The sequence below is a fragment of the Algoriphagus aestuariicola genome (genome assembly GCF_017254835.1).
Lineage (GTDB): Bacteria > Bacteroidota > Bacteroidia > Cytophagales > Cyclobacteriaceae > Algoriphagus > Algoriphagus aestuariicola.
The window spans coordinates 115,343-173,013 of sequence record NZ_JAFKCW010000005.1; the positions used below are offsets into that span (position 1 = coordinate 115,343).

General features: G+C 48.7%; 50 protein-coding genes (2 of these 50 running past the window's edge). 24 read left to right on the forward strand and 26 right to left on the reverse strand.

What is annotated here, in order from left to right; all coding sequences use genetic code 11:
* Together proB and J0A67_RS19795 are read right to left on the reverse strand one after the other, a co-directional pair.
* A protein-coding gene (gene proB, locus J0A67_RS19790) for a glutamate 5-kinase (RefSeq protein WP_206571123.1) crosses the window boundary here: on the reverse strand, positions 1–13 show its 5' portion. It extends 1,070 nt beyond the left edge of the window; the window shows 13 of its 1,083 coding nt (coding positions 1–13); it begins with the start codon at positions 11–13; its stop codon lies beyond the left edge, outside the window.
* 175 nt (positions 14–188) lie between these two features.
* Positions 189–1,046, reverse strand: a complete 858-nt coding sequence (locus tag J0A67_RS19795) for a geranylgeranylglycerol-phosphate geranylgeranyltransferase (protein ID WP_206571124.1) — start codon at positions 1,044–1,046, stop codon at positions 189–191.
* Positions 1,047–1,197: 151 nt separating this feature from the next.
* Between J0A67_RS19795 and J0A67_RS19800 the strand changes: the two genes are divergently transcribed.
* On the forward strand, positions 1,198–2,568 hold the full coding sequence (locus tag J0A67_RS19800; RefSeq protein ID WP_206571125.1) for a Gfo/Idh/MocA family protein: 1,371 nt from the start codon (positions 1,198–1,200) through the stop codon (positions 2,566–2,568).
* A 60-nt stretch (positions 2,569–2,628) separates the two neighbouring features.
* Here J0A67_RS19800 and J0A67_RS19805 read toward each other — a convergent pair whose 3' ends face one another.
* The 6 genes from J0A67_RS19805 to sucD all read right to left on the reverse strand — a co-directional run bounded on the left by J0A67_RS19805 (position 2,629) and on the right by sucD (position 10,755).
* Positions 2,629–3,696 (reverse strand): alpha/beta hydrolase, encoded by a 1,068-nt coding sequence (locus J0A67_RS19805; RefSeq protein WP_241265272.1) that lies wholly within the window; start codon positions 3,694–3,696, stop codon positions 2,629–2,631.
* A complete protein-coding gene (locus J0A67_RS19810; protein WP_206571126.1) occupies positions 3,689–4,642 on the reverse strand; it encodes a carbon-nitrogen hydrolase family protein in 954 nt (317 codons plus the stop codon). The genes J0A67_RS19805 and J0A67_RS19810 overlap by 8 nt, the downstream gene beginning before the upstream one ends.
* Positions 4,643–4,766: 124 nt before the next feature.
* Positions 4,767–5,627 carry an ROK family protein gene (locus tag J0A67_RS19815; protein WP_206571127.1) on the reverse strand — a complete coding sequence of 287 codons (861 nt, stop codon included), beginning with the start codon at positions 5,625–5,627 and terminating at the stop codon, positions 4,767–4,769.
* Between the two features lie 97 nt (positions 5,628–5,724).
* Entirely contained in the window at positions 5,725–8,052 is a 2,328-nt protein-coding gene (locus J0A67_RS19820) for a PIG-L family deacetylase (protein ID WP_206571128.1), read from the reverse strand.
* A 242-nt stretch (positions 8,053–8,294) separates the two neighbouring features.
* On the reverse strand, positions 8,295–9,749 hold the full coding sequence (locus J0A67_RS19825; protein ID WP_206571129.1) for a DUF294 nucleotidyltransferase-like domain-containing protein: 1,455 nt from the start codon (positions 9,747–9,749) through the stop codon (positions 8,295–8,297).
* A 124-nt stretch (positions 9,750–9,873) separates the two neighbouring features.
* A complete protein-coding gene (gene sucD, locus J0A67_RS19830; RefSeq protein ID WP_206571130.1) occupies positions 9,874–10,755 on the reverse strand; it encodes a succinate--CoA ligase subunit alpha in 882 nt (293 codons plus the stop codon).
* A 113-nt stretch (positions 10,756–10,868) separates the two neighbouring features.
* On the opposite strand from sucD, the gene J0A67_RS19835 reads away from it, so the two are divergent.
* The 5 genes from J0A67_RS19835 to J0A67_RS19855 are packed head-to-tail and all read left to right on the forward strand — an operon-like array spanning position 10,869 to position 17,971.
* Complete coding sequence (locus J0A67_RS19835; RefSeq protein ID WP_206571131.1) at positions 10,869–14,336, forward strand: sensor histidine kinase; 3,468 nt, start codon at positions 10,869–10,871, stop codon at positions 14,334–14,336.
* A 51-nt stretch (positions 14,337–14,387) separates the two neighbouring features.
* On the forward strand, positions 14,388–15,563 hold the full coding sequence (locus J0A67_RS19840; RefSeq protein ID WP_206571132.1) for a hybrid sensor histidine kinase/response regulator: 1,176 nt from the start codon (positions 14,388–14,390) through the stop codon (positions 15,561–15,563).
* A gap of 3 nt (positions 15,564–15,566) precedes the next feature.
* The gene (locus J0A67_RS19845; protein ID WP_206571133.1) at positions 15,567–16,196 is read left to right on the forward strand and encodes an ATP-binding cassette domain-containing protein; all 630 of its coding nucleotides are present in this window, start codon (positions 15,567–15,569) and stop codon (positions 16,194–16,196) included.
* A complete protein-coding gene (locus J0A67_RS19850; protein WP_206571134.1) occupies positions 16,193–17,509 on the forward strand; it encodes an ABC transporter permease in 1,317 nt (438 codons plus the stop codon). Before J0A67_RS19845 ends, J0A67_RS19850 begins: the two co-directional genes overlap by 4 nt.
* Positions 17,510–17,569: 60 nt before the next feature.
* The gene (locus J0A67_RS19855) at positions 17,570–17,971 is read left to right on the forward strand and encodes a hypothetical protein (protein WP_438839597.1); all 402 of its coding nucleotides are present in this window, start codon (positions 17,570–17,572) and stop codon (positions 17,969–17,971) included.
* A gap of 31 nt (positions 17,972–18,002) precedes the next feature.
* Here the strand turns inward: J0A67_RS19855 and J0A67_RS19860 are convergent, their stop codons facing one another.
* Complete coding sequence (locus tag J0A67_RS19860; RefSeq protein ID WP_206571136.1) at positions 18,003–18,824, reverse strand: aminotransferase class IV; 822 nt, start codon at positions 18,822–18,824, stop codon at positions 18,003–18,005.
* A gap of 123 nt (positions 18,825–18,947) precedes the next feature.
* Here J0A67_RS19860 and J0A67_RS19865 point away from each other — a divergent pair, with 123 nt between their 5' ends.
* Positions 18,948–19,370 carry a hypothetical protein gene (locus tag J0A67_RS19865; protein ID WP_206571137.1) on the forward strand — a complete coding sequence of 141 codons (423 nt, stop codon included), beginning with the start codon at positions 18,948–18,950 and terminating at the stop codon, positions 19,368–19,370.
* Here the strand turns inward: J0A67_RS19865 and J0A67_RS19870 are convergent.
* From J0A67_RS19870 to J0A67_RS19880, 3 genes are read right to left on the reverse strand one after another with little or no spacing between them, the layout of a single operon-like run.
* A complete protein-coding gene (locus tag J0A67_RS19870; protein ID WP_206571138.1) occupies positions 19,367–19,816 on the reverse strand; it encodes a c-type cytochrome in 450 nt (149 codons plus the stop codon). The two genes, J0A67_RS19865 and J0A67_RS19870, sit on opposite strands and share 4 nt — an antisense overlap.
* Positions 19,813–20,445: an SCO family protein gene (locus J0A67_RS19875; protein ID WP_206571139.1), complete on the reverse strand. Its 633-nt coding sequence runs from the start codon at positions 20,443–20,445 to the stop codon at positions 19,813–19,815. Before J0A67_RS19875 ends, J0A67_RS19870 begins: the two co-directional genes overlap by 4 nt.
* A complete protein-coding gene (locus J0A67_RS19880; protein ID WP_206571140.1) occupies positions 20,442–20,984 on the reverse strand; it encodes a CopD family protein in 543 nt (180 codons plus the stop codon). Before J0A67_RS19880 ends, J0A67_RS19875 begins: the two co-directional genes overlap by 4 nt.
* A 54-nt stretch (positions 20,985–21,038) precedes the next feature.
* Here J0A67_RS19880 and J0A67_RS19885 point away from each other — a divergent pair, with 54 nt between their 5' ends.
* Genes J0A67_RS19885 through J0A67_RS19895 form a run of 3 tightly spaced genes read left to right on the forward strand, consistent with a single transcriptional unit; the run spans position 21,039 to position 23,190 of the window.
* On the forward strand, positions 21,039–21,446 hold the full coding sequence (locus J0A67_RS19885) for a hypothetical protein (RefSeq protein WP_206571141.1): 408 nt from the start codon (positions 21,039–21,041) through the stop codon (positions 21,444–21,446).
* Positions 21,443–22,441, forward strand: coding sequence for a methylmalonyl Co-A mutase-associated GTPase MeaB (gene meaB, locus J0A67_RS19890; RefSeq protein ID WP_206571142.1), 999 nt, complete (start codon positions 21,443–21,445; stop codon positions 22,439–22,441). Before J0A67_RS19885 ends, meaB begins: the two co-directional genes overlap by 4 nt.
* Positions 22,438–23,190 carry a DUF3298 and DUF4163 domain-containing protein gene (locus tag J0A67_RS19895; protein WP_206571143.1) on the forward strand — a complete coding sequence of 251 codons (753 nt, stop codon included), beginning with the start codon at positions 22,438–22,440 and terminating at the stop codon, positions 23,188–23,190. Before meaB ends, J0A67_RS19895 begins: the two co-directional genes overlap by 4 nt.
* A gap of 12 nt (positions 23,191–23,202) precedes the next feature.
* Here the strand turns inward: J0A67_RS19895 and dnaA are convergent, their stop codons facing one another.
* A complete protein-coding gene (dnaA, locus tag J0A67_RS19900; protein ID WP_206571144.1) occupies positions 23,203–24,618 on the reverse strand; it encodes a chromosomal replication initiator protein DnaA in 1,416 nt (471 codons plus the stop codon).
* A gap of 364 nt (positions 24,619–24,982) precedes the next feature.
* On the opposite strand from dnaA, the gene J0A67_RS19905 reads away from it, so the two are divergent.
* The 4 genes from J0A67_RS19905 to J0A67_RS19920 are packed head-to-tail and all read left to right on the forward strand — an operon-like array spanning position 24,983 to position 31,809.
* Positions 24,983–26,374 carry a methylmalonyl-CoA mutase family protein gene (locus J0A67_RS19905; protein WP_206571145.1) on the forward strand — a complete coding sequence of 464 codons (1,392 nt, stop codon included), beginning with the start codon at positions 24,983–24,985 and terminating at the stop codon, positions 26,372–26,374.
* Positions 26,371–28,491, forward strand: coding sequence for a methylmalonyl-CoA mutase (gene scpA / locus J0A67_RS19910; protein WP_206571146.1), 2,121 nt, complete (start codon positions 26,371–26,373; stop codon positions 28,489–28,491). Before J0A67_RS19905 ends, scpA begins: the two co-directional genes overlap by 4 nt.
* 32 nt (positions 28,492–28,523) lie before the next feature.
* Complete coding sequence (locus J0A67_RS19915) at positions 28,524–30,410, forward strand: TIGR00341 family protein (RefSeq protein WP_206571147.1); 1,887 nt, start codon at positions 28,524–28,526, stop codon at positions 30,408–30,410.
* A 58-nt stretch (positions 30,411–30,468) separates the two neighbouring features.
* A complete protein-coding gene (locus J0A67_RS19920; RefSeq protein WP_206571148.1) occupies positions 30,469–31,809 on the forward strand; it encodes an AGE family epimerase/isomerase in 1,341 nt (446 codons plus the stop codon).
* A gap of 27 nt (positions 31,810–31,836) precedes the next feature.
* On the opposite strand, the gene J0A67_RS19925 is transcribed toward J0A67_RS19920, so the two are convergent.
* Genes J0A67_RS19925 through J0A67_RS19945 form a run of 5 tightly spaced genes read right to left on the reverse strand, consistent with a single transcriptional unit; the run spans position 31,837 to position 37,050 of the window.
* Positions 31,837–32,166, reverse strand: a complete 330-nt coding sequence (locus J0A67_RS19925; RefSeq protein WP_206571149.1) for an AtuA-related protein — start codon at positions 32,164–32,166, stop codon at positions 31,837–31,839.
* Positions 32,163–33,485, reverse strand: coding sequence for an acyclic terpene utilization AtuA family protein (locus tag J0A67_RS19930; RefSeq protein ID WP_206571150.1), 1,323 nt, complete (start codon positions 33,483–33,485; stop codon positions 32,163–32,165). The genes J0A67_RS19925 and J0A67_RS19930 overlap by 4 nt, the downstream gene beginning before the upstream one ends.
* Before the next feature lies 1 nt (position 33,486).
* Positions 33,487–34,773, reverse strand: a complete 1,287-nt coding sequence (locus tag J0A67_RS19935) for a CitMHS family transporter (RefSeq protein WP_206571151.1) — start codon at positions 34,771–34,773, stop codon at positions 33,487–33,489.
* Positions 34,774–34,776: 3 nt separating this feature from the next.
* Complete coding sequence (locus J0A67_RS19940) at positions 34,777–36,321, reverse strand: carboxylesterase/lipase family protein (RefSeq protein WP_206571152.1); 1,545 nt, start codon at positions 36,319–36,321, stop codon at positions 34,777–34,779.
* 27 nt (positions 36,322–36,348) lie between these two features.
* Positions 36,349–37,050, reverse strand: coding sequence for an NUDIX hydrolase (locus J0A67_RS19945; protein WP_206571153.1), 702 nt, complete (start codon positions 37,048–37,050; stop codon positions 36,349–36,351).
* Between the two features lie 97 nt (positions 37,051–37,147).
* On the opposite strand from J0A67_RS19945, the gene J0A67_RS19950 reads away from it, so the two are divergent.
* On the forward strand, positions 37,148–38,782 hold the full coding sequence (locus J0A67_RS19950) for a carboxylesterase/lipase family protein (protein ID WP_206571154.1): 1,635 nt from the start codon (positions 37,148–37,150) through the stop codon (positions 38,780–38,782).
* A gap of 86 nt (positions 38,783–38,868) precedes the next feature.
* On the opposite strand, the gene J0A67_RS19955 is transcribed toward J0A67_RS19950, so the two are convergent.
* The 7 genes from J0A67_RS19955 to J0A67_RS19985 form a co-directional block, all read right to left on the reverse strand.
* Entirely contained in the window at positions 38,869–40,560 is a 1,692-nt protein-coding gene (locus J0A67_RS19955; protein ID WP_206571155.1) for an amidohydrolase, read from the reverse strand.
* Positions 40,561–40,635: 75 nt separating this feature from the next.
* Positions 40,636–40,908 (reverse strand): DUF4242 domain-containing protein, encoded by a 273-nt coding sequence (locus tag J0A67_RS19960; protein WP_206571156.1) that lies wholly within the window; start codon positions 40,906–40,908, stop codon positions 40,636–40,638.
* 121 nt (positions 40,909–41,029) lie between these two features.
* Positions 41,030–41,458: a YybH family protein gene (locus tag J0A67_RS19965; protein WP_241265273.1), complete on the reverse strand. Its 429-nt coding sequence runs from the start codon at positions 41,456–41,458 to the stop codon at positions 41,030–41,032.
* An 82-nt stretch (positions 41,459–41,540) separates the two neighbouring features.
* Positions 41,541–41,864 (reverse strand): 2Fe-2S iron-sulfur cluster-binding protein, encoded by a 324-nt coding sequence (locus J0A67_RS19970; protein WP_206571158.1) that lies wholly within the window; start codon positions 41,862–41,864, stop codon positions 41,541–41,543.
* Between the two features lie 16 nt (positions 41,865–41,880).
* Positions 41,881–42,897: an NAD(P)/FAD-dependent oxidoreductase gene (locus tag J0A67_RS19975; RefSeq protein ID WP_206571159.1), complete on the reverse strand. Its 1,017-nt coding sequence runs from the start codon at positions 42,895–42,897 to the stop codon at positions 41,881–41,883.
* Between the two features lie 73 nt (positions 42,898–42,970).
* On the reverse strand, positions 42,971–43,417 hold the full coding sequence (locus tag J0A67_RS19980; protein WP_206571160.1) for a MarR family winged helix-turn-helix transcriptional regulator: 447 nt from the start codon (positions 43,415–43,417) through the stop codon (positions 42,971–42,973).
* A 157-nt stretch (positions 43,418–43,574) separates the two neighbouring features.
* Positions 43,575–44,981 carry an ATP-binding protein gene (locus J0A67_RS19985; protein ID WP_206571161.1) on the reverse strand — a complete coding sequence of 469 codons (1,407 nt, stop codon included), beginning with the start codon at positions 44,979–44,981 and terminating at the stop codon, positions 43,575–43,577.
* Positions 44,982–45,410: 429 nt separating this feature from the next.
* On the opposite strand from J0A67_RS19985, the gene J0A67_RS19990 reads away from it, so the two are divergent.
* Genes J0A67_RS19990 through J0A67_RS20000 form a run of 3 tightly spaced genes read left to right on the forward strand, consistent with a single transcriptional unit; the run spans position 45,411 to position 48,169 of the window.
* Entirely contained in the window at positions 45,411–46,517 is a 1,107-nt protein-coding gene (locus J0A67_RS19990; protein WP_206571162.1) for a Gfo/Idh/MocA family protein, read from the forward strand.
* Between the two features lie 47 nt (positions 46,518–46,564).
* The gene (locus J0A67_RS19995; RefSeq protein ID WP_206571163.1) at positions 46,565–47,701 is read left to right on the forward strand and encodes a serine hydrolase domain-containing protein; all 1,137 of its coding nucleotides are present in this window, start codon (positions 46,565–46,567) and stop codon (positions 47,699–47,701) included.
* A 15-nt stretch (positions 47,702–47,716) separates the two neighbouring features.
* Positions 47,717–48,169: a nuclear transport factor 2 family protein gene (locus tag J0A67_RS20000; RefSeq protein WP_206571164.1), complete on the forward strand. Its 453-nt coding sequence runs from the start codon at positions 47,717–47,719 to the stop codon at positions 48,167–48,169.
* A 26-nt stretch (positions 48,170–48,195) separates the two neighbouring features.
* Here J0A67_RS20000 and J0A67_RS20005 read toward each other — a convergent pair whose 3' ends face one another.
* Complete coding sequence (locus J0A67_RS20005; protein WP_206571165.1) at positions 48,196–48,420, reverse strand: DUF3820 family protein; 225 nt, start codon at positions 48,418–48,420, stop codon at positions 48,196–48,198.
* Positions 48,421–48,571: 151 nt separating this feature from the next.
* Here J0A67_RS20005 and J0A67_RS20010 point away from each other — a divergent pair, with 151 nt between their 5' ends.
* From J0A67_RS20010 to J0A67_RS20035, 6 genes are all read left to right on the forward strand, one after another.
* Entirely contained in the window at positions 48,572–49,720 is a 1,149-nt protein-coding gene (locus J0A67_RS20010; RefSeq protein WP_206571166.1) for an outer membrane beta-barrel protein, read from the forward strand.
* Between the two features lie 6 nt (positions 49,721–49,726).
* Complete coding sequence (locus J0A67_RS20015; protein ID WP_206571167.1) at positions 49,727–51,520, forward strand: Kelch repeat-containing protein; 1,794 nt, start codon at positions 49,727–49,729, stop codon at positions 51,518–51,520.
* A 62-nt stretch (positions 51,521–51,582) separates the two neighbouring features.
* Positions 51,583–52,611 (forward strand): LLM class flavin-dependent oxidoreductase, encoded by a 1,029-nt coding sequence (locus J0A67_RS20020; protein ID WP_206571168.1) that lies wholly within the window; start codon positions 51,583–51,585, stop codon positions 52,609–52,611.
* 334 nt (positions 52,612–52,945) lie between these two features.
* On the forward strand, positions 52,946–53,548 hold the full coding sequence (locus J0A67_RS20025; protein WP_206571169.1) for an RNA polymerase sigma factor: 603 nt from the start codon (positions 52,946–52,948) through the stop codon (positions 53,546–53,548).
* Between the two features lie 93 nt (positions 53,549–53,641).
* Positions 53,642–54,733 (forward strand): FecR family protein, encoded by a 1,092-nt coding sequence (locus tag J0A67_RS20030; protein WP_206571170.1) that lies wholly within the window; start codon positions 53,642–53,644, stop codon positions 54,731–54,733.
* 180 nt (positions 54,734–54,913) lie between these two features.
* Positions 54,914–57,671, forward strand: partial view of a SusC/RagA family TonB-linked outer membrane protein gene (locus J0A67_RS20035; protein WP_206571171.1) — the 5' portion only. Its footprint extends 581 nt past the window's final position; only the first 2,758 of its 3,339 coding nucleotides appear in the window; the start codon lies at positions 54,914–54,916; its stop codon lies beyond the right edge, outside the window.

Here is a 57,671-nt window from a genome sequence, read left to right on the forward strand (position 1 = left end):
TAGAATCCAGCATTTTTGAAAAATTTGCATGAAAGTAAGTGATTTGGTAGGGAATTGCTGATGTTGGATTGGAAAATTGAAAGATTTCAAAATAGAAAAATTGGCATCCAAGGTTGGAAAGTGGCAAAGTTGGTAAAAATGGGGCGGTGCCGCCAAGGCGTCGTCAATCGTACTTCCTAAATCGTAAGTCACAAAAACGCCATACTCAGCGTTCCTACCAGCATCAGGATTTTGGCGATTGCACTCAATTGGGTGAAGTGACGCTTGCGGTCGGCTTGGTAGATTTTCCACATGAACCACATGAAGGCGAGTCCCAAAATGCCGAAGTAGACGAAGAGTACCGGGCTGTTGATCTTGAAAGTCACCACGAGAATGGAGCAGACAAAGCCAAAGGCAATGAGGAAGATCACTTGCTTCGTTCTTCGAAAGCCAATGACAATGGGTAGTGTTCGGCAACCATGCTTGCGGTCTCCGGGCCTGTCTTCGATGTCTTTGATGATCTCTCGAATTAGATTTAGGAAGAACGCGAAGATCGCATAGGTGAGCACCAGCAATTCGGATTTTTGGTAGTAAAATGCGACCAGATAGACCGAAAGGCCGGTCAGAAAGGCAACCGTCAGATTGCCGACGAAAGGTTCTCTTTTTAGGCGGTTGCTATAAATCCAAAGAAGGAAGCAAGCCAGGAAATCGACGGCTGCCACTCGCGGCGCAACGAGCCACCCCAAGCCGATCGCACTGAAGTTGAAGATGGAGTGGAGGAATAGTACCATCCTCCGTTTGATGCCCTTGCCGACCACGACTTCCTCGGGGCGGTTGACGTAGTCGATCTTGACGTCGTAGTAGTCGTTGATCATGTAGCCAGCGGCGGTGATGATCACGGTAGAGAGGACCAGTAGATAGAGTCTGTAGTCTTGGAGGACTGGGAGTCCCGCGGCGCTGGTTCGGATCAGAAAATGGGCAGCCATCAACTGAGTGAATGCCACCAAAAGGAGGTTGATCGGTCTGCTGATCCGGAAAAGTCCCCGAAAAGACAAGGTTCGCTCCATAGGTTTGGCTTCAACTGTTAAAAATAGCGGAAAAGTCCAATTGATAGGGAGAAAGGCTTATTCTCTAAGGAAAAATCATTTCTCCTCCATTTTTGCCAGCGATTTTTCTTCAAATGTTTATCTTGATTCATAAACCCATTAACCGAAAATGATGAAAAGTAAGAAGTTGCAATCCAGAAGGGATTTTATAGCAAAGACAGGAGGGGCTTTGGCAGGCTCGATGTTTATCCATCCGGTAGCGGAGGCCTTAAGTTTGTTTGACAGACCTGGGGAAAAGATGAAGCTGGCGCTGGTCGGTACAGGAGTTCGGGGCTTGTCTATGTGGGGGAGAGATGTGGTCAGAGCCTATGCAGACCAGATTGAATTCGTGGGATTGGCCGATAAGAACGAAGGTAGGCTACAGTATGGAAAATCCTTCATGGGGGTAAGTTGCCCTACTTTTTTGGATACTGACCAGATGCTGAGGGAAGCTAAGCCCGATGTGTTGATCGTGACTACCATGGATTCGACACATCATGAGTTTATCGTCAAAGGACTCATGGCTGGGATGAATGTCATTTCGGAAAAGCCCATGACCACGGACGAAAAGAAGATGCAGGCCATCTTGGATGCGGAGAAGAAATCCGGAAAAAAGCTCATCGTCACTTTTAACTATCGGTATTCACCTCACCGCCAAAAGTTGTTTGAGCTCCTTCGCGCTGGGGAAATCGGCACAATTACCTCCGTGGATTTTCATTGGTACCTCGATACTTCGCATGGGGCCGATTATTTCAGGAGATGGCATGGACAGCGGGAGTACAGTGGAACCTTGCTGGTCCATAAGTCTACCCATCATTTTGACTTGCTCAACTGGTGGCTGGACTCAGATCCAGAGGAAGTGTATGCCTACGGCCAGTTGGAGTTTTATGGGAAAAATGGGCCATTCCGGCATACCACCTGCCGTGGTTGCCCACATGCGTCGAACTGTGATTTTTATTGGGATATCACCAAAAGCGCGCACCTAACCAAGCTCTACGTCGACAACGAGAAGTACGATGGCTATCATCGTGACGGCTGTGTGTTTCGAGAGGAAATAGACATCTATGATAAGATGGCTGTGCAGATCCGCTATAAAAACAAGGTGCAGGTCAGCTACAGCCTCACAACCTATTCACCCTACGAGGGCTACCGAATCGCCTTCAACGGGACCAAAGGACGCTTGGAAGCTTGGATAAAGGAAAGCCAGCCATGGGAGGAAAAAGATGCCGATGAGATTCACCTGACCAAGAACTTTGGAGAGCGTGAGATCATCACCATTCCTCACGGCGGCGGCGGTCACGGCGGTGGGGATACTCGGCTAAAGGACAAGCTGTTCAAAGACCCGAACGCCGCCGACCCCTGGAGACAATCCGCGGGAAGTCGGGATGGGGCGATGTCTTGCCTGATTGGGATTGCGGCAAGGCATTCGATCGAACAGGCCAAGCCGATCAGAATTCAAGACTTGACGGACATTCCCTTGAAAGAATCGGGAAGGGGAGTCTAAAGGCGAAAGATGGAGCCCCATTTCTTTTCTGAAATGGGGCTATTTTTTTTCCTTCGTAAATCAGTTCTCAAAGTTTAGGTAGAAATCAAAAAAGGGAAGCATTTGTTGGGGGATCCTTCCATCCTGCGTATAGATGTCACTGGTGTGGGTGCCTATGTATTCCTCCGCAAAATGCTTGACGCCCACATTTTCAAGTCTTTGACTAAACATCTGACACATTTGGGTGAACCTCTCTCCAGAGTTTCTTCCCCAATCCAGCTTGATGGCTTTGAGCTTTTTTAGGTTTTCCAGATTTTCATCGATCATGTGAACCGGCATATTTGCATGCCATTTTTCAAGTATTTCTGGATGTACGATCAGCTCTTCACCCCAGTATTCAAAAGGCAAATCGCAATAAAAAGGAGGCTTGTTAGGGTTGGGTGACCAAGACCGGCCAAAGGCAATAATGACTTTTCCAAAATAGCTTTTGTTTACTTCTTCCATCGATTTTAGTCGGGATAGCTCCTTGAAAGTGTCTGAATTGGGACCGTATTCTCTGACAATGGTCAGCGCGCCTGGACTTAAAGCATAAACAGAACTAAATGTGTCTGGGTGATGCATGGCGATTTTCAGGGCTCCATAGCCACCCATGCTATGTCCGGTGATTCCTCTACTTTCCTTAGTAGCTATCGTTCGGTAGTTTTCGTCGATGAACTTTACCAGTTCTATCGCAGTGAAGTCCTCCCATTTGCCGAAAATCTCCGAGTTGCTGTAGAAGCTGCCTTCGTAGCTGGTTTTTTCATCAGGAATGACAACGATAACAGGCCGGATTTTTTTGGTGGAAATGGCAAAATCAAGGAGAGGCGCCATGAAATTGAGCATGGTGTCGTCCCCCATGAATCCATGCAGAAAGTAAATGACTGGGTAGCTATGGGTAGAGGATTCGTATCCGGGAGGGAGATAGATGGACGCATTTCGATTCGGATTTTCTCCCATAGGATTGATTAGTGCCTGGGATTGAATTTGAGTTTGGACGACTTTTCCTTTCGAGATCTGTCCCAGTGTGGGAACCAGAAAAGAGATGAAGAACAACATCAATAGCAGGACTTTGACCCTGCTGGCAATAGATTTATGGCTTGGCTTATTCATAATCGACCGATTTGAGTCTGGTTCTGTTTACGCCTAATTTCAATACATCCGGCCGGGAGTAATGTCCTACAGCGTCAAAGTTTTGCCTTTCCTCCAAAACTCGATTAAAATCCAGTGTTTCGAATAGGAGGCCTTCCTTGCCAGCTTGAGGTTCTAAAATCCATTTTCCATTTGGTCCTGCGATGCAGCTGCCTCCGTCCGCCAATACATCTGGACAGTTTTCCAGGATATAATCGAGGTGGGGAGTGTTGGTAGGAAAGTCCGCTTTTCGCATCAGACTAGATACGGAGATGACAAAAGAGCGGCTCTCCTGCGCGATCATTCGCGTGATGTTTTCGGTATTCCGAACGGCACCTGGCCAGACGGCGACATGCAGGTTTTCTCCCAAACCATATAGGGCAGTTCGAGCGAGAGGCATCCAATTTTCCCAGCAATTGAGTCCGCCAACAGTAAATTCCTTGAGGGGATGGACCTGCAAGCCGTGTCCGTCTCCGGGAGACCAGGTCAGGCGCTCTTCGTAGGTGGGTTGCAATTTGCGATGAACAGAGCAGATTTTTCCCTCAGAATTGATGAATACAAGCGAGCAGTACAGGCTGTGACCTCCTCGATCCAAGGGGCGCTCAATGATCCCGAGATAAACTGCAAGTTTATTTTTCTTTGCCAAAGTTTGGATTTCAGAAAGGTCGTCCCTTTCAATCTGGAGCGCATTTCGAGCGTAGTGGGCGTGGATTTCTTTTTGAATGCGATCGTCCCAAGCCGATGCTTGGGTGATCGAAAGCCACCAGGGGTAGCCAGGTACCAGACCTTCCCCAAATACGATGAGTTCGGCATCAGCTTTGGCTGCCTCGAGGATGGAAGTTTTCACTTTGGCCAGAGTAGCGGCTTTGTCCAGCCAGACGGGAGAAATTTGGGCCAGAGCGATTTTCAACTTGGGATCTACGGGCATGGGAATAAATATAGTCGGAATTAGAAACTCAAGTGAATATCCTGCTCGGGATTTGTTGAGGGCAAAAAAAAGCGGTCTCTACGAAACCGCCCTTTTTGACTAACTAAACCAACTTTAATGTTTTTCAGACTTCGACCATATCTTTTTCCGTATCCACCAAGGCAACGGCTCCGTGGATTGCCGTTTCGTCGAGTTCGGAGATAAGAATTTTCAAGTTTTGCAATACGGTGGGATAGGCAAAAGTCTCCAATGTCTTGAACAGGGATTTTTTGAACAGAGGGAATGTCTTCCGTATAGATCCTCCGAGCACAATGGCCTCAGGTGCCAGTCCATACATGATCATCTTGAGGAGCTCGCCGAGGTGGCGTCCGAACTCGTCAAAGGCTTGGATCGCCTGTGGATCTCCGGCCAATGCTTGCTTTGCAAGAGCTTTCGGCTTGCTCTTATACACATTGTGAAAGAATTTTCCGCTGCAATAGTATTCGTAATTGTGCTCAAGATAGGGGGCGCTGCACCATTCTCCAGCGGCGGAGAACATTCCGGAATAAAGATGACCGTTGATCACTATGCCACCGCCTACGCCGGTTCCCAGCGTGATGCCCACCAAGTTTTTATAAGGTTTTCCGACCCCATATTTATGTACGCCAATGGCAAAGCAGTTCGCGTCATTGTTTACGAAAACCGGCTTGGAAAAGCGCCCGGTGAGAAACTTTTTAAGCTCCACATGTTGGAATGAGGGGATATTTGCCAAGCCCAGCACAATCCCTTCGCGGGAATCCACCAGTCCGGGGATTCCGATTCCAATACCCACGAAGTCATAGGCGGAATAGGAGTCAATAAACGTGGCAATGGTCTCGAGGATATACTCCTTGCTTTCCATCGCAGGGGTGGGTACAGAGCGAATGTCTTCGAGATGTCCTTTGACCAGAACCCCGCCTTTGATGCTGGTTCCTCCGATATCCAGTCCTAAAATGGCTTTTTCCATTCGCAATAGTCTAATAATCTTTGATGATAGATTTAACGCAGAAAGCCGCCGGAAACTTCCCGGTCGCTTTCTCCATAGGTTTGTGAGCGTCGAGGGTTTATAGCATCCCTTCGATGGATTTCTCCAGTTCTCTTGCCGTAGCCAAAAACTCGTCCACGCTCATGTCTCTGAAAAAGATCAGGCCATGGCTGGCTCTTACTTTTGCCCGCTCATGCAGGTAGAAGTAGTTTTTGCCCAGCAAAAGTTGTATGTCGTTGAGCTGTCCTACCCAAGTACGTTTAGCCACGGTGCTAAACTTGCCGTTGTGGGCATAGCTTGGGAAAGATGCATTGACTTGGCTCAGGTAGCAGTTGGAGAATGAGTCCTCCATCACTGACATGTCTCCGAGCGAAACTGGCACGATCACGTTGGCCTCGTGTGGCTCAAACTTGAACCAGACGTTTCTATAGCCTATGATGCGCAGATTGCTAGTGTCATGTTCTTTGCCCCACTGCTTCACCGCTTCCGCCGTCGCCTGTAGCACTTTGTAGTGGGTGTCAGGTCCAGATCCTTCCGGATCCAGCGTCAAGCTAATTTTTGTAGGTTTAATCTTACGGAACATTTCCACGATCGGTTCCACGTCGCGATTTTTGTCCGGCTGCTCGGTGAAAATATCGCCAGTGTAGAAGCCCAGTCTGAGGTGGTGCACGTTTTTCACTTGCACACCAAAGTGCGCCCATACCAACTCTTCCTCAAACTCGCGGATCATGCCTTTCAGCTTCTGGATCTTGGCGGGGTTTTTCTCCCCATCGTAGGAATTTTTCAGGATGCTGATGACATCGTTGATGGTTTCGCGTAGCTGGGTTTTATTTTTCACACCGTACACAATCACGAGCGCTCGTACTACCCTGTGACAGAGGCCTCGCTTGCGGGCATCGGGATTTTCGGAAGCGACATTGGTCAGGAAGTGATAGACGTCCTTGTCGGTCTTTAGGCTGTAGCCTACCTCAAAAAAGTCTTCGAAGTTGACCATCTGGATCTTGCCTTCGTCCAACAGTTTCTTGGTGGTCTGTAGGGTGTCGATCACAAATGTGTTCGTCACTGCGGTAAAGCCGGAAGTCAACACCGAGAAGTGCGCCTCATTGGTAGGTTCGTTGAGCTGATTGGTGATGTGCGGTAGTATGCCTAGGGAAATGTCGTCGTGGTGTGGACCAGTATGGAGAAGCACTTCGTTGCTTTCCTGTTCCAATCCCTTTGCCAATTTGGCCTCGGCAGCTTTCATCACCTGATTGACGGTGTCTTCGTTGAGTCCCGGAATCAGCTTGGTGTATTTGTCAGCTTTGAGATCTTCGATTTTGATTCTGTGACCATATTTATTCAGCTTTTTGCAAAGCTCGAGTACGGCTCGTTCGGTTTTTTCAAATGTCCACTCGCCTTTTTGATAGTAGGCGTCCATGGAGTCCGTCAACTTTACGGCAGCACCTTTGGTAAGATAGAAACGACCGTTTTTCAGTTTTTGGAGTACTGTAGCCGGATAGACATTGTTCAAAGGAGTCTCCAAAGAGTCCTTCACGATACCCGCTTTCGCTTCGCCTGCAGCGATGATGATGCCCACCGCTTCGGGATTGTACACGATCGTGTCCAGACCTATGGTGATGACCAGTCTGTTGGCAGATACCTCGATGCCACCCAAATCTCCAGCCGCTACCGCTTGGGTTTCGAAGTTGGTGTCCGTCAGACGGGTGACAGAAAAGATATGCGAGCCTCTCGTGTTAAAGGCAATATGCCCGTCTGGGCCGATGCCGCCAAGGAAAAAGCCGATGCCCCCTTTATCACGGATGCGCTGCTCGTACTCACCGCACCACTGGTCTATCATGTAGATGGATTTCTGTTGGATTTTCTCGAGATCATTTATTGGATCACGGAATCTGAGCGAAAGGTCCACTTTCAGGTCCGGGAATACCTGGCTGAAGTGAAGGCCGTCCGCCAGCGGGATCTCGTCCGAATTGATCAGGATCGCCTTTTCTTTGGAAAGCCCAAAACCCTGGATATAGAATTTGTTGACGTAGTCGTAGAAGCTGTTGTGCTGCTTGGAAGAAATAGGATAGAATTCATCGATCTGCACAAATGTCAAATCCTTCAACACCGGCTTCTTTGTAGATCCCAGCCCGTGCTTTTCCCGAACTTCCTTGCCTTTTTTGGTGTCCCAATTTTCCAGGAGGTATTGGGTCCACTTGATGAAAAATTCCGGGGTTTTGCCCGTTGGCAAGCTGATGACTCCCTCTGGATTGGCCGCGGCCCATTCCAAAAAGCGGCAGGCCGTAAGCAGCCCTAGCTTTGGAAAGTTGTCAACCGTGAGATAGGGGATCAGGGTCGAGATTTTGTCTACTCCGGATTCGGCAAGAAATGCTTTTTCAACTTCGGAGAGGGGATACTTACTGAGCATACTGGTGAGACAGTTTAGTGATGTAAGATTTATTGTTTTGAGATTCGCGATTTCCAAACATTCCGCAGAAGCCGAATTCTCTTCCGCCAAATTAAATATTGTAAAGAACAGTCGTGCCGAATTTTAATGAAGATCCATTTTAGTTTCCGGCAAATTATTCTTTAAGACAAAAATAAAAAAGTTCGGTAAATAAAAAATAACTTTTATAAAAAATTTATGAAAGTATTTCCGAGACGCAGAAATTATAGGCTTCGGGTAAATGAGATTTTTATTCTGGCTTGGAATTCTTCGATAACTTTAAAAATCTCAATGAGGGTGACTTGTTGTACTTTGGTCAGGTCTTTCAGCTTGAGGTAGTTTTTCGGTTTGCGATTTTGATCCAGGATGGAGTGGGATTGGTATTCCAGCCGCAAGCCCATCAGGTAGTCAAATGCATGAATCAGTTCTTGGGCTTCCTTTGCGTTAAATACCCCTTTCTCCTTTAGGGAATTGATCCTATCGGTGGTGTTGGTGTCTGCGATTCTATACTTCAGGGCATAGACTCTAGCCAAGTCTACAATTGGCCGCATGGTTTGCTTGAGATTGAGCTGCTTTTCCCCGTCAATCTCCTCGCTCCTGATTTTTCGGAAAAACGTCAGTGGGGCTTGGTACTGCAGCGCATTGCGTCCGAGATTGATGAAGAAGCGCTCTGGGGCGTTCACCAACAATTCCCCCATGTACTCCTGGAGCTCATTCAAAAGCTGGAATTCTCCGAAGATGGCCCGGCAATCGAAGAAGGTCGAGTAGTTCATGGCGGTTTCTTGCGATGCGTCGGAGATCCAGGCGTCATAGTTGCGCTTCCAGTGGGATAGGGAATGCGTCCACTTGGGGTTCATGGCCATTAGCTCGCCTTCGCAAAAGACGATTCCTATGCCGTCCAAGGCTGTCGATACCCGAGTCGCAAATTCAAGAAAGTAAGCCCTGACTTCTTCGCGGTGCTCATTGGCCCGGTCTTCGTAGATGATCGCATTGTCCTGGTCGGTTTTGAGGGTGAGTTCTCCCCTCCCTTCGCTGCCCAAGACGAAAAAGACAAATTTTGCCGGCGCAGGGCCTATTTCTTTGAATACCCGCTCGATGACCCGCTGGGTTATCGTGTCAGCTACCGTGGTGATGATCTGATTGACCAAAGCGGCCTTCATCCCCCGGCTGATCAACAGGTGTATGAGTTGGGGCATTTGGGCCCATTTGTTGGCTAGTTCGGTGATTTGCCTGGCTTCTTTTACAGATTGGATAAACATGAAAGGCCCCTGGCTCTGCTCGGTGAGGACTTTTGTCCTGCTAATCCAGCCAAGGAATCCTTCGTCATTTTTGACCAATAAGTAGCGGGCTTTGGTTTGGAACATCAGAAGGAGAGCTTCTACCAAGGATGCCTCTGGTGAGATGCTGACCAGGTCTGACTCCATGATGCGGCTGACTGGAAGGGCTGTGGAAAGTCCCACGGCCAAAACCTTGTCCCGAAGGGTCAGGTCGGTGATGTATCCGATGATTTCTTCGTTGGAAGCCCCTATAAAAAGACAGCTGACCTGTTCTCTGGTCATTTTTTCCGCGCAATTCTTGATCGGCTCGTCAGGGGAAGCCAGGCGAATACTCCTGACGTTCAGTTCTTGGATCCTTTTGGAATAAAACTGTTCGGATACAAAAGAGCCAGGTGTATGCATGGAATGAAAATACAAAAAGAGTTCAGGTTTCCCTTGGCCAAAAACAAAACCGCCCCGGAATTTTGATCCGAGGCGGTTTCTCTATAAAATCTGGTTTTTTTGAAAGCCTAATGACTTCTTCGTATTAAGCGATTACGCCGAGTGCTTTGGCCATCGTCACGCCAATCTCTGCGGGAGAGTCTACGACATGGATACCATTTTCTCTCATGATGCGCATCTTGGCGGCGGCAGTGTCGTCTGCACCACCTATGATGGCTCCCGCGTGGCCCATTCTTCGACCTGCAGGTGCAGTCTGTCCGGCGATGAATCCGACGACCGGTTTTTTGTTGCCCGTTTCGCGGATCCAGCGAGCTGCTTCCGCTTCGTAATTGCCGCCGATCTCGCCGATCATGACGATCGCGTCAGTTTCCGGGTCGTTCATCAGCATCTCTACAGCTTGCTTGGTGGAAGTGCCGATAATCGGATCGCCACCGATACCGATAGCAGTAGATACACCAAGTCCCGCTTTGGCGACTTGATCGGCAGCCTCGTATGTCAAAGTTCCGGACTTGGACACGATGCCAACCCTACCGGATTTGAACACAAAGCCCGGCATGATGCCTACCTTGGCTTCTCCTGGAGTGATCACGCCTGGACAGTTGGGGCCGATCAGCACAGAGCCTCTCTCCTTGATGTAAGGCTTGGCAGTCATCATGTCTGAAACGGGAATACCCTCCGTGATAGTGATGATTACCTTGATACCGGCATCGGCAGCCTCCATGATCGCATCGGCTGCAAATGCTGGCGGTACAAAAATAATGGAAACATCAGCGCCAGTCTTTTGAACTGCTTCTTCTACCGAATTGAAAACAGGTCTTTCCAAATGGGTCGAACCGCCTTTGCCGGGAGTCACGCCTCCAACTACGTTGGTTCCGTATTCGATCATTTGCTGCGCGTGGAAGGAGCCTTCTGAACCTGTGAAACCCTGAACGATTACCTTGGAATATTTATTGACTAGTACACTCATGCTTCGATTTTTAAAGTTTGGCACAAAAATAAAAGAAACCACCCGCCGACAAAAGAAATGCTAAACAATCTCGGGGGAATTTGGCGAGCGGAATCTTTTCCTATTTTCGTTTTATGGCAGGTCGGATACCGCAAATTTTGCTTTTTTTCGTCTTGGGTCTCACTCTGATCCACTCTCGCTCTGTTGCACAAAGCTTCAAGTTCAACGCCAATCCCAAGGGGGTTAATCTGCCTGTTCAAAATGTGCTGGGCATCGAGCAGGATTCCTTGGGGCGCATGTGGTTTTCCACGGCCCGAGGGGTGGTCTACTCCGACGGAATTCAGACCTACGAGCTTCCCGATAGTCTGGTGAAGCGGTTCAACTACCGGATTTCCATACTTCGGGACGAGGACGGGATCATGTGGCTTTACAATGCAGTCGGAGCTCCGTTGTTTTTCCGGTCTATGGCTCTGGGATGGGAAGAGTATGATTTTCCAGTTTTGAACCCGAGAGCCTATTCCTCGGGGATCAGTTTTTTCCCTATAGGGAAGGGGGCCGAGAAATACTATTTCGTAGATACTGGCAATGAGCTCTTCTATTGGCGGGAGGGCGAGAGTGAGAGAACCCGCATCGAGAGAGACATCTCCAAAACCGGCAGACTCACCTCGGTGCTGGACGACTCTGGGGATATCTTCCTGAATTTCAAACTGCAGACCTTTAAATTCAAGGACGGAAAATTGAATTCTTATGAATTCAGAGGCATCCCATTGCCTTCGCCTCCAGTCATGGTGAAGAAATCCCCCGAATCGGGCGTGTATTATTTTTTGGGGGAAGGCTATCTGGCAAAGGGACTCAAGGCGGAGTTTCCGACAGAGATCGTCAGCAGCGGTTTTTCTACCTCTGCGTTTATTCCAAACGAAGACTTTTTCTCCCTCGAATTCTGGGGAGACAATGTGTTTTACCATTTCAACTCCCACCTGCTGAAATATAATCCGGCACGAAACAGGCCGGTGATAATAGATCTCTCTGGCCAGTTTAACACAATCTTCCTGCAGGCATTTTTTGTCGATCGAGAAGGAATTCTTTGGATGGGGACCAGCCGGGGAATGGCTAACATTAACAGTCAGGTCTTCCAGAACTATGGTTCAGAAGTCGAGGAGTTTTTGGGCGAAGAGCTGACGGCGATTGTGGATTTGGGAGAGGACTCTTTTCTTTTTGGCTTCAACAATGGTGTCCAGATTTTTAATAGACGTGAGATCAGAACCATCTACAAGGACCCCTTTGAGCCTGGTCTGCCTAATCACAGAATTATTAACTTTTCAAAGCAAGAAAAAGACAAGGTTTGGTTTTCAGCCAACTGGGGTGGGGTTGGCTTGTACAATGTTGCAAACGAACGGCTTTCGCTCTTTGCTCCTCCGACCGGGGCAAACGTGTCGTCCGTCCAGGTGACGGGCGACAGTCTTCTTATTGTTTCTGGCAAAAGGATATTCATCGCGCCTGTCTCCGCGCGGGGAGCACAACTCTATTCCAAAGAGCTTACGGGTGAAATAGACTCACTTCTGATTGAAAGGCCCGTTTTTTTTAGAAAAGCAGGGAAACTTAGAAATGGCAAGATCATAGTAATGAGAGCCAGTAAGCTTGAAAATCAGTATCCTATCATCGAGAACTCCCGGTATTTTTTGGCGGAGGGCTATGATTTTCTGGAACTCGAAGATGGGAGTCTGCTACTCGCCACAGAGTTTGGATTGAAAGTTTATCGACAGGGATATTTGGGGTTCTATGTGTATCAGGATAAGTCGATTACCAATTCGGTCTTTGGGCTGATGAAGGATAGGCAAGGGAAGATATGGGCTGGGACGGACAATGGGGTATTTGTCCTTGGGAACGACAAAGTGCTCCACTACAATGAGAAAAACGGACTTGTTGGAGATGAAATAAATCGAGGTGCCTTAACCGAGGCTCCTTCGGGGAGGGTCATGATTGGCACACAAAAGGGGCTTTCCATTTACTTTCCAGATGAGAAGATGCAGGCCTCGGGCACTCCAATGGTCTATTTGACATCGGTCGAACTCGGCAATACAGAAGTGCTGGACTCACAGACAAATCCGAAGATTCCCTATTCCCAAAATCTGCTGAAGGTTTCGTTTATGGCGGCCGCATTCAATGAGGCCCGGGAGGTTTGGCTTCACTATAGGCTGCGGAATTCAGAAGACTCGACTTGGACGGTAGTTAAGAAGCCAAGCTCAAACCAACTCTTTTTCGGCAACATCCCGGCTGGAGAATACCAGTTTGAGCTAAAGGCATCCTATGACGGGGAGGACTTTTCCCCCGCGGTCGCTTCGGTTCCATTTGTGATTAAGCCCCCGATTTACCTGCAGACTTGGTTTGTCGGTTTGGCCATACTGTTTCTTTTGGCTTTGGGTTTCTTGATCGCCAGATTTTTCCGACAGCTGCAAAACCTGGGAGTGCTCAAGACCGCGGTGGATCAAGAGAGCAAGAGAAAGGTGATCGCGGAGCAGCAATTCAAGAACGTGTGGACGAGCACCCAGGACGGGATGCTGCTGACGCTGGAGGGAGAGGAAATTCTTACCGCAAATCCGGCATTTGCAAAGATGATGCAGTGTGCTGTAAAGGATCTGGAGGGCCGTCCGATTTCTGTGCTGTTCGATGAGGAAGATCAGCAGGATTTTTATCTCGAAGTTCTTCTGAAGCACGTCCGCCGTTCTCCGGGCAAGGGTATGTCCATCGAGACTCCCATCCACTGGAAGACAGGGACGCTGGAAATGGAGGTGTACTCGGTGACGATGGAGGAGGACTTTAAAGGTCGATCTTTGGTCCTTTCGGTCTTCAAGGATATTTCTGCTAAGAAAGCCGTGCAAAACAAACTGATGGAGGCCAAGGAAAAGGCGGAGGAGGCAAACCGCTTCAAGACAAGCCTACTTTCTAACATCAGCCATGAGATCAGGACACCTCTAAACGGCATATTGGGCGGGGCAGAGCACATCAAGATGAGTCGCAAAGCGGATACCGAGCTGCATTCCCAGTTGGATATTATTCTCCAAAGTGGCGAAAGGCTGCTGGACACCATCAACTCTCTCCTCGATATCGCGAAAATAGAGGCCAACAAAATGCCCGTGGTTTATACACAAACCGATGTCAGGGAATTTTTGGAAACCATCATCTTGCCCCACAAAGCCGCCGCTGCAAGAAAGATGCTGGAGCTGGATTTTAAGTTTCTCGGGACTGCTGGCCAGGCCAATATTGACCGGAGATTTCTGGAAATGATTCTAAACAACCTGCTGGGTAACTCCATCAAATACACAGAGAAAGGGGTCATTTCTGTGGCTTGCCAACGGGTGGACGGTTCAATATTATTGGAAGTGGCTGATTCAGGCATCGGGATTTCGGAAGAATTTCAAAAGCGGATGTTTGACCCCTTCGAGCAGGAAAGCAAGGGGAATAATCGGCTTTTTGAGGGAACCGGGCTTGGGCTCAGCATCACCCGCAACCTGGTCGATCTCATGGGAGGGAAGATCCAGGTGTGGAGCGCCAAAAGCGAAGGCACAAGAGTCTTAGTCGAAATCCCATTGTTCGAAAGGTAATTTTTGTAATTTCAGGCACAAATGTCGTCACCCATTTCTTCGACCTAGCTCATGTTTACTCTCAAAATCCTAATAGTCGAGGATGATTCCGTTTCTGCGCTTTTGCTGCAACGAGCCCTGGAAAAAAACGCCCACCAGATTGTAGGCATAGCAGATACCGGAGAAAAAGCCCTCGATCTGCTGGAGGAAAACTTCGTGGACATCGTCATGATGGACATCAATCTGGCGGGTGAACTGGACGGAATCAAGACCACGGAGATAATCAACGAAAAGTATGACATCCCGGTCGTGTACCTCAGTGCAAGCTCCGATGCAGAAACGCTGAACAAGGTCGTCGGCACCAATCCGAGTGCATACGTCATCAAGCCCTTCAATATCCGCGAACTGAACATGGTCATTGAGTTGGCGATCTTCAAGGACCGGAAGGAAAAGGAACTCCAGAAACTCAACAACGAACTGGAGGAAAAAGTAAAACAGCGTACCGCCGAACTCTACGAAGCCAACAAAGAACTCACCAAGGCTCTCGAGAAAGAACGCGAGATCAATGAATTGAAATCGCGCATCGTGCTCAACGTTTCCCACGGATTCAAGACACCACTTACTTCAATCCTAAGCTCTGCCCAGCTGCTACAGATCTACGCCGAGCGGGAGCATCCTATGAAGCAGAAGATCACCAAGCATGCCTTTAAAATCGAGCATTCTGTTCGAGCCCTCAACAATCTGCTGACCAGTGTACTTTTCTTTGGAAAGGCGGACGAAAACAAGCTGGAATTCCGACCCAAGAAGATCTTCACCGGAGCCTTTGTCAAAGAGCTGCTGGATACGGTAAGAGCCGGAATCGAAAATGGAGTGATCATCAACGCCGAAATAGGGGAATTGCCCAAAACAATTACTTCTGATCCTGAGCTGATGTATCAGGTATTCGAAAATCTGCTTTCCAATGCCGTCAAGTATTCCAAAGACGGAAGAGAAATCGATTTTAAGCTGAGTTTTGAGGATAATAAGCTCCTCGCCCAGGTTGTCGACGAAGGCATAGGGGTTCCCAAATCCGAACAAGGCAAGCTTTTCGACCGGTTTTTCCGGGCAAAGAATGTAGGCATTGTCGAAGGTTCGGGATTGGGACTCTCCATTGTCAGAAAATGCCTTGACGTTCTCAATGGAGACATTACTTTTGAAAGCGAATTGGACAAAGGAACGACCTTCTTTGTCACCATTCCGGTAAAATAGCGTATGCTCGAAACAAGCGCTTTGCAATACGCCCATCCCGGGCAAGCCGTAATTTCTTTTCCGGAGATCAAGGTCCAGGCGGGACAGTCGCTGCTTGTCTTGGGGAAATCGGGAAGCGGAAAGACCACCCTACTTAATCTCTTGTCGGGCCTTCTGACTCCCTTGCGTGGGGAAGTCGTTGTAAATGGAACGAAGTTGTCGGCGCTCTCTGAACAGGCTATGGATTTGTTTCGGGGGCGAAATATCGGGATAGTTTTTCAAAAGCCCCATCTGATAGCGGCGCTCGATGTCCGACAGAATCTGGAGTTGGCCCATTTTTTCGGAAAGAAGAAGGGGCAGGAAATTCCCCGTCTTTTGGCTGAATTGGATATCGCCGAAAAGGCCAAAGCCTCTGTTTTGACACTGAGCGAGGGGGAAGCCCAACGAGTTTCCATAGCAAGAGCCTTGGCCAATAGTCCCAAGCTGATCCTCGCCGACGAACCTACCTCTAGCCTGGACGACGAAAATGCCGAGAAGGTCATTCGCCTGCTGAAAACACAAGCTGCGAAGATAGGCGCGGCCTTGGTCATTGTGACACACGACCAGCGTGTGAAAAATCAAATTTCCAACTTCATCGAAGTCAAAAGACCATGAATCTGTTTAGAATCAGTTGGAAATATTTGGTGTTCCGGCCGCTTTCCACCGGGCTAAATGTTTTTCTCTTGGCTTTGGGCCTGGCGATCATTACCGTGTTGCTGCTGATCCAAGATCAGTTTGAGAAGAAGATGAATCAGGATGCAGAAGGCATCGATCTGGTGGTCGGGGCAAAGGGAAGCCCGCTTCAGCTGATCCTTTCCTCGGTCTATCACATCGACTTTCCCACCGGCAATATCAAGCTGGATGAGGCAGCGAGACTTTCCAGAAATCGCTTGGTGAAAAAAATCATACCCTTGGCGCTGGGCGACAACTACCAGGGTTTTCGGATAGTTGGGACAAACCATGATTATCTGGCGCTCTACGGTGTGGAATTTTACGAGGGAAAAGTTTGGGATCTCCCATTTGAAGTGGTGTTGGGCGCGGAAATCGCCGCCAAAACAGGCTTGCGCGTCGGTGATGGATTTGCTTCGAGCCATGGGATCGGCGTGGGCAGTCATGAGCATGACCAGCATGATTTTGTCGTTTCTGGAATCCTCGTTCCTCAGGGCAATGTAGTGGATAGACTGGTCATGACCAGTATAGAGTCAGTGTGGTATTCCCATGATGACGTGTCTGAGACTGAGGAGGAGGAAACATCTCTGCCGGATTCTTTGGCTATTGGCGAAAGTCATCAGGAGGAAAATGTCGCCGCGGCCCAAGAGGAAGCGCATGGGGATAGGTTCCATCATCCCGTTGCCAAAAGTGGGTTTCCGTCTACGGAGGCAGAGAGAGAAGTCACTGCTCTGCTTGTTCAATACAGAAATCCCATGGCCGCAATCCAGTTGCCCAGGATGATCAACTCGGGCACATCCATGCAGGCGGCATCACCTTCTTTCGAAATGTCCCGATTGTTTGAGCTTTTGGGAGTCGGGATCAGCTTGCTTCAGGGCTTGGCGGTTGTATTGATTGTGGTCGCGGGACTGGGGATTTTCATTGCTCTTTATAATTCCCTAAAAGAGAGAAAGTATGATTTGGCGATTTTGAGGGCTTTGGGCGCTTCCAAAACCCAGCTTCTGATCCTAGTCTTTTTGGAAGGTTTGATGCTGACATTTTTGGGAGCGGTATTGGGGATCGGCTTGGGTCATACGTTCCTGTGGCTGTTGGTGAGTCAGAGCGAACAAAACGTGGTGGCAGCTATCCAGCCGTGGATTTTTCTTCGTAAAGAACTTTGGATCATTGTTTACGCGTTGGGTGTAGGAGTCGCTGCATCGCTTATTCCCGCCTGGTCAGCTTATCAAACAAGTATTGCAAAGCAACTGACAAAGGCGTAACTAGCACGCAAAATTGGAAATGAAATGAAAAAGTGGGGTGTAATTCTGGTTTTTGGATTGATGGTCAGTCTCTATGCCACATCTGCCAAGGCGCAAGGCGTGTGGAAGAGCCTCTCTGAAGTATCCTACAAGATCAGCGAGGACCAATTTGGAGAGCTCTATGTTCCCGTTTTTTCGGACAATATCAAAAAGCTTGAGGGCAAAGAGGTAGAGGCTGATGGATACATCATTCCGTTTGAGGGTATGTTCAAGCCTGAGCATATCATCCTTTCGAGCCTACCCTTGGCGGAGTGTTTTTTTTGTGGATCCGGTGGTCCGGAGACCGTCATGGAAGTGATGCTGACCAACCCGATCAAGTACACTTCCAAAAGAGTGAAAGTACGTGGCAAGCTGACTTTGAACGCCAAAGACCCCGAGAAGCTCATGTACATTCTAAAGGATGCCAAGCTGGTTACGGAATAGAAGAAAAAAGCTCCCGCCGGAGCTTTTTTGATTAGATGGCCGCTTGTGTTTCCAATACCTTGAATTTTTCCAGTATACCCATTGTGATTGGCCCGGGCTTGCCATTGCCTATTTTGCGGTCGTCCAGCTGGGTGACAGGAAGCAAAATCTTGGTGGTGCTCGAGATAAACGCTTCATCTGCATCCCAGATCTCCTCCAATGTAATCGGGCGGATGACCACATTGCCCGCGATTTTGAGGATTTGTTTTCGGGTGATTCCCATAAGAATGTGCTGGTCCGGCGTGTGGAGGACACCGTTTTTTACGATGAAAAAATTGCTGCGGGAGCTTTCGCTCACTACTCCGTTCCAGTGGTAGAGGACATCTTCGGCGCCCAATCTTTTCCAATTGACACTGTGCCAGACAGGAAGGGTGTAGTTGGTAGTCTTGATGTCGGCAATTGGCCTCACATACTCCAGCGTCAGGAGTTTTACGCCATTTTGGTATTTTTCTTCCGCAGGCATGGATAGAGCTTCGGCAAAAATGAAAAGTTTTCCCTCGGCGGGGGAGAAGTGGTTTTCGGAAAGCCCGCCGGTCAAAAGCATGCGGATTCCCCCATTCAAGAGATCGTTTTTTTCGATCAGCTCAGAAATGATCGCCCTCAGCTGTTCACGGCTATAGGTAAGGGGGAGGTGGGTTTTTTCGGCGGAGGCAATAAATCTATCCAGATAATGCTCGAGAAAAAGTGGCGAATAGCCCGTAGTCCGCAAAAAGTCAAAGATGCCAAACCCTCTGATCAGACCTAGGTCCATTGGGTGAATGGTGGCGGTTTCGGTTGGGATGATTTTTCCGTCGGCAAAGCAGAATCGTTTCATTTCGTAGGGGTTAGCGTTCAAAATTAGCATCAAAAACCATTTTTTTGAGTAAAAAATATATGAATTAGATTTTTAATTTAATCGAGATAAAATTGTATCTTTATGGCTCAACGATCCAATTTGATGAAAATTCTTCGTATTAGTTTGATCTTTAATTTGTTGATTTTTATCCAAGCTTGCGGGCCAAGCCAAGCGGATTTGAATCAGGAGAAAAGGGCTGAAGTCATGGCTCTCCACGATGAAGTAATGCCTAAATTGGGGCAAATCAAGTCATTTGAGAAAAAGGCCATCCAGAAGGCTGCAGAACTGGCCGCGGAGGATTCGACGAACACCGATCAGATCAGGCAGTACGAGCTCCTCGCCACCGAGTTGGACCAAGCCTACGAGGGCATGTTTGTTTGGATGAGACAATATGAGATCGAAGAGGAAGGGAAGTCCCCAGAGGAGATCAAGCTGTATCTAGATCAGCAGATGATTTTGGTCGGTGAGGTGAACAAGAACATCAAAGATGTCCTTGCAAAGGCCGATTCCCTTTTAGGTGACTAATAGTTTTCCGGCTTGGTCTTGAGGTAGGTTTCTACGTCTTTTCCCGTGATGACGCCCTCGTTCATACCCCAGATATTGTAGAGATACGTGGTGATCTGAGCGATATCCAGCGGTTTCAAGTCCGGGTTTGGCGGCATAGGCTGGTCAAATTTTTCTCCATTGACGGTGATTTCCCCTGCTTGTCCATGACGGATGATCCAGACCGTGCGATGGACATCGGCCTTGAAATAGTCAGCATCCCGCAGCGGAGGGATCAGTTTAGCCAAGCCTCTTCCGTCAAACTGATGGCAGTTTCCACAATGGTTTTCATAGAGTGTCTTACCGGATACAGCATACTTCATGACCTCGGGATTCGAGATCTGAGCCAGAGCGTTCTCTTCACTGCTTGCCTTTGGTGCACAGGAAACGGCGAACAAGGCAGCGACCACAAAGAGCTGAATTCTCATTTTTCCAGAAGTTTGGGAATGTCTGAAAGGAGTCTGTCCACTTGGTCCGATTTGGTCCCATCGTAAACTCCACGTATTCTACCCTGTCCATCCACCAGCAGAAAGGCTCCACTATGGAGAAAGCCGCCCGGCTCCAGTTGGTCCGCCATGGCGGTAGTTAGGTAGCTAGTCTGGCCGATTTCAAAGATTTTTTCCTGATCTCCTGTAAGAAAATTCCAGGTCGAGGCATCTTCGACTCCCAGTTTTTCGGCATAGTCTTTCAATACAGCAGGCGTGTCGTGCGTAGGATCTATGGAATGGCTCAGGATTTTGAAATCGGGATTGTCTTTGAAGTTCTCATGGACGCGGAGCATCTCCTTTTTCATGATGGGACAAATGGTCGGGCAGGAAGTGAAAAAGAAATCCGCAACATATATTTTTCCAGCCACATCCCCGTTTTTCACCGAGTCACCCAGCTGGTTTACAAAGGCAAAATCCGCAATCCTATGGTACACTGTGTCCTTGTTTTCGTCCACATACCGCTCTCCGAGAATGGGTAGCTCTTGAGATGTGCTTTTGTTTTCGGACTTATCCTGGCAGGAGACGCTGATCAGAAGTGCCAACCCCAGTACGATACTACTTGTTTTCATTGTCCTTTTTTGATTCTATATTTTTTGTACATCCTGATGCCCAGCATGAGAAGGAATGCCAGCCCGATCAGTCCGACCAGTCCCCATACCATGCTCAGCGTATTTTTGAGCACGATCAGAAATACGATCGCGAATAGCAAAAGAGTCGAGGCTTCGTTCCAAATCCGCAGCTGGGTTGAGGTCCATCGGGCTTTTCCGGATTGGAGTTCCTTGTAGAGCACATGGCAAAAACCATGGTAGCAATAGAGCAGAAATACGAAGCCTAGCTTGGCATGCATAAAACCCAACTCCATATATCCCCAACGGTAGCTGAGAACCCATGTTCCGAATATTAGTGTCAGAATAGCCGACGGCCAGGTGATGATGTTCCAAAGTCGGCTCGCCATCAGATCCAGTTGGGGTTTGAGGATGGCCCGCTCCAGTTCCGGCTTTTGAAGCGCTTCGGTTTGGTAGATGAAAAGTCTGACGATGTAAAAAAGTCCTGCAAACCAGGTGACTACGAAGATGATATGAAGTGCTTTGACGTACTCGAAATTCATTGTCAGAATTTTGGGCTAAATTAAGGCCTAAAGCGCATAAACCCTCCAAAGTTTTTGAAAAGGAACAAACTCATTTTCTATCTGATCGGTACCCTGGTCTTGGTTCTGCTGGTGCATATCGTCCGTTCTAGCTTTTCAAACCCCGGAATGGAGCGATTTGTGAAGGACTTTGAGGAGCTGGGTTTTTATCGAAACGAAAACAACACCGGGCCGGTGTTGCGAGTCTATGCGATTCGATCTTTGCATGACAACTCGCCGGAATACATGAGGGAATATGCTGAGACAAAGCCCCACACGAAGTACGGACGGACATTGGTTTTTTTCTTTTCCGCAGAACTGGAGGAAAAGGTGCAACTGGCGCCTGCTGAACCCTTTTTCTCTCCTGATCTTGAGCCGTTTTTGCTGGCTAAGTTTGAAAAAACTCCGATGGGAGAAGGTCGCTTTACCCTTGTAAAGCCATGAAAAAGCGGCTTGATCTGGCGGCATTTCGAGATGGCATTCTTTCCGGCAGTCGGGTGGTTCTTGGCCAGGCGATTACCTTGGTGGAAAGTGCGCTGGACTCCGACCAGGAGCTGGCCGCTGAGCTCATCCAATCGCTGATGTCTCACACGGGACGTGCTATACGAATCGGGATCACAGGAGTACCTGGGGTTGGGAAAAGTACTTTCATCGAAGCATTTGGAAAAATGCTGCTTGAAAAAGAGAAAAAGGTAGCCGTATTAGCCATCGATCCCAGCAGCCAATTGACTAAAGGGAGCATCTTGGGTGACAAGACCCGAATGGAAAGTCTTGCTTCTGACAAGCGGGCATTTATTAGGCCTAGCGCTTCCGGGGGCACACTCGGCGGAGTGAGCGGCAAAACCAGCGAGGCAATGTTGCTCTGCGAGGCTGCCGGATTCGATGTGATCTTGGTGGAGACGGTAGGTGTCGGACAGAGTGAAACTGCCGTCAAGAATATGGTCGACTATTTCCTTTTGCTGATGCTTGCTGGGGCAGGCGACGAGCTTCAAGGCATCAAAAAGGGTATTATGGAGATGGCTGATGCCTTGGTCATCCACAAGGCTGATGGGGAAAATCTACCTTCCGCCAAAAAAGCAAAGGCCAGCTACCAAAACGCGCTTCACCTTTTTCCATCCTCTCCCAAGGACTGGTCTCCGAAGGTTTCCTTGGCATCTTCCCTGTCTGGCCTGGGCCTCGAGGAGACATGGCGCGAGGTACTTCGATATGAATATCAAATGAAGGAAAGCGGATTTTGGGAATCCAACCGGGCACGCCAGCGTATCAATTGGCTGGACGAGCAGATCCACTATCTCTTGGGACAGGCTTTCCTGCGGGATTCCAAAGTAAAACAGACCATGGATCACGAAATGGAAAATGTTCGTACAGGAATCCTCAATCCGGGAACTTTGGCCAAGAAATTGGTCTCTCTCTTTCTTTCCACCGAACGACCACAATGAGATACCTTCTTTTTTTCTTTCTATTGACCTCTGTTTCTTGCGCTCAAGAATCCAAAACGAAACTTGTCAGTGAGAGCAGTGAGCTTGTTTTCAAAGCTGATTCTCTGAACCGGGAATCATGCGTCGGGGAAAGCTGCGCGAAACTCCGGCTAGTGTGGCCAGTAGCTTCAGGTTCGGCTGTTGCTGACAAGGTCAATGCCGCAATCTCCGAACAGCTGGTCTTGATGGTTGGCGTAGGGGAGGAGGTGGCCCCGCTGGATACACTGATCGAGGATTATTTCGAGTCGTTCCAATCGTTCAAGAAGGAGTTCCCTGACTCTCCGGGAGCTTGGGAGATCGAGGCGGAGGGCGAGGTGGTTTACCGCTCTGATAGCACGCTCAGTGTATATTTCAGCCAGTTTAGCTTTCTGGGCGGAGCCCACCCCAATAGCTTCGTGTCTTTTTTGCACTTCGACCCCAAAAGTGGGGATACGCTCAGTGATGACAGCCTTGTCTTGGATGAGATAGCCCTGACGTCCTTGGCGGAGAAGAAATTTCGGGAGTACCACGAGGTGGCCGAGGGGGTCAGTCTAGAGGAGGATGGACGATTTTTCTTGCCCGAGACTGGTTTTTTTCTGGCCAACGCCAAAGGGTTCAAGGATGGGAAATTCTGGATAATCTATGTGCCTTATGAGATTGGTCCTTATGTAATGGGGTACACAGAGCTGGAGTTTACCAAAGAAGAGGTGGGTGATCTTGTTCGCTGGTAGACAAGAGCAAAATTAATACGAACGCATCTTGAATTTTTTCTTCAGCTCATTGACTGAGTTTCTGAAGCTGGAGTCGGTTTCGATCATGTCATTGACCGTCTGCACGGCGTGGATGACCGTACTGTGATCTCTGCCGCCGAAGTGATAGCCGATGGATTTGAGGGAGTGGTTGGTGAATTCTTTGGAAAAGTACATGGCTACCTGCCGCGCAATTACGATTTCCTTCTTGCGGGTTTTTGCTTTCAGTTCGTCCGTGTGTATACCGTAGTATTCAGAGACGGATTTTTGGATGAACTCGATCCCGACTTCCGTTTCAATGTCTTTGATGAAATTTTTGATGACGGTTTTCGCCAGCTCTAGGCTGATCTCGACGCGGTTCAAAGAGGCGTGTGCGATCAGCGAGATCAAGATGCCTTCCAGTTCTCGGACGTTGGTGTCCACTGAGTAGGCCAGGTATTCCACCACGTCGTCAGGGATCATGATTCCCTCGGACTGCATCTTTCTGCGGATGATGGCTACCCTGGTTTCGAAGTCGGGCATCTGCAAATCCGCTGTCAGACCCCATTTGAAGCGGGAAAGCAGTCGCTCTTCCAGTCCTTTCAGATCCCTGGGAGGACAATCGGAGGTCATGATGATCTGCTTCTTGTTTTGGTGGAGGTGGTTGAAAATGTGAAAAAACATCTCCTGTGTCCGGTCTTTTCCCGCTAAAAACTGGATATCATCTATGATCAGCACATCCACCTGCATATAAAAGTTGGTGAAGCTCTTCACATTGCCATCCTTGATGGAGTCCATGAACTGATTCACGAATTTTTCGGAAGAAACGTAAAGCACAAACTTGTCCTCTGGCCCATTTTTGATCTCGTTGCCAATAGCTTGCACCAAGTGGGTTTTTCCCAGACCAACTCCGCCGTAGACCATGAGTGGATTGAAGGAAGTGATGCCTGGCTTGGTGGCGACGGCAAATCCAGCGGATCGCGCGAGGCGGTTACAGTCCCCTTCGATATAGGTGCTAAAGGTATAATTCTGGTTCAGGTTGCTTTTGGTGAGCATGTCCGCATCCAACGACTGCATCTCAAAAGGCGTCCTCACCTCTTGTACGGGTGCCGATTTCTTGGCGGTCGAATTGCCCTGTGGATAGGAGACGGCGATTGGCTGATTGGATGAGTTGCCCTTGTCCACCACGACCGCATACTCCAAGCGACCACTCGGCCCCAGGGTATGTTTGATCGCCAGCTTGAGGACTTGCACATAATTGTCTTCCAGCCATTCGTAAAAAAACTGACTGGGTACTTGAATCGTCAGACTGGAGCCCTCGAGTTTGACGGGATTGATAGGTTTAAACCAAGTTGAAAAGCTCTGCTCGTTGACGTGTTGTTCTATAACACGCAGACACTCATTCCATACGGCGCTAGCTTCCAAACTCATTTAGAAAAGATTTGCTTGTATTCTTGTAGTCCCCGGGCGAAAGCAGGGGGGTCAAATTTGTGGAAAATTAACTTAAATAAAAAATTGGTAAAGGCTTGAAAAAGTCAATAATTCGAGAATTTTCGCTTGTCTCAGAATAAAATTCTGTCACCAATTTTATTCCAATCTTCAATTCAAATGGGCTTAGTTTTGGGTGGAATTTTCTTCTTTAGAAAAAGAAAATCACCCACTTTTTGACTTGCTGCTGAGGGTCAGTTGATTATAGTTGTCGACCTCCTTCGGAATTCACGAGGATTTCCGGGACAATTCTCTCCCCATTTCTTATTTTTGAATTAACCCTTTGCGATTTACCCCGCAACCCACTATGGCCAAAAATCTTTTTAGTGAATTTCACCCTTCGAGCAAGGACGCCTGGACTAAGCAAGCGCTTTTGGAATTGAGGGGAAAGGATTTTGACCAGGTTCTCAAGTCCTTACTTTGGAGGCGCATCGAGCTTCAGCCTTTTTACACATTGGAAGACTTGGACGGAAAGGTTCCTGTGCAGCATCGTTTCCATCAAGAGGCGAGTATGCCCGGGCTTTCTCCCAGAACTTGGAACAATATTGTGAGCGTTTTGCCAGGAGATACTTCAAAGTCGGTTTTGAATAAGCTCGAAAACGGGGCGGAAGGGTTGATCCTACATCTTTCGGGATTTGAGGATCTAGCCCGGACGCTGGATGGAGTGAGACCCGAATATATTCCGATGCTAGTCAAGCCCACCGGCAATCCTATTGCAGCAATGAGTTCTTTTTTGGCTTGGGTAGAGACTCAGCAGGTATCCGGGGAGGAGATCTCAGGAGCTTTGCTTTGGACGCCATCGGATCTGGTTTTTGAGCAAAATGATGCCTATGGCCTTGCGCTCGAGATTTTTCATGAAGTGATGGAACTGACCGAACCGTTCCCAAATTTCAGGTCTTTTACCCTGAAAACGTCCCGTTACACGGAAGCAGGAGGCAATCCTCTGGATGCATTGGTTTTTGGATTGGGTGAATTGATAGAGCTGATTGACCAAAGCGGCGGGAATCCTGAGCGTGTGTTCAACAATATGCTGATTGAGGTATCAGTAGCCGACTCACACTTTGGGGAAATCGCCCGCCTAAAAGCTTTCCGGACTGCCGTCGTTTCGCTCGCTCGCCTTTATTCGATAAAACTGCCAGAAAGTGAACTACTGATGTTAGGGCAGACTTCCGGGTGGTCCAAGTCCATCCTGGACGCTAATACCAACCTCATCCGCCAGACCTACGAGGCAATGTCGGCGGTTTTGGGAGGGGTCAATTTGCTTTGGACCAAACCGCTGCTGGAGACTAATGCGCGGGATTGGGAGAAGAGAATTGCGTTAAATGTTTCCTCGATTTTGAGGGAGGAGGCCTATCTCGACAAGGTTGAGGATCCCTCTTCTGGCGCTTTTTTCCTTGAGAAAATAGTGGATGCAATACTTTCTGAAGTGCGGGATGGACTTAGTCGCTTGGAAGAAAAAGGAGGCTGGCATTCGGCGCTTCAGTCCGGTGAAATCCATTCCCGAGTGAGGGCCTATCGCGCAGAAATCCAGACGGACGTCGCGGAGAAGCTGGTCTCTAAAATCGGGGCAAATAAGTTTCCTGCTTCTGGTGACCTTATAAATGACCTCGAATTCGAGTTTTTCGAAGAGAAGTCATTTGAGCTGAATCCGACCCGGGCCAGTTATTTGGTTGAACTGCAAAATCACGACGCTTTATGAGGCCAGACCTGAATAAGTGGGAAAGCCGATTCAAATCGGAAGGGGAGAGCAATCGGCGTGAGGTGTGGGAAACGCCCGAACAGATTGATGTGCCGCCGGTTTTTTCCCCTAGCGAAATACAAAGTCTTCCCCAACTTCGGTTTGCGGCGGGCATACCGCCTTTTCTAAGAGGCCCTTACAGCACCATGTATTTACAGCGCCCATGGACGATTCGCCAATACGCAGGCTTTTCGACAGCGGAGGAGTCAAATGCATTCTATCGGCGAAACCTGGCGGCAGGGCAAAAGGGGCTCTCTGTTGCTTTTGACCTTGCTACGCACAGAGGATATGACTCGGACCATCCCAGAGTGCAGGGTGATGTGGGAAAGGCAGGTGTGGCGATTGACTCCGTAGAGGATATGAAGATCTTATTCAACCAGATTCCTCTCGACCAAATCTCCGTTTCCATGACGATGAATGGCGCTGTCATTCCGATATTGGCTTTTTACATCGTTGCGGCCGAGGAACAGCGGGTTAGGATGGAGCAGTTGTCTGGTACGATCCAAAACGACATCCTCAAGGAGTTTATGGTGCGAAACACCTATATCTATCCACCCCAGGCCAGCATGCGGATCATCGGCGATATCTTCGAATTCACGTCGAAATTTATGCCCAAATTCAACTCCATATCGATATCGGGCTACCATATGCAGGAGGCTGGAGCGACGGCGGATCTGGAGCTTGCTTATACGCTTGCCGATGGTCTCGAATACTTGAAGACAGGGATAAAGGCGGGCTTGGATATCGATGACTTCGCTCCTAGAATCTCCTTCTTTTGGGGTATTGGGATGAATTATTTTATGGAAATCGCGAAGATGAGAGCGGGGAGGCTGCTTTGGGCAAAGATCGTAAAACAGTTTGGAGCCAAGGATCCCAAGTCTCTGGCTCTTCGTACCCACTGCCAGACCTCGGGCTGGTCGCTTACTGAGCAGGATCCCTTTAACAACGTGGCGCGTACCGCAGTGGAAGCGCTGGCTGCCGTGATGGGCCATACCCAATCCTTGCACACCAATTCCCTCGACGAGGCGATTGCTTTGCCGACTGATTTTTCGGCCAGGATCGCACGAAATACCCAGCTGGTACTGCAAGAAGAAACGGGTGTTAACCAAGTTGTGGATCCTTGGGGAGGCTCCTACTATGTGGAATACCTGACTGATCAATTGGCGCAAAAAGCTTGGACGCTTATCGAAGAGGTGGAAGGCTTGGGCGGAATGGCCAAGGCGATTGAGACTGGTCTGCCCAAGTTGCGTATCGAGAAAGCTGCGGCAAAAAAGCAAGCCCGAATCGACAGTGGACGGGATGTGATTGTCGGCGTAAATCGCTATCTGATGGAGACAGAAAGCCAAATCGAAGTGAGGGACGTGGACAATGAGGTGGTCAGGCTATCCCAAATTGCCAAATTGCAATCGCTGAGAAGTTTTCGCAACCAGGCAGAGGTTGATCAATCACTTGGCGCAATCGAGTACGCAGCCCTCTCCGAGAAGGGTAATTTACTTGCTTTGGCGATAGAAGCAGCCCGAAAAAGAGCTACTTTAGGCGAGATCTCCCTGGCTATGGAAAAAGCTTTTGGCAGACACAAGGCTCAGACCCAAACCATTTCGGGTATATATTCGGCGGAAGTGAAAAACCAGGATTCATTCAAAAAAGCACAGGAATTGTCCGATCGTTTTGCGGGGTTGGAGGGACGTCGTCCCCGTATTCTGGTCGCTAAGATGGGCCAAGATGGACACGACCGGGGAGCAAAAGTGATTGCGACGGGTTTTGCGGATTTGGGCTTTGACGTGGATATAGGCCCGCTATTCCAGACGCCGCAGGAAGTAGCCGAGCAGGCTGTTGAAAATGACGTCCATATCGTCGGGGCCTCTTCTTTGGCCGCCGGCCACAAGACACTGATTCCCCAATTGATTCAGGCATTGAAGGAACTAGGACGCCCAGATATCAGTGTGGTCGCAGGAGGGGTGATCCCCCAAAAAGACTATGGCTTTTTGTTTGATGCCGGAGTTATTGCTGTTTTCGGACCGGGAACTGTCCTTTCAGAGGCGGCAATTGAAATTTTGGAAAAAATGATGGAGAATTGAACAATGACTTTTTTCAGTAAAAACGATTTTTTATGCAGGAATACATATTGGTGTACGACCAGGGATTGGACAAGGATGAGGTTAGTTCCTTTGTTGACAAACCTGATCCCGCTCCTACACGGACGCTGACATTTTCGGAGTTTTCCCTTGACGATTTTGGTGAAAAAGACCGTATTCTGTTTTGGGTTTCGGACGAGCAGGCAATTCAAATAATTGAACAAGCGGATTCTTCGTCTCCCATGCTTGGGTTTTTACCCCATCCCGACCTTGTTCAGGTCAGAAAGGCACTTTCGATAGCTTCATCCAAGTCAGAGGCACTCAAACGTTTTTTTGAAGTGCAGGAGGTTAACCCTTTGGACATTCTCGAAGTGGATAGTAAGACATGTATCAATTCGCTAGTCATAGGGAAGTCGCTCAATGTCTTGTATGATCCTGGCGACTACCGTTTTTTCGCTGCGTTCAAGAGTCGATTTCTACGATTCTTGAACCTTTTTCGCAGAGTTAAGCTCCAGAATTACCGGATAACGATCAAAAACAAGGAGGAAGAAAAGAAGCTTGAAATCGCCGCCATGGGATTACTTGTGGTGGGTCACAACGAATCCAACCTTGTGTTTAAGCGATTGATCAAGGATTCAGGATTGGGTGACGGATACTTGCACGTCATCGCCTTTGCACCTCGGAGCTTGTTTTCCATCATTGGCTTTGGCTTGCAAAATCTTTTTTTTCCCATCAAGGGAGGAAGCATTCCGGAGTTTGTAAGCTATTGGTCGGCTGAAGCCATGGATATCGAGGGCATGGATTCGGAACTTAACTATGGACTCGACGGCAAAGAGGCGAATGCCTCCAAGCTGTCCATGAAAATTTCTGAGAAAAAGCCGAAGATTTATACGGGTTTTGAAGTGACCAAAGAAGAGACTTCAAAACGGAAGGAACTCAACCTGGAGAAATTGCCGACAGGAAGGCTCCGAGAAGAACTGACCAGAAGCTTCCTTCCATGGGTCGGCCATGCCACTACCGACGAGTTCAAGGATTTGTTTACCCTTTTGAAACAGAATGCCCAGACTTCGTCAAACTATCTGGTCTTGATGGCGCTTTCCACGCTAATTGCCACCTTTGGGCTTTTTGCGGATTCCTCTCCCGTTGTCATCGGAGCGATGATCTTGGCGCCGCTGATGGGGCCGATTATTTCGCTCGCGATGGGCGCATTGCGCCAAGACGGAATTTTGGTCAAATCCAGTCTGATCACCCTTTTTTGGGGAATTCTCATCGGGTTGCTTTTTGCGGTATTCATCACTTGGGTCACGCCACTGAAGACGATGAACTCGGAGATCCTGTCTCGGATCCGACCCAATCTACTGGATTTGGGAATAGCTTTGGTTTCGGGAATCGCCGGCGCTTACGCGCACGCCAAGGAGGAGATTGCAAAGACTTTGGCTGGAGTTGCCATTTCAGTAGCTTTGGTCCCTCCGCTTGCAGTGGCCGGTATCGGCTTGGGATGGGCAGAATGGAATGTGTTTGGAGGGGCGGCTTTGCTGTTGGCAACCAACCTTGCGGGAATAGTAATGGCCGCTGCGTCGACTTTTTTGGTGCTCGGTTTCAGTCCATTTCGAATAGCGAAAAAGGGCCTTCTGATCAGTTTGGCATTTTTCGTTTTGGTGACGGCTCCGTTGGTGTTCAGCTTTAGAAACATGGTCTTGGAGAATCGGCTGATCCAAGATCTAACAGGGAAGCGTATCCCCCACGGCTTGCTCCGCGAGGTCAAAGTGATCAATTTAAACCCCCTGAGAATCTCCGCCACCATCTTGTCTGAAAAAGAACTAAACGCAATTGACTACAAGGAAATTAAGCAGGAGATAGAGGCTGAGATCGGCCGACCTGCAGATTTGGAACTTACGCTGGGAATCCGAATTAGGGAATGAGCGTATGGAAAAGCCCGACAATGTTCGCGGAATCTGAATTTTGATAAATATATCATCTATGAATAAGTTCGTTTCATCTATCCTGCTTGCTTGCATTTGTGCTCTGCTCTCCTGCCAGGATAACGACCCGCGACAAATACTGGCTGATCAAATCGAGCAGCATCTTCGCTCCGAGGTCTTGGACAAGTGGTATCCGCAAGCCATGGATACCATCGATGGAGGTTTTCTGAGCACTTTTTCCTACGATTTTCAGCCGGCAGGCGACCAGGACAAAATGATCGTGACCCAAGCCCGCCACGTCTGGACCAACGCAAAGGCAGCCGAGCGCTATCCTGAAGAGAAATTCTATTCCAGAGGTGCAGAACACGGATTCCATTTTCTCCGAGACAAATTCTGGGATGCGGAAAATGGTGGCTTCTTTTGGCTTTTGGACAAAAAAGGAAATGTAAAAGGGGATTCAAGCAAGACGGCCTATGGCAATGCTTTTGGGATCTATGCGCTCGCCGCATACTACAAGCAAAGTGAAAATCCCGAAGCTTTAGATCTAGCGAAAAAAGCATTTTATTGGCTGGACTCTGGGGCGCATGATCCGGTTTACAAGGGTTACTTCCAGCATTTGGATCGGTATGGAAAACCCATTGCCAGAACTTCCGATACCCCGAGCACCTCTGACTTGGGGTACAAAGATCAGAATTCTTCCATCCATCTATTGGAGGCTTTTTCTGAGCTCTATCAAGTATGGCCAGATGAGTTGCTACGGAAAAGATTAGAGGAGATGCTGGTTTTGATCCGTGACACTATTGTGACAGATCGGGGGCATTTGACTTTGTTTTTGTATCCAGATTGGAGGCCGGTCACTTTTTCTGACTCGACTGAAGCAGTCATTGAAGCGCATCACCAGCTAGACCATGTGTCTTTTGGGCATGATGTCGAGACTGCATTTCTGATGTTGGAGGCCTCTCATGTACTTGGACTGGAAGATGATCAGCGGACCTTGGAAGTGGCCAAGAAGATGGTAGACCAGGCTTTGAAATTGGGTTGGGACAAGGAAAAAGGCGGTTTTTACGATGAGGGCTATTATTTCAAAGACGGCTATCGAGTCACCCGATCTACTAAAAACTGGTGGGCTCAGGCAGAGGGGCTGAATTCCCTGCTGCTCTTTCATGAGCTTTATCCCGACGATCCGAACGATTACTATGGGAAGTTTCTCCAGCTTTGGGACTATACCGATACCTATCTGATCGACCACGAGTATGGGGACTGGTATGCAGGAGGCCTAGATCAGCAACCCGAGCTGAAGACCGCGAATAAAGGGCACATCTGGAAAGGAATCTACCATCACTACAGATCTTTGGACGCAGTGATTCAGAGGCTGAGAAAAAGTGGAGGCCACGAATAGCCCTTAGGTTTCATGGCGCCATTTAGTCTATTTCCGACCGTCGTTGAAATTCTCAATTTCCATCTCAAGCAAGGCATAGCTAAGACTTTTGCCGTGCGCGTCCATCGCCAAGGAAGTTGTGACACCGCTGGACAAGGCATCGAAGCACACAAATTGAAGGGCTTTTAGCTCAGGAAGAACATAGCGGAGCACCTCGCCTTTTACTTGGCTTTTGAGGTGCGTTTTTACTTTTTCAGCGGATATTTCCCTTTCCAAATAATCAAAATCATCCTCATCGAATGGTATCAAGGAAAGGATAAGTGTATTTCCCTTGTCTCCAGCACGGCTGTGGGCTAGGGTTGAAAGAGTAGTTTTCATGACTCGAGGATATTGATACTGGTTGAGATTTCTTTGCGATCCAATAAAATAGACACGACCCCAAGAACTTCGTGGACGTACTTTCTTGCTCCGCCCCCTCCGGCCGGACCGTTGGTATAAAGCGCTTCTACTTCTTCTCCTACCAATTGGGCAAGCGCGGGACTGCTTGCTTTTCCTGCGACGCGCAGTCGTATTTCATAGGCTTGGTGATTCCTCGACAGCTCGTTGCCGTGCAATGAGCCGAGCCCGATGTAGTCTATCCTAAATTCTTCAAATTGGTGTGCGATTCTTTTTTCCACAATTTCACCCGCCAATTTTGCCCGCTCCAAGGCATGTGCTCCAGCGAACGAAATCTCCCCTTCTCCGATATATCCAGCCTCATATCCCACGCTGACTTTCAATGTTTCGGGTAGCGGTTTTCCTGTGCCCCCCAGTACTTGGATCTGGTTTTTTGCGAGTTCCCGAAACCTTACCGAACTGAAATCAGCGACCACATCGGGAGTGTAATAATTTCCAGGGTCGATCACTTCATAGAGAAGCTGCTCCTTGGCGGTCTGAACAGTGATTGCGCCGCCTGTTCCTGCTACTTTTGAAATTACAGCTGATCCGTCTTTGTTTATTTCTGCCAAGGGATGTCCCAGGATATGCATGTCGGGAATTGGTTTTGATATTGGGTCGGCAAAATAGCCACCGGTGATTTGCCCCGCGCATTCGAGCAAATGCCCGATGACGGTTCCTTTTCCCATCAGGTCAAAGTCGGACTGATTCCACCCAAACTCAAAAACCATTGGTGCCAAGAAAAGAGAGGGGTCAGCGACCCTTCCCGTTAGGACGATGTCCGCCCCGGATTGTAAAGCGGGCAAGATGGCTTCGGCTCCGAGGTACGCATTTGCCGAGACCAATTTGCCATAGGATTCGAGAGGGAGCTTGCCTTCCATCGACAGCTCATTTCCGGTGATTTTTCCGAAAATGTCGTCTCCCAAAACCACGGCAATTTTAACATTCAAGCCTTGCTTTTGGGCGATTTCTTTGATTTTTGCCGCTCCTGCCAATGGATTTGCCGCACCCATGTTGGTGATCAGTCGGGTGTGATGTCTTTTCAACAGCGGTAGCAAGCTCTCGATTCTGCGTTCAAGAAGCACATCATATCCGGCCTTTGGATCTTGTTTTTTTCGCTTTTGAGCCAAAGCGATCGTTCGCTCCGCCAAGCACTCCAATACCAGATAGTCCAGATTTCCCTTTTCCACAAGAAGCATCGCGGGTTCTATTCTGTCCCCGGAAAAACCCGCTCCGCAGCCTACTCTGATTTTTTCTTTCATGTCAAACTGTGATAATCCCCAAAAGCACTGAAACGGACAGGATCACTAAAGTCACCAACAGGGCTAGCGGAATGGTTTTTTTCTGGTGATCCCCCAGATCGACTCCCGCAAGGCCGATCAGCAAAAAGGTTGAGCCGGTAAGCGGGCTGACCGGAAATCCGGTAGTCATCTGTCCCATGATCGCAGCCTGTCCAACTTCCAGACCGCTTGCGCCGAAGTGCTCCGCGGTGGTAGAAAGCAGGGGCAAAATCCCAAAATAGAAGGAATCAGGATCAAAGAGCAGACTAGCTGGCATAGCCAAAAGTCCCGTAAGCAAAGGCAGTTGTTGTCCCAATTGCTCGGGAAGATAATCCCGGACGGTAGCAGCCATTGCTTCCATCATGCCGCTTCCCTTGAGGATTCCCGTAAAACATCCCGCGGCGAAAAGGATGCTCGCCATTAGTATGGCTTCCTTTGCATGGGCATCGACGCGCTTTTTTTGCTCTTCCACACTTGGGAAATTCAGAACCAAAGCGAGCGCAAAAGCGATCATAAACACTACATGGGGAGGAGCAAAGTTGAGTATGATGGCGCTGATGGCAATTAGAATCAAAAGGATGTTGATCCAAAAAAGCCTGGGACGATGAAGCGGGTTTTCTTGCGCTTCATCTTTAAAGCCTTCTGAAATCAGATTTCCGGCAAGTCTTTGTTTTTCCTTTTTTCCCATCCAGAATGCAATTGCCAATACTGCGAGAAGGCCTGAGAAAAAAGGTAGGAGGATGGGGTTGAACAACTCGGTGACCGAGACATTCAAGGCTGACGCTGCACGGATGGTCGGGCCTCCCCAGGGAAGAATATTCATAGTCCCGGCGGATAGAGCTACGATGCATGCCAGTGTGATGCGCTTCATGCCTACCTGGTCATAAATGGGAGCCATGGCAGGAACAACGACCAAGAAGGTGACAGCTCCGGAGCCGTCAAGGTGGACGAGCATCGCCAAAACAGCCGTAGCAAGGGCCAGCCTCACTGGGTCATTTCCCGCGATTTTCAACAATCTTGATATGATGGGCTTGAATGTGCCCGCATCCAGCAAAATCCCGAAAAACAAGATGGCAAAGACAAACATCACCCCTGTCGGAGCGATGGACAGGAGACCTTCTCCGATCATTTTTGGGAGTTCTGCGGCTTTTCCGGCCAAAACTCCTGTTAGGATTGGAATGAGGATAAGCGCAATCACGGGAGAGGTCTTTTTGGAGATCACCACGAAAAGCAGGAGTACAATCGTCAAAAGCCCCCAAAATGCCAACATAGCTCAGTCGTTTAGACTTTCCATGAACTTCATTTGCGCCCAGAAAGGTAAGGCGCGAGGCTTTACTTCGGCTCCCAGTTCGTTGACCATCGGATTGGAAGGGTCAAAGACAGGCCATTCCGGCAGTCCGGTTCCGTTTGGATTTCCTGTTTTCACAAAATTGACCCAATAGGCTGACATGGTTTTTTCTAGGTCGTAGTCGACTTGTTCAAATGGACGGTTCCAATTCCTAAGGGTATGCAGGGCGTAGCTGAACTCAGCCGAGTGGAAAGCTCCGTAGTTGGGCTCGCCCGGAGGCACTCGGGTGAAATAGTACATGTAGGCATCTCCTTGTCCCTTCTCGCTTTGCATCTTGGCCCAGGTATAGTTCTGCATTCCAAAGAAGAGCGTCCCCATCATGTTTTGCGTCTGGGCGAGGATTTCCGGACTGTCTGCTGGAAAGAGCTCTAGGTATTCTCCGGCTCTTCCTCCATAGCGTTTTTTGGCATCGGCCCTAAATTCCTCCGGCGACATTGGTGGATTTCCCGATACTCTGTCATCGGCGTTCCAGCCGGTCAAAAGCGGGACATCCGAGAAAGTGCCTTCTTCGAAGCTTTGTCTGGCGCCACGGATTACTTTTCCATCGACGACCAAGCCAAATCTTCCTGGAAACTTGAGTAAGCTATCCGCCGGAATCTTTCTCAGTTCCGCGATTGACGGGATGCCCAGGGTATCCAATAATTCTTTCCCTCTCGCTTCTGCGCCTTCCAATCCGCCTGCCAAGCCAGAACCTCGGTTAAACATTCCCCCACTTTGGGCGATAGCCTTGTGAAAAAGTCCCTTTGCTTTTGGAGAGACTACTAGAGCATTCACGCTGAATGCGCCAGCCGATTGCCCTGCTATGGTGACATTGTCTGGATCTCCGCCAAACGCGGAAATGTTTTTCTTCACCCATTCCAAGGCTGCGATCTGGTCCAAAATCCCATAATTCCCAGAGGTTTGATCTCCGCTTTCCGCGCTCAGATCAGGATGTGCAAAGTAGCCCAACATTCCCACTCGATAGTTCAAATTGACCACTACGATTCCTTCCTTGGCCAGGTCGGTGCCATCATAGAGTGGGACGGAATTTCCCCCTGAGTTGAATCCTCCACCATAAATCCATACCATTACTGGTCGCTTCTCGTTGGCTCTTTCCGCAGCAGTCCAAATGTTGAGGTATAGGCAGTCTTCCGAAATAGGCGCCTTTGGAATTAGGAATTCTTCTGACCATGCAAAAAAAGGTACCGGTGGATTTTGCATCGGAGCAGGAGGATTGTCTATGCATGCCTTTATTCCCTCCCATGGAAGCACAGGCTGAGGAGCCTTCCATCTCAAGTCACCGACTGGTGGAGCTGCAAAAGGGATTCCTTTAAAAATCTTTACTTGGCCGCTGGAATCAGTCTTGCCGGAGATTGTTCCGCCCTCGACTTGGATGGAGCCGATGGTGATCAGGTCAGTTTTCCGAGGGGCCTGACAGGAAAATAGTACAAGTCCGGTCAGCGAAAAAAGGAGAAGGAACGCTTGTTTCATGGTTTTTTGGGGTTGGGCAGCCAAGGGTTAGAGCTTGAAGCTGTAGAGGTAGGGGGCTTTGTGGCTTTTCCCGGTGAAAAGCTTTTCGTGTCGTTCGAGAATTTCCAAGCTGAGCATTTTGCGCTGGAAGCTGGTGCGACGGAGCTTTTCTCCCAAGATTGCTTCATACACGGCTTGAAGCTCGTTCATGGTAAACCGCTCGGGGAGGAGATTGCCCCCGATGAGTTTTCGGTCGAGATTCTCTCGGAGCGTCTGTAGCGCTTTTTGTACGATTATATTGTGATCAAAGATCAATGAAGGAAGCTTGTCCACTTCATACCAGGTAATCGAGTCTGAAAGGATGTCCGGAGTGAGGCTGACTTTTTCGTGATCCAAAAGGGCATAGTAACCCACGGAAAAAAAGCGATCCAGCATCCAGTAGTTTTCCGGAACTTCAGCGCCAGAGGCTAGGAGTATGGTCTTCATCACGTCGGGCTGGAAGCGGTCCACCGTCCCGAAAGTGTGAAACTGCTCCAAATAAACTTCCTTCAGGCCTGTTCTTTCGTGAAGTCCCCTTTTGACGGCAGTTTCCAGGTCCTCGTCTGGTTTGACGAAGCCACCAGGCAGCGCGAGCCAACCGGTCGCATGATATTCCATAAGGAGGATTTTGAGTTTGCCTTTGGAAAATCCAAAGACTACCGAGTCAAAAGCAAGATGGGGGATGTATTGCGAGCGGTCAGGTAAAGGCATAGTTTGTCGAATTCCCTTCTAAGTAAATAGGTTTTTTCGGGAGAAGCAATTATTATTGTCTCATATCGTAACAATAGAATAAAGCCAAATAAGACCTATGAAAAAATATTTGAAGGCAGCAGTGTTTTTCCTTTTCGGAACTTCCCTGGCCTTTTCGCAATCCGACAATTCCCTCCCCGTGCAGACAACGATTGAAAATGGAACAATCGAAGGGAATTACGATGTGACCAACGGGATCTCTACCTATTTTGGGATTCCTTTTGCGAAGCCTCCCGTAGGAGAACTTCGATGGAAAGCGCCCGTCCCGGCAGCTTCATGGTCTGGTGTTAAAGAAACCAAGGACTTTGGGCCAAGGCCTGTGCAAGGCTTGGTCTTTGGGGACATGAACAGTTGGTCAGATGGCGTGTCGGAAGACTGCCTTACGCTCAATGTCTGGACACCAGCCAAGCGTAGTTCCAAGGATTTGCCGGTTTTGGTATATTTCTATGGAGGAGGTTTTGTAGCGGGGGACGCTTCTGAGCCGAGATACAACGGAGAGTCTATGGCAAAGAAAGGCATCGTCGTCGTGACGGTCAATTACCGTTTGGGGGTTTTTGGATTCCTTGCCCATCCCGAACTCAGTGCAGAGGCGTCTTACAAGGCTTCGGGAAATTACGGCTTGCTGGATCAGTCGCTGGCTCTGCAGTGGGTAAAAGACAACATCGCGGCTTTTGGAGGCAATCCCAACCAAGTGACCATCGCAGGGGAATCTGCAGGTTCGATTTCCGTTTCCTACCAGATGGCTTCCCCGCTTTCCAAAAACCTGATTCATGGGGCCATTGGAGAAAGCGGGGCGGGTATTAGACCGACTTTGGCGCCGGTTTCCCTGTCTGAGGCCGAGAATACGGGCGAGGATTTCCTGACCAAAGCAGGTGTCAATTCTATAGCTGACGCAAGAAAGCTCTCTGCGAAGGACCTATTGGAAATCTACCAGGAGTCCCAGCGCTTTGGATTTCCGGTGGTGATTGACCATTACTTTTTGCCCAAGACTCTTCCTGAGATTTTTGCTGCCGGGGAGCAGGCTCAGGTTCCGTTGCTGTTGGGCTGGAATTCTGCCGAGATTCCCGGCGCGGCCTTCATGCAGGGGCAGCCCAGCTCCAAGAATGCCTTCATCGCCAAGGTCAAGCAAGTGTATCCCGAGCAATGGGAGGAAGTATTGGCTCTGTACCCGCACGATACCCCTCAGGACGTGGAGTGGGCAGCAACCAACCTGGCTTCGGATCGCTTCATTTCCTATAGTACTTGGAAGTGGTTTGACTTGCACAGAAACCATAGTGAACAGCCGGTTTACCGATACTTGTATAGCAAGATTCGCCCGGATTTGGTTGACCGTACTCGTGTGTCCGGACTGGCTGGAGGTACACAAAGTGCTGATACTGCGCCTCCCGTGCCAAAGCCTATTGGGGCTCCACATGCAGCCGAGATTGAATATGCGATGGGGAATCTTCACCTTGTCAAGGACTATGCTTGGACGAAAGACGACTTCCAAACTTCCGAGACTTTCCTGAATTTCTTCACCAATTTTGTGAAGACAGGGAACCCAAATGGAGAGGGAGTGCCCTCTTGGTCGGCGGCGAAAGCAGGGAATCAGACGCCCCCAGTGATGATCATTGATACCGAGTCAAAAGAGGTAAAGTCTGAGAGCGATGCAAGATATCTATACCATGATCGTTATTACAAAAACGAAAAGTAAAAGGAACGGCAGTTGTTGTTCACCAGTTGAAAAGTTTAAACTTTGACTTTTCAGCAAATGGGCCGGGAAACCGGCCTTTTTCATTGCTACCGTCTCTGAAAGACTTTCTCCCCGTCCACAAATGTCATCTCGACAGTCGTCTCGTGGATTTTCATCGGATCTATAGAAAACAGGTCTTGTGAGAATACCACGAGATCCGCCAAATACCCTTTTTTTAGTATACCTTTCCTGTTTTCTTCGAAAGAGGAAAATGCCCCCATTGAAGTATAGGCCTTTAGAGCCTGCGGCAGGCTGATTTTTTCTTCGGGAATCCATCCCCGCTCCGGGTATCCGTCGGGATTTCTTCGGTTGACCGCCACATGTATTCCTCTCAGGGGATTGAGACTGATGCAGGCTGGCCAGTCGCTACTGAATACCAGTGCGGCGTCTTGATCCAGCAGGGATTTCCAGGCGAAAGAGTAGGGAAGGCGATTTGATCCGACTGCATTTGACCAAACCTCTGTCGTCCCGGGCTCGGCGTGGATGGGTTCCATGCTGGGGAGAATACCGAGCTGGGCAAACCTAGGTATGTCATCGGGATGGATGATTTCGATGTGTTCTATTCTGTGACGTCGACCAGTACTTTGGTTTTCTCTTTGGGCTTTTTCGTAAGCATTTAAGGCTTCCCTTACACCTCGGTCTCCTATGGAATGGGTGTAGAGGCGAAATCCTGCAGAGTCCAGTTGCTTGACCAGCGATTGGTAGCGGTCAAGCTCCCAATTCAACTGGCCCAAGGCCAAGGGGTCGTCCGCCGGAATATCAGAATAGGGCTCCAGCATGGCTCCGGTATGTCCTTCGATCACCCCGTCGATCATGAATTTGACGGCGTCAGCACGGAGCCAAGAGTTGGAATCGCCAAGACTGTCCTTCAAGTAGATAAAGCGATCGATATGCTCCTCCGTCACATCTTCCCCGACGGAAAAAGCAGCTGCGTATCGCAGGCTCAGCTCTCCTCTTTCAAAAAGCCGGAGAACCAGCCTCAGGTCTTCCTCGGATCCGTTGGCGTTTTGTACGCTTGTAATGCCAAAAGATGCAGCGTAGTCGAGACCCTTGCGAAATGCTTCAAGTTTATCTTCAAAGTTTGGCACCGGAACATGGCTAGCCACTAGGTCCATTGCTCTTTCTTTTAATGCACCTGTTGGTTTTCCATTTTTGTCTTTGACCAATTCTCCAAAACCTGAAAATTGGCTTTGGGAAGTAATGCCGGCGATTTCCAGCGCTTTTGGGTTGGCATAGGCGCTGTGTCCATCGTATGCCCGGATAAATACAGGCTTGTCTAGATCCAGCGCTTTCATGGATTCATGGTCAGGAAGGCCTGAGGCGAAGGAGGTATATTGCCAGCCTCTCCCGGTGATCCATTCCTTTTCGGGATTTCTTTGGATATATTCCAAAGTCATTTCGATCATTTCTCCAAAATTTTTGGCGCTTGAAAGCTCGACCAAACTCAGTCCCATCGAACCGCTCAAAAAGTGAATGTGGGCATCGTTGAATCCAGCAGTGGCCAGTCTCCGCTCAAGGTCGATTATTTCCGTTTCCGGCCCAGCAAGCTCCAGGATGGATTTGTTGTCTCCTGTCTGTAGGATGATGCTGCCGCGTATTGCGAGCGCTTCTACAAAAGTTGAATCCGACTCGCCGGTCCAGATTTTTCCGTTGACCAACAGTAGATTTGGATAATCGGGCTGGGACTGGCAGGCGCAAAACGCCAGAGTCATGAAAATCAAGAGAAATTGCTGTTTCATGGCGGCTGGGTTGAAAGATGTGGAAACAAAAAATGGCTGTTTGTCGACAGCCATTGAATTTAAGAGCAATTCCGCTTATTCCGCCGTTGTGGGATCGATAATTGCATGTACTTCCGATACCAAATTGGCAGGAAATCCACCTTGCGCTGCATGGTCTCGCACCATCTGTTCGTTGGGCGCGATGTAGACGCAATAGATTTTATTCCCGGATACATAGCTTTGCAGCCATTGGATTTGGGGTCCCATTTTGCTCAAAACTCCACATGAAGTTTGTGAAATTCCCTTCAGGTCCGCGGGCGACAGGCTACCCGCACCCGGAATCTCTCTCTCAATCACATACTTTGGCATTGGTTGATCAACTGGATTTGAATCCTACTCATTTGGTTTTTCGGTTACGCCCCGTTTTTGAAGTGGTAGCTGGATTCCACGTTGATTAAAGTTAGGTAAAATACCTTGTTAGTCAATGGCTTTAATTGGGGTTCATATTTCGAATTGCGGAGATTTTCCAGCGATCTTTATCGAAGACGACGGTGAAGCTACTCCACATGTTTCTTTGTTCGCCAGATGGGCCTTTGATAATATACCTGCAGTCCACCAATACGGCTTCAATAGTTAAAAATTTGATCTTTTCGATTTCAAGAGTCCTTGATCCGGGATTTGCCGCGCTGCTTTGCATCATGCCTGAGATTGCAGCCCGGATTCCATTTCTCCACTCGCCGCTTGATACCAATTGGTCTACATCCTCGGTGAGAATTTCCTTTAGCAGTACGGTGTCTCTGGTTTCCCTTGCTTTGGAGTATTGGTCAATCAGCTGGTGGATTTTGGTGACTTCTTCGCGTTCTTCGGGTGTGACTTGGGAAAAGGTAAGTGCGGGCAATGCGAAAAGTATCGCTATCATTAAAATCCTCATAGTCTAAAATAGGAAAAACCACCCGTTTCTGGGTGGTTTTTACGCTAAAAGTCGAATCTCAAATCCCCAATCAGACTACGTCTTCTCCTCTTAGTCTGATAACTGCTCCCTCCAAAATGTCGCTAATGCGGATTTGGCAGGAAAGCCGGGAAGTGGGGTAGTACTCGGGCAGGTTTTCGAGCTGGTCCAATTCGGGATCAGTGGCGTCGCCTAGTCCGTCCTTTCCCTCCAACACTTCAATGTGGCAGGTGCCGCAGAGTGCCATTCCCCCACAGGTAGCGAGTACCGGGTACTCGGATGCCTTGAGGATTTCCATCAGGTTGAATCCCATGTCATCGGGAGCCTCGATTTCTTGGCGGTTGCCGTCTTGATCTTCTACAGTGAAAGTTACCATGGCGCAAAGATAGGTGTTAGAAGGCGTTGACTCCGTTCACAGTCGTGTATTTGAAGCTAAGTTTTTGGTCAGGATACACGTATTTGAAAGCTGAGTGCATCATGATCGCCGCTTCGTGGAATCCGCAAAGGATCAATTTGAGTTTTCCAGGGTATGTGTTGATATCGCCGATCGCATAGATCCGTTCCACGCCGGTAGAATAGTCGCGGGTGTCGACTTCGATGGCGTTTTTGTCGATGCTCAAGCCCCAGTCAGCAATTGGGCCGAGCTTTGGGCTGAGTCCGAAGAGTGGGATCAGGTGATCAGCGTCTATGGAGAGATCTTGTTTCCACTTGTCTTCTAATATCACTTTTTCCAGCTTACCGTTGCCTGTCACCTCTTTGAGGTTAGCCGAGAGGATCAGGTCAATCTTGCCCCTGTTTGCTAGGTCAAATACTTTAGCAGCCGAATCTGGCGCGCCTCGGAAGGTTTCGTTGCGGTGGACCAAAGTCACTCGCTTGGCAACTTTTGCCAGATATATAGACCAGTCAAGCGCCGAATCTCCGCCGCCCGCGATCACGACGTTTTTGTCGCGGAAATGCTCTGGGTTCTTCACCATGTAGTTGATCCCTTTGCCTTCAAACTGCTCCAAGTTGGTGAGTACAGGTTTTCTAGGTTCAAAACATCCCAAGCCGCCAGCAATAATGATCACCTTGGCGTGCACGTGGGTCTTGTCACTCGTTGTGACGACGAAACTTCCATCGGCCTGCCTGTTCAGGTAATCCACCCGCTCGCCCAGGGTAAAAGTAGGCTGGAAGGGCTTGGCTTGCTCCATCAGATTGTCCACCAAGTCCTGAGCCTTCACCTCGGGATAGCCCGGGATGTCGTAGATGGGCTTTTGGGGATAGATCTCTGAAAGCTGACCTCCCACTTGAGGCAGGGCGTCAATGAGGTGGCAGCGCATCTTCAGGAGTCCCGCTTCGAAAACAGCAAACAGCCCCACCGGGCCGGCTCCGATTATGCAAAGGTCAGTGTGGATCGTGTTTGTATTCATGGCTTTGGGAGTTTTAAACCCTTTAGATTCCAAAATGTTCGTACAAATATAATTAGTATGCTAAATACTTTAGCTATTCTATCGCTTGTCCGTCTAGGTTTTTGTAAATGGTGTTTAGGATGCGTTTGAATTCTTCAAAATCGCTGGCGGTTAGATTTTCCCAGGCTTTTTCCCTGATCTCGAGGATTTTTGGACGAAGCTCATTTACCTTAGTCAAACCAGCCTCAGTGAGGTGAAGCTGGAAGCTTCTTCTATCCTGGGGATGAGGTATCCGCTCCACATAACTTTTTTTGCAGAGCAAATCAATGATTCTGGTAAGAGTCGGGTTGTCCTTGAAAACCAGATTCGCCAGTTCGGTCTGGCTTAAAAGTTCATTTTCAGCCAGGTTTTTCAACACCAGCCATTGGTCTACCGTCACGTCAAATTCCCCCGTCTTGAACTGCTGCTGGGCATATTGCTTTACTTTTCTGGCTGTGCGGTCCAGTAGAAAAGAGTACCGTGCAAATAGTTCTTGTGTCATACCAATAGTTAGTGTGACAAATATATGCAAAGAAAGACATTCTCAAAAAATTAGCCTATAAAAATTATAGGGAAAGTTGGAATAAAATCTTGTGCTTACTTCCAGACTTGAGCCAATTCCATTTTCCCGATATGGGCTTTGAGAAAAAATAGTAGGATCAACCGAGTGGAAGCCTTACATCAAAGGTGGTTTCTCCAGTTTTGGACTCCACTGAAATTTCTCCCCCGTGTTTTTCGACAATCTGCCGCACCAAGTCAAGTCCTAAACCCGTGCCTTTTCCGAGACCCTTGGTGGTGAAAAATGGATCGAAGATTTTGAACAGGATATCTTCGGGGATACCAGAACCGTTGTCCGTGATTTTCACGGAGACCTGCGAATTTTCCCTACGTATTCGGATTTGAAGTTGTGGGTTTGGAATGGCTTCCATCGCATCGAGGGCATTGGCGATCAAGTTGGTCCACACTTGGTTGAGCTCTCCTCCCGATCCATGGATCAGGATGGGACCTTCAGTTTGGGGAAATATCACCTTGGCCTTGATTGCCTTGATCTTGTGCTGCAAAAGAGAAAGAGTATCGCGGATTTCGGAAACGAGATCCAGTTCCCTTTGCGTAGTTTCCCTGTCAATTCGGGAAAATGATTTGACAGTCTGGATCAGCTCTTTGATTCTTTCGGCTGCTATACTGATATTGGTCACCAGCAGTTGACTTTGGAGCAGCTGCTGCAATCCTGTCAGCCATGTCTCTGCCAGTGCTGGTTTTATTTTTTTTAGCCAATCTTCCAATTCTTCCGGATCGACTTTGGTGTCGGTAAATACCTCAGCTGCGTCCGACGGGTTTTTCATGCCCCACTCAATTAGTCTCTTCAACCATTGTTTTTCGACCTGCTGGATCTCGACCGAGGATATGGTAGTGTCGGGAATCTGATGCATCCAGCCTGAAACGGCATCCTTGAGGAGACTTTGGTCTCTCTCGTTCAGTTCCGAGTCCTGTATAAGCAGCCTCTCTATTCCTCCTTTGGAGAAAATCCTGTTCAGCTCTGCGCTGTCCCTCTGGATGGAATTGATGGGATGATTTAGTTCATGGGACAGGCCAGCCGTGAGTTTTCCCAAGGATATCAGTTTTTGATTTTGGAGAGTCTGGAATGACACCTTTCGCGGCTTGGTTGTCCTCGAGCTGACCAACGCTTCGGTCAACTCCTCATGCATTGTCAGAAGATTTTGGAATTCTGATATGGGAAATGACAAAATCCGGCTCGGCAAAGAAGCTTGGCAGTAGGCCGTGAACTCAGTTTCTTTTAATAACGGAAACTGTCCAAGGGTGCTTCCTTTGTCAAAGTGGTTGAGTGTTCTTTTGTTGCTTCCATAAAGCACATAAAGCTCTAGTGCTCCTGAGAGAACAATATGGAGGTGACGACTCGGGGTATTGGGTTGGAATAAAAAATCACCTTTTTGCAGCTCAATGGAATGTGAGTTTTGTAGTAGCCAATCCAATTGAGCATCAGGTACTTCGTGAAAATCAGGGATCAGTCGAAGTCTTTCAAAATCTTTTTTTTCATCATTCCCCATAGAGAACAGGATAGGTACTTAAAATATTCCAGCCATAAGGTTGGTCGTTTGGTTGATCAATAAAAGTCGTTCAAATTAACAAAAAGTCCTTTCATATCTAATTTCCTCAGCGGTTTTATATTCGAAATCGGGATTGGGATAGAAAAAATCAGCTATTCTGGCAAAAAAGTGGAAACCGATTATCGACAAGGCATTCAAGGTTAGGCGAAATTCTGATCCTCGCTTCGCACCAATGGATATGACTTATGCTGAATGTCAGGGTGGAAAGGATTGTCCGGTCGCAGGAATTTGATCGATTGCAGAAAGGTTGATTCAAATAGTGGTCCTGGACAAGTGCGAAATTTTTACCGTAGTCACGAATTCAGAAATCGGAATTCGAAAACCATCTTTTAAAGTCGGGAATTTGAGCTTTCTGGGCTAAATTCCGGCATGAAAAAATCCATTCCTTTTTTGTTTCTGATTTTTGGGCTGTTGAGTTCTGCGTTTTCACAGGTCGTGCCACTGAAAATCGGTGTGGCGGGGTTGCATCACGGACATGTGGGATGGGTGTTTGAGGCGAATGAAAGACCGGATGTTGAAATTGTCGGAATCGCCGAACCCAACCGAGAACTTGCGGAACGGTATGCGAAGCAACATGGCATTTCTATGGATATCGTTTTTGATAGCTTGGAGGAAATGTTGGAAAAAACCAAGCCAGAGGCTGTGACCGGTTTTGGAGCCACCTTCCACCATCTGGAGATCGTCCAAATCTGTGCGCCACGAGGCATCCATGTGATGGTAGAAAAACCATTGGCGGTCAGTCTGGCCCATGCCCAGGAAATGGCTCAATTGGCACGGCAGCACGAAATCCACCTGCTGACTAACTATGAAACTTCTTGGTACGCCTCCAACGAAAAAGCATATGAAATCCTGCATTCGGGACAAATCGGCGAAACTCGGAAAGTTGTCGTCAGGGATGGCCATCGAGGGCCAAAGAAAATCGGTGTCGGTTCGGAGTTTCTGGAATGGCTGACTGATCCTGAGCTAAACGGCGCAGGGGCATTGATGGATTTCGGTTGCTACGGAGCCAATCTGAGCACGTGGCTTTTGGATGGGCAGCGTCCGGTCTCAGTCACTGCCGTTACCCAACAGCTCAATCCAGCCGATAACCCCAAAGTGGACGATGAGGCCACGATCATTTTGACTTACCCCAATTCCCAAACCATCATCGAAGCTTCCTGGAACTGGCCAATAGGCATCAAGGATTTGGCTATTTATGGCCTTACCGGGGCGATCTTCGCCGATGACGGGAGCCATCTCAGGGTTCGAATGGCGGAGGGGTACAGCGGTTTTTCTGAAGAGAAAATGGAATTGCTGGAGCGATCCCGCCCCTATGACGATCCGTTTTCAGTCTTGCTGGCGGTAGTGAGGAGAGAAACCCAGCTGGGTCAATTTGATCCATACTCCTTAGAAAACAATCTCTTGGTGATGGAGATTCTGCAAGCGGCGAAGGAAAGCGCCGAAACCGGAAAGACAGTATTCCTGTCGAAGAAATAGTCGATTTTATGACTCCCGACCTTAGGCGTTTTACCTATTTTCTAAAAATGAAAAAGAATCTTTTCATATTCCTCTTTCTGGTCTTTTCCATACAAACCTCGACGCAAGGCCAAAATGCTGCTGAGTCAAAGATCAAATCCCTGATGGAGACGACGCCCGTGATGGGATTGGGGGTGGCGGTGGTGAAGGGTGGAAATCTGGTATATCAAGGAGCTTTCGGCTGGAAAGAGGAGGGGAAGGAAATGTTGGAAACTACCGATATCTTCCGCATAGCCTCCATCTCCAAGTCCTTTTCTGCGACTTCCGTGATGCAGCTGGTGGAGAAGAAAGTGCTTAGCCTGGATGATGACGTCAGCGAGCTGATGGGCTTTGGGGTGAGAAACCCTAAATTTCCCGACCAAGTCATCACCCTGCGGATGCTGCTGTCGCATACTTCAAGCATCAACGACTCCGAAGGCTACTTCACCCTTGACGCGATCAACCCGTCCAAGAATCCAAACTGGGAGAAAGCGTACAATGACTACGCACCCGGTGAGGGGTATCAATATTGCAACTTAGCTTACAATATGACCGGAGCGATCATCGAAAAGTATTCCGGGGAGCGCTTTGACCAATATGTACGGGGCCATATTTTGGCACCACTAGAGCTATATGGTGGCTACAACGTCAGCGAACTGGACGCTGCCAGCTTTGCGTCAATCTACGCCTATGATCCTGATTCCGCCAAGTTTACGCTTTCTCCGGCGGCCTATGCGCCAAGGGTCGAGGAGATCGCAAATTATCAGTTTGGCTATAGCACGCCTATCTTTTCTCCGACAGGAGGGATGAAGATTTCCGCTCCAGACTTGGCTAGATACATGATCATGCACATGAACTACGGGAAAGGCGAAAATGAAAGGATCATTTCCAAAAAGAGCTCCCAGATCATGCAGACTCCGATTTCATCCGATGAAAACTATGGGTTGGGACTTTGGAAGACTGACAAGTTGATCGCCGGTACGGAACTCGTCGGACATACGGGATCAGCCTATGGACTGTACAGTGCGATGTTTTTTGATCCCAAGGAAAAGTTCGGAATCGTGGTTATCAGCAATGGCTGCGCCCCCGCCTATGAAGATGGCTTCAACGCCGTGATCCGCCAGACGGTGAATATCCTGTACGAAGAATTGATCAAGCCCCAATAAAACCGATAGCCAACTATGATTAAGAAAACCCTTCTGTTTCTACTTTTCGGTATATCCCTCTTTGCCCAAGCCCGGCAAAAAAGCGATGAGGAGCAAATACAGCAGCTGATCCAAGATTCTTTTGACGTTCTTTTTTCCAGTTTTGACTCCGAACGGATTGGGGAGTTTTATACCGAAGACTTCATTCTTTTGGAAGACGGGGAAGTCTGGGACCATCAAAAGATCCTCGATTATTTCGCCAAAGCAAAACTTAATCCCAATCCCACGACTCGGATAAACCGTTTTGATTTTGTCAAAACGACCGTATCTGGGGACAGGGCCTGGGTAGCTTACCACAACTATGCGACGATCAGCAGAGATGGACAAGTGGTTAGGCAAGTGGAGTGGCTGGAGAGTGCTACTGCCGTGAAGACGCCGGAGGGCTGGAGGCTGGATATGCTTCATTCCACAAGACTTGAAGCGAAGTAAGACTTAAAAGGCAGCAGGACTGAGGGTTAGGTGTTCTTATAGGTTTTTTTGAGCTCCGTCAGAATGCTCTCCAACCCGTTGAGTCTGATCTCGTAGAGCGTGTGAAGCCACATGCCGAGCTTACCTTCGGGGAAACCTTTTCCTTTCATCCAAACCAGGTAATACTCGGGAACATCGCAAAGTAGCCGTCCCTTGTACTTGCCGAAAGGCATCTTTTTGGTCACCAGATCTATGAGAATTTGTTGGTCCATGGGGTAAAAGTAACGCAAATATCCAGATCGATGGGAGGCAAATGCCGATCGTAGAATTTTGGATGAATTTTTTAATTGATCAATGAAAATCTCAGACTTTGAATGTGGTTTTTGTTTATTTGCAGCTCGATTCACCCTAATCCAAGCCTTCTTGAAAGTCCGCTCGCTGCCCAGGTTTTTCTGGTATTCAAAGTTGTCGATACCGCTTCTCTTTATCTTATTCCTTACACTAGACGCCTTTGGTCAGGTTCCAGCCAAAAAAGACTATATCGTCGTGGCTGATTCGGCGCTTAGTCAGGGCTTCGTCCGAGACATCCCCTCCGAGGGTAACACAGTGGTGTACTTTGCGAAGTCGAAAAGAAGCGAGCATAGGAAATTCACTGTGGCAGATGTGACGGAGTTTAGACTGTCGGAGCGAATGTTTTATAAAAAGCTGATCCCACAGGGGGTGGCTGGTAGATTTGTTTTTTTGGAAAAGCTACCGCATTCTTCCCCAAATCTGGTTTTTTGGAAACTGCACGAGGAATCTCCAAAGTACTATATCGAATCATCTGAGGGACTGGAACTTTTAGATGAATCGTTTCGGGGGCGGCTAAGCGAGCTGTTCGACAATCCTATGTTGGATCCACTTTTGGATATCACTCGGAGAAATGATTTTTCACTGGTATATCTTTCCCGGACTGCGGCAACCATCAAAAAACCTCGAACTTTCACAAAGCTTTTTGCGATAGCGCCACATTTAGGCTATACCAGCCAAATCGTGCGATTTGCCCTTCCTGACTCCAATGAAAAGGGAAAAGTCACAGGTTCTTCGCCATCGATCGGTATAGATGGGGAAGTTTTTTTGACTTTCAAGCGGAATATTTCATTGATGGCGGGAGTGTTATGGACGCAGTTTGATTCGCAGGTTTTTATCCAATATCCACGGAGCCAAACGAGAATCGATTCAGACTTTTTCCTGGACTTCAGCCTATTACAAATCCCCGCGATGTTTCGCTACTATATAGATCTGAGTCCAAATAAATTGAGAATGCACATTGGGGCGGGTTATACCCACGCCAAACCATCTTATGATAGATTGGGCGCTTACCAAGCTGTCTTTGAAGGAACTACGATTGTCACCTCTACACGAGAGCTGGAGATGGACGACAGCTTCTCCGGTGTTACGTTGGGGCTGGGAATAGAGAAGTACTTCAGGAAGCAACGGGCCTTGGTCTTTGGTCTGCGGCATTTCAACGTCAAGGGGCAAGAGGATGGCCTAGTTCAAGGGCTGGATTTTCAACTAGGATATAAATTCTGATTGGGTATGAAGAGGATAAGTTGGATTTTGCTGATCGCAGTCTTTGCGTTGATGTCCTGTGAGCAGGAGGAGTTTATTTCCGGTCGTGCCCATCATTTTGTGTTGAGTATGGGGATCGCTGACCTGGACGAGACTGGGGTGACGGTGGAGTTTGAAGTGAGAAAGACCGGAACGGCTCCGATAGAGGAGTATGGGGTGGAATATACACTGTCTGAGAATCTTGCTTATGGAAGGGATGCGCAATATGACAAGGTGTCCGAGAGTGGCGCTCCCGGGAGCGCTCTTGCGTCGATCCGAATTTCCTATGATCTAGTGGCGGGTCGCGAATACACCGCCAGGCCCTATGTAAAGTCCGGCGGAACGATCGTTTACGGGGAAAATCTGGTATTTTCCAGCCAGGGCGGTCCTGCCCCGATCATTACGGAAGTCAGTCCTGCCGAATTTTACAGAAACTCCCAGCTCACCCTGAAGGGTGACTACTTCAATTCCAAATTGGAACACAACTCACTGGAGATCGTGAACGGAGGAGAAAACTATGAAGTCTCCATTGACAGCGTCAGCCGCACGGAAATCAAAATGAGAATAAAGCTCATCCGGCCCATTATCAATGCGGATAGCCAGTCGCTGAGTCTGAAGTTGACCTCGGGAGGGAAAAGCGTCCTCTTCCCGGTGGAGATCACTTCCATCGTGCCCAAGATCACCCAGATGGGCCCTAGCAGTGTATATGTAGGTGACAAGGTTATGCTGGAGTTTAATTACCCTCCGTATCAAACCGACTATGGTATTTGGTTAAACTATACTCCACCAAACGGCTATCCGCTATGGTTTCAAAATCAAGTCAGCCCACTGGCTGCTGAGTTTTTGGTTCCTGATACTCCAGCGGGTGTGTATGTTCCATCTTTTGTGAACACTTGGTTTCCGCAGCAGCTCACGGATAGGAAGCTCGAGATCCTTCCTACTTGGGAGAAGTTTCAGGTTGGGGTGGATGTACCCAAGAGGAATGAACAGCTTATCACCGCCGTCGGGGACAAACTGCTGATGATAGGCTATGACGATACCGACAATATGGCCTTTCGCCGCCTTGATCTCGGAGCGACTCGCCCTGTGGCTTTGTCGGCTCCGCCCACTGAGAATCCCTACCGATCATCGCCGGTATTGTCGGCGCAGGGAGACAGATATTTGTACTATGGATTGGGATTCAGGTATCTGACTGACAAGACGGAGCCCGTCCATGATTTTTTTCGATTGGATACACATACTGGCCAATGGGAGAGGCTTGCTGATTTTCCCTTTGATTATACCTCGGTCATCAATTCATTTTTTTTCAAGGGGAAACTGTATGTCATACTTTGGAACTATCTGAATTTTAGAGTGTACGACCCTGCAACCAACCAGTGGAGTATGAGCTCGGTAGAAGTGCCAAATGAATTGAGGTCTTCAGCTAGTGTTGTTCCTGTCCAAGACCATATATATTTCCTCACTTCACAGAATCCTCTACAAGTGAGTAGGTATAGCATCGGTGGCCAAATCGAGCTGTTCGGTACATCTGATCAGTGGATAAACCACGGTGGCAGTCTGATCCTTTGGGATGGCAACCTGTTATTTATGAACAATGGCATGCCCCTCCTGCGAATGGATATGGGGACAAGGGAATTTCGGCTCGTCCAGCGGGTCGGAGGTCATTTTAACTCCAGCTTTATTCCTTGGCCAACTTCTCAGGGTTTGCTGATGGCGCTCCGGATAGATGGCAACAGCGGTATTCAGGAGGATGTCATCTACCGCTTGATCCAAGACTTTTGATTTGAATCAATTTCATCGTCCGTTGGTTATCTGACCAACTATCCAAAAAGAAAGGAAAATCGATGGAAATCGGAATTGACAGTTTTGCCGCTTTTGTCACGGATCGGGATGGAAATCCCGCGGGAACGGCTGAGAATGCCATGCAGGAGCTCTTGGAGCGAATCAAGTTGGCGGACGAAAAAGGGCTGGATGTGTTCTCCATAGGCGAACACCACCGTAAGGAATTTCTCGACTCTGCGACTTCGGTCATCCTCGCCGCTGCTGCCGGAATGACCCAAAATATCCGCCTGAGCAGTGCGGTGACCGTACTGAGCGCAGCTGACCCGGTGAGGGTTTATCAGCAGTTTTCGACATTGGATTTGGTGTCTCAAGGCCGGGCAGAGCTGGTGGTAGGTCGCGGATCGTTCACGGAAGCATTTCCTCTTTTTGGACTTCGCCTCGAGGACTATGATAAGCTCTTTGCGGAGAAATTGGGGCTTCTACTGCAGATCAACGAGCAAGAGACCGTGACTTGGTCTGGTAAATTTCGCCCTGCGCTGAATAATCAGCCCATCTATCCGCGACCGGTGCAGGAGCGATTGCCCATTTGGTTGGGAGTTGGGGGCACACCGGGATCGTTTGTTCGTGCAGGCTCCCTCGGACTTCCGCTGATGGTGGCGGTGATCGGAGGGGAAACGCATCGATTCAGGCCCTTGGTGGATCTCTATCGAGAGGCCGGCGATAAGGCGGGCTTTTCCCAAGACCAGCTCAAAGTCGGGCTTCACTCGCTTGGCTACGTGGGACGATCCCATGAGGAAGCCGTCGAGGCCTATTATCCCGGCTATGCGGAGACATTTACGCGGATAGGGAAAGAACGGGGGTGGCCGCCTGTGACCCGCGGGCACTTCGAAGCACAAAACTCCAAACGCGGGGCCTACCTCATAGGCGAGCCGGAGGAAGTGGCCGAGAAAATCCTTCGCCACAGCGAGTCCTTGGGGGGAATTGACAGGTTTACCTTCCAAATGGACAATGCCGGCCTGAGCCATGGGCAGCTATCGGAGAGCATTGCTCTTATCGGCGAGGAGGTGATTCCCTTGTTGAAAAAATCATAGTCCGATCAGATAAAGCCTAAAGGCTAGAATAAAGGCACAGGTCTTAGGGTCTGTGCTTTTTTGTTTGGCAGGTTCACTCCTTTTGCTTTTAGAAGCATATTCTGGATTTATTCGCCGTTTTATGTGATTTTTCAGAGAGCTTTTGCCGCCTATATAAAAACATTGATTCTTTGTCTTGCATAAATTCGAGACAGAAGTTCGCTGAGAGACAATAAACAAAGAAAGGGGGCCGCCGCCTCGATTTTGGAGAGGCAATTGATTGAAATGTATTTTGAAAAGTAGGCAGGCATTGCTTTTTTTACCTTCAATCCAATTAACTAACCCAACTACTAGAATGAACCCAAATCTCCAAATTGCCGAGGAGGAGTCGGTCTATTGGCTGCAATTAAAAGGAGGGGATCAGTCGGCGCTTCGTTTTTTTTATGAGACGTATGTAGATGAACTTTTTGGCTTTGGGATGACGCTGGCTGGTAGCGAAAGCCAAGTAAAAGATGCCATCCAAGACGTTTTCTTGGATCTTTGGAGGTATCACGCTCGGCTCAGCACATCAGTAAACGTGAGATTTTATCTCTACAAGTGTTTGGCTAACCGGATTTTCAGAGAGGGGAAGATGTCCAAAAAGGCGGAGGCGCTTCACCAAAAGTACATGGAAGAGACCGGGGAGCTGGTGGAAAGTACCGAGTCCAAACTCATTGATTTCCAAGTCCAGTCCCATCTCAAAGTGAGGCTCAGCGAGGCGATTGATGAGCTTCCCAAACGACAAAAGGCTGTGATCGATTGCCTTTTTTTCAGGGATTTTTCCTACGAGGAGACTTCGCAGATCATGAATATCAATCTCCGCTCGACTTATACGCTGGCGTGGAAGGCGCTGGAAAGGCTGAAAAAGCAAATGCTAAAGGTGGTAGATGTCGTACTCCTTTTCCTTCTGATTAGCTGATGTATCTTGCCTTCATTTTTTTTCTTAAAAAAAGTGAAAAAATAAAGGATAACTTTTTGCCGGGCTGGTCTCTTAAAGAAGAACGCAGCACCTATGAGCAAGGCCGACTATTCTGTTGAAGACTTTATCCTGGACCCGGACTTTAGGGCCTGGATACTCGCTAACGATAAGGAGGGAAGAGCCTATTGGGAGAATTTTTTGGCCGAGCATCCCGAGAAAATCGCCGATATCAAGTTGGCGCGGAAGCTTTTGATCCATCTCTCCAAGAAAAAATCAGGGCTTGCGAGCGCCGCCAAGGAGGGGATGTGGCTGGAGATTTCCAGGCAAATGAGCTTGGAAGCTCAAGCAGACAAGGAGACTAAGATCGTCACTCTGGACTCCTGGTCCGCTATCCAACAGCACAACCTAGCGGCGGAAAAAAAGACAAAAAACGCCTGGAGACGAAAGGCCGCGGCCATCCTCGTTCTTCTTGGCGCATTGGGATATTTGCTGGCGAGAAGTATCACTCCCGAGCGTGAAGAATCCATGCCAGTGGTGGCGGAGACCGAGGTGCTTCAGGCGCCTTTTGGCGTCAAGTCGACGATTACCCTGGAGGATGGCTCGATTGTGTTTTTGAATTCGGGAAGCAAGATCACCTATACCAAGGGATTTACAGACACGCTCCGTCTGCTCACTTTGGAGGGTGAGGCATACTTTGAGGTCGCGCACGATCCATCCAGGCCTTTCATCGTGAAGACTCAGTCAATTTCCACCACGGCCTTGGGTACCGAGTTCAATGTGTTTTCCTTTCCCGGAGAGGATATTTCCATTTCGCTGGTCAAAGGGGAGGTTTTAGTGAACAGTGATCAGGCTGGGCTGGAGCAGCGCTTGGTGCCAGGGCAGGGAGTTCGGGCATCGCCCGAAAGCCAAGATTGGGAAAGGGTCGATTTTGATCCTGACAAAGTCCTTTCCTGGATGAACAAGACCCTGATTTTTGAAAAGGCCTCTTTTTCAAAAGCCGGAAAGAAACTGGAGGCCTGGTTTGGAGTAGAGCTGGTTTTTGAAAACAGCGTTCCGCCGAGCCTGCATGTGTCGGGCAAGTTTGTGGACGAAAGCCTCGAAAATATCCTCAAGGGGCTGAGCTACTCTTCCCGGTTCAACTATCGTATCGAAGGCAAAAAAGTATATATCCAATTCAACTCTTAACCCAATAGCCCATGCAACAAACCAAAGAAAAGTAAAAGGCCGAAGGTGAAAGCTCACCCCGGCCAGTCTCGGTTTTGATAGGTCTTGGCGGATAATCAAAACCTCAGTTCAAACCATTCTCAAATAGTCTAAACATGATTTAAAGTTATGAAAAAAAGCATACTGTTAAGCTTATTGGCTATGTCCAAAACTATCCTTTACAGCTTTGTGATTCAGTGCTTTTCGATGAGTGTTCTCTTCGCCTTTTCTGGTAATGCCCAGGTCAAGGCCATCGATGAAGTACCGGTCAAGATAGAGCTGCAAGACGCCTCCATTCAGGACGCGTTTACAAAGATCGAAACAGCGACAGGTTACAACTTCGTGTACAACCACCGTCAGCTTCGCGATCTTCCCTTGGTGACGATTTCCAATTCCGGAAGTCTGTACGATGTACTGGTCGACTTTTCCAAACAGACCGGTCTCAACTTCAAACAAATCAACCAAAACATCCATGTGAGAGTGGATGAGGGTGGTTCCCCTGAGTCGGTGAGCATAGAGTTTGTCGCGCAGGAAACCATCACCGGTACCATAGTAGATGACACCAATACGCCACTGCCCGGTGTATCCATCATTGAAAAAGGTACATCCAATGGGACCGTGACCGATGTTGACGGGAAGTTTAAGCTGAATGTGGCGTCCTCTGAGTCGGTGTTGATTTTTAGCTTTATCGGGATGCAAACGATTGAGATGGAAGTCGGCGAGCGCCGCGTATTTGACCTGACTATGCAGACCGATACGCAGGGGCTGGACGAAGTCGTGGTAGTCGGGTATGGTACAGTAAAGAAGTCCGACTTGACCGGCTCTGTGGGTGTGGTCGGTGCAGAAGAGCTACTCAAGGCTCCTGTTGCCAATGCGCTCCAGGGATTGAAAGGAAAGGTAGCGGGTGTGAACGTGTTCTTGAATTCGGGTTCTCCTTCATCCAGTCCTAGAGTCTTGATCCGGGGACTTGGCACGATCAACTCCTCTTCCCAGCCACTTTATGTAGTGGATGGTGTGGTAATGGAAAACATCGAGTTTTTGAATCCCAATGACATCGAAAGCATGGAAGTGCTGAAGGATGCCTCCTCTACAGCCATCTACGGTGCAAGAGGTGCTAACGGTGTAGTGATGGTGTCTACTAAAAGGGGGGCAAAATCAACCGGCGAGATCGTATCTTATGATGGTTATGTCAGCATCGGGGTGCTGCCCAAGAAAATGGATGTCCTCAACGCCGAAGAATTCATGCAGGTTTTGGAGCAAGGATTTGCCAACCACAGCAAATACAGCAGCTCTCCGATTCCGGCGTTTACCAGAAACGACCCGAATCTTTTTGACGCGAACGGAAATCCCTTGTATGATACAGACTGGCAAGAGGAAGCGACCAGAACGGCTGTTTCTAATAACCACCAGCTTTCCTTCCAATCCAAAGCCGAAAAATCTTCTTTCGGAGCATTCCTAAACTATTCCAATCTGGAAGGGATCATGCTCAACAATTACCTGGAGCGTGTGAACGGGAAGTTTGCCTACGATGCGAATCCAAAAAAATGGCTGTCAATCGGCTTGAACCTTTTGGCAAACAGCACCAAGGAAAATGTCTTCGAAGAAAGCGGCGGTCACCAAATGCCAAGACGATCCATGATCGAAATGCCGGCTATTTTCCCGGTGAAATTCCCGGATGGCACCTGGAGCAACACCTCAATGGTAACCGATCCTTATGGATTTGAAGCCATCCCCAACCCAGTCCACGTACTGACTACGCAGGACAGACTGAGAAAGCGCACCAAATTGTTTGGTAACCTGTACACCACCTTCCACATCCTGCCGGGATTGGACTTGAGGACTCAATTTGGTTTTGACAAAAACGATTATAACGAGCAGACCTACAGTCCGACGGACCTGATCAACATCAGCTCTCCAAATGGCTATGCTTACTTGGGCAATTCCCGAACCTTCTACTGGCAACAGGAAAACTACCTGACCTATACAAAGGAGTTTGGTGACCATTCGATCAACGCCATGGCGGGTCTCAGCTGGCAGAAAAGAACCGACGAGTTCTTCAATGTAAGCGCGACTGGCTTCTCGGACGATACATTCACTTTCAACCGAATCCAAGCAGCTTCCCAGCCGGGAACTCCCAACTCGGGCTATGACGAGTGGAGCATGAACTCCTACTTCCTGAGAGGTAACTATAATTACAAGAGCAAATACCTCGTGACTTTCACCGGTCGTGTGGATGGTTCTTCAAGATTTGGTGACAACAACAAGTATGGGGTATTCCCATCTGTAGGCTTGGGCTATGTGATTTCCAATGAGCCATTCATGCAGGGCATGAGCAACTCGATCAACGAGCTGAAGCTCCGCTCCAGCTTTGGTATCACCGGTAACACGGAGATTCCAACCTACCAATCACTGGGTACCATCTCTACGGCTACCACGCTGATCAATGGCACTCGTGCTCCGATCAGCTATGTGAACCGACTTCCAAATCCAGATCTGGAGTGGGAAAAAACACGTCAGTTTGATATCGGTTTTGACCTTTCGGTATTGGATAGAGCCTTGACCTTCAGTTTTGACTATTACCATAAGTTGACCACGGACTTGCTGTTGGATAGACCGGTTCCTTCTTCCTCGGGATTCTCGGCAGTAAGGGATAATATCGGCTCCGTGTCCAACAGAGGTATCGAAGTCTTGGTGAAAGCCTTCCCTGTCTCCAACGCGAATTTCAACTGGGACGCCAATCTGAACTTTTCCTACAACATCAATGAGATCGAAAAACTTGGGGAAAATAACGAGGACATCTTCCCGGGACCAAACTGGGTGTCGGGTAGCCAGACCATCCTGAGAGTGGGCGAGCCGCTGAGTTCCTTCTGGGGCTTTCAGCGATTGGGAACTTGGGGCACTGACGAGGCGGCAGCTGCTG

Coding starts and splice junctions, on each gene's coding strand:
- J0A67_RS19845 (WP_206571133.1), top strand. CDS start 15,567: ATGCTCGAAACAAGCGCTTTGCAATACGCCCATCCCGGGCAAGCCGTA.
- J0A67_RS19880 (WP_206571140.1), bottom strand. CDS start 20,984: ATGAATTTCGAGTACGTCAAAGCACTTCATATCATCTTCGTAGTCACC.
- J0A67_RS19795 (WP_206571124.1), bottom strand. CDS start 1,046: ATGGAGCGAACCTTGTCTTTTCGGGGACTTTTCCGGATCAGCAGACCG.
- J0A67_RS19875 (WP_206571139.1), bottom strand. CDS start 20,445: ATGAAAACAAGTAGTATCGTACTGGGGTTGGCACTTCTGATCAGCGTC.
- J0A67_RS19850 (WP_206571134.1), top strand. CDS start 16,193: ATGAATCTGTTTAGAATCAGTTGGAAATATTTGGTGTTCCGGCCGCTT.
- J0A67_RS19990 (WP_206571162.1), top strand. CDS start 45,411: ATGAAAAAATCCATTCCTTTTTTGTTTCTGATTTTTGGGCTGTTGAGT.
- J0A67_RS19970 (WP_206571158.1), bottom strand. CDS start 41,864: ATGGTAACTTTCACTGTAGAAGATCAAGACGGCAACCGCCAAGAAATC.
- J0A67_RS19995 (WP_206571163.1), top strand. CDS start 46,565: ATGAAAAAGAATCTTTTCATATTCCTCTTTCTGGTCTTTTCCATACAA.
- J0A67_RS19825 (WP_206571129.1), bottom strand. CDS start 9,749: ATGCATACACCTGGCTCTTTTGTATCCGAACAGTTTTATTCCAAAAGG.
- J0A67_RS19915 (WP_206571147.1), top strand. CDS start 28,524: ATGCAGGAATACATATTGGTGTACGACCAGGGATTGGACAAGGATGAG.
- J0A67_RS19945 (WP_206571153.1), bottom strand. CDS start 37,050: ATGCCTTTACCTGACCGCTCGCAATACATCCCCCATCTTGCTTTTGAC.
- dnaA (WP_206571144.1), bottom strand. CDS start 24,618: ATGAGTTTGGAAGCTAGCGCCGTATGGAATGAGTGTCTGCGTGTTATA.
- J0A67_RS20030 (WP_206571170.1), top strand. CDS start 53,642: ATGAGCAAGGCCGACTATTCTGTTGAAGACTTTATCCTGGACCCGGAC.
- J0A67_RS19965 (WP_241265273.1), bottom strand. CDS start 41,458: ATGATAGCGATACTTTTCGCATTGCCCGCACTTACCTTTTCCCAAGTC.
- J0A67_RS19810 (WP_206571126.1), bottom strand. CDS start 4,642: ATGCCCGTAGATCCCAAGTTGAAAATCGCTCTGGCCCAAATTTCTCCC.
- J0A67_RS20005 (WP_206571165.1), bottom strand. CDS start 48,420: ATGGACCAACAAATTCTCATAGATCTGGTGACCAAAAAGATGCCTTTC.
- J0A67_RS20025 (WP_206571169.1), top strand. CDS start 52,946: ATGAACCCAAATCTCCAAATTGCCGAGGAGGAGTCGGTCTATTGGCTG.
- J0A67_RS19840 (WP_206571132.1), top strand. CDS start 14,388: ATGTTTACTCTCAAAATCCTAATAGTCGAGGATGATTCCGTTTCTGCG.
- J0A67_RS19815 (WP_206571127.1), bottom strand. CDS start 5,627: ATGGAAAAAGCCATTTTAGGACTGGATATCGGAGGAACCAGCATCAAA.
- J0A67_RS20020 (WP_206571168.1), top strand. CDS start 51,583: ATGGAAATCGGAATTGACAGTTTTGCCGCTTTTGTCACGGATCGGGAT.
- J0A67_RS19960 (WP_206571156.1), bottom strand. CDS start 40,908: ATGCCAAAGTATGTGATTGAGAGAGAGATTCCGGGTGCGGGTAGCCTG.
- J0A67_RS19895 (WP_206571143.1), top strand. CDS start 22,438: ATGAGATACCTTCTTTTTTTCTTTCTATTGACCTCTGTTTCTTGCGCT.
- J0A67_RS19925 (WP_206571149.1), bottom strand. CDS start 32,166: ATGAAAACTACTCTTTCAACCCTAGCCCACAGCCGTGCTGGAGACAAG.
- sucD (WP_206571130.1), bottom strand. CDS start 10,755: ATGAGTGTACTAGTCAATAAATATTCCAAGGTAATCGTTCAGGGTTTC.
- J0A67_RS19820 (WP_206571128.1), bottom strand. CDS start 8,052: ATGCTCAGTAAGTATCCCCTCTCCGAAGTTGAAAAAGCATTTCTTGCC.
- J0A67_RS19860 (WP_206571136.1), bottom strand. CDS start 18,824: ATGAAACGATTCTGCTTTGCCGACGGAAAAATCATCCCAACCGAAACC.
- J0A67_RS19800 (WP_206571125.1), top strand. CDS start 1,198: ATGAAAAGTAAGAAGTTGCAATCCAGAAGGGATTTTATAGCAAAGACA.
- J0A67_RS19930 (WP_206571150.1), bottom strand. CDS start 33,485: ATGAAAGAAAAAATCAGAGTAGGCTGCGGAGCGGGTTTTTCCGGGGAC.
- meaB (WP_206571142.1), top strand. CDS start 21,443: ATGAAAAAGCGGCTTGATCTGGCGGCATTTCGAGATGGCATTCTTTCC.
- J0A67_RS19955 (WP_206571155.1), bottom strand. CDS start 40,560: ATGAAACAGCAATTTCTCTTGATTTTCATGACTCTGGCGTTTTGCGCC.
- J0A67_RS19940 (WP_206571152.1), bottom strand. CDS start 36,321: ATGAAACAAGCGTTCCTTCTCCTTTTTTCGCTGACCGGACTTGTACTA.
- J0A67_RS20000 (WP_206571164.1), top strand. CDS start 47,717: ATGATTAAGAAAACCCTTCTGTTTCTACTTTTCGGTATATCCCTCTTT.
- J0A67_RS20015 (WP_206571167.1), top strand. CDS start 49,727: ATGAAGAGGATAAGTTGGATTTTGCTGATCGCAGTCTTTGCGTTGATG.
- J0A67_RS19980 (WP_206571160.1), bottom strand. CDS start 43,417: ATGACACAAGAACTATTTGCACGGTACTCTTTTCTACTGGACCGCACA.
- J0A67_RS19920 (WP_206571148.1), top strand. CDS start 30,469: ATGAATAAGTTCGTTTCATCTATCCTGCTTGCTTGCATTTGTGCTCTG.
- J0A67_RS19855 (WP_438839597.1), top strand. CDS start 17,570: ATGGTCAGTCTCTATGCCACATCTGCCAAGGCGCAAGGCGTGTGGAAG.
- J0A67_RS19935 (WP_206571151.1), bottom strand. CDS start 34,773: ATGTTGGCATTTTGGGGGCTTTTGACGATTGTACTCCTGCTTTTCGTG.
- J0A67_RS19950 (WP_206571154.1), top strand. CDS start 37,148: ATGAAAAAATATTTGAAGGCAGCAGTGTTTTTCCTTTTCGGAACTTCC.
- J0A67_RS19975 (WP_206571159.1), bottom strand. CDS start 42,897: ATGAATACAAACACGATCCACACTGACCTTTGCATAATCGGAGCCGGC.
- scpA (WP_206571146.1), top strand. CDS start 26,371: ATGAGGCCAGACCTGAATAAGTGGGAAAGCCGATTCAAATCGGAAGGG.
- J0A67_RS19870 (WP_206571138.1), bottom strand. CDS start 19,816: ATGAGAATTCAGCTCTTTGTGGTCGCTGCCTTGTTCGCCGTTTCCTGT.
- J0A67_RS19985 (WP_206571161.1), bottom strand. CDS start 44,981: ATGGGGAATGATGAAAAAAAAGATTTTGAAAGACTTCGACTGATCCCT.
- J0A67_RS19865 (WP_206571137.1), top strand. CDS start 18,948: ATGAAAATTCTTCGTATTAGTTTGATCTTTAATTTGTTGATTTTTATC.
- J0A67_RS19905 (WP_206571145.1), top strand. CDS start 24,983: ATGGCCAAAAATCTTTTTAGTGAATTTCACCCTTCGAGCAAGGACGCC.
- J0A67_RS19835 (WP_206571131.1), top strand. CDS start 10,869: ATGGCAGGTCGGATACCGCAAATTTTGCTTTTTTTCGTCTTGGGTCTC.
- J0A67_RS19805 (WP_241265272.1), bottom strand. CDS start 3,696: ATGAATAAGCCAAGCCATAAATCTATTGCCAGCAGGGTCAAAGTCCTG.